At 70.0% G+C, this 51179-nt stretch carries 52 protein-coding genes and 2 pseudogenes (1 of these 54 only partly in view); 33 read left to right on the top strand and 21 right to left on the bottom strand.

The window, feature by feature from the left end; translation table 11 throughout:
- A pseudogene (locus tag OWC43_RS14175) lies at window positions 1-79 on the top strand (elongation factor Tu); the annotation flags it as partial.
- A 211-nt stretch (window positions 80-290) separates the two neighbouring features.
- Window positions 291-1220, top strand: coding sequence for a LysR family transcriptional regulator (locus OWC43_RS14170; RefSeq protein WP_393957107.1), 930 nt, complete (start codon window positions 291-293; stop codon window positions 1218-1220).
- 20 nt (window positions 1221-1240) lie between these two features.
- Here OWC43_RS14170 and OWC43_RS14165 read toward each other — a convergent pair whose 3' ends face one another.
- The 8 genes and pseudogenes from OWC43_RS14165 to OWC43_RS14130 all read right to left on the bottom strand — a co-directional run bounded on the left by OWC43_RS14165 (window position 1241) and on the right by OWC43_RS14130 (window position 7583).
- A complete protein-coding gene (locus OWC43_RS14165) occupies window positions 1241-1693 on the bottom strand; it encodes a hypothetical protein (RefSeq protein ID WP_393957106.1) in 453 nt (150 codons plus the stop codon).
- A gap of 67 nt (window positions 1694-1760) precedes the next feature.
- Window positions 1761-2798 (bottom strand): GTPase ObgE, encoded by a 1038-nt coding sequence (gene obgE / locus OWC43_RS14160; RefSeq protein ID WP_137831658.1) that lies wholly within the window; start codon window positions 2796-2798, stop codon window positions 1761-1763.
- A 23-nt stretch (window positions 2799-2821) separates the two neighbouring features.
- Window positions 2822-3304: a hypothetical protein gene (locus tag OWC43_RS14155; RefSeq protein ID WP_393957105.1), complete on the bottom strand. Its 483-nt coding sequence runs from the start codon at window positions 3302-3304 to the stop codon at window positions 2822-2824.
- A complete protein-coding gene (locus OWC43_RS14150; protein ID WP_393957104.1) occupies window positions 3301-3909 on the bottom strand; it encodes a GNAT family N-acetyltransferase in 609 nt (202 codons plus the stop codon). The genes OWC43_RS14155 and OWC43_RS14150 overlap by 4 nt, the downstream gene beginning before the upstream one ends.
- Before the next feature lie 254 nt (window positions 3910-4163).
- Complete coding sequence (gene rpmA, locus OWC43_RS14145) at window positions 4164-4430, bottom strand: 50S ribosomal protein L27 (protein ID WP_137831655.1); 267 nt, start codon at window positions 4428-4430, stop codon at window positions 4164-4166.
- A 121-nt stretch (window positions 4431-4551) separates the two neighbouring features.
- Window positions 4552-4860: pseudogene (gene rplU / locus OWC43_RS14140) on the bottom strand (50S ribosomal protein L21); the annotation flags it as partial.
- A gap of 151 nt (window positions 4861-5011) precedes the next feature.
- Complete coding sequence (locus tag OWC43_RS14135; RefSeq protein ID WP_393957103.1) at window positions 5012-5881, bottom strand: DUF3658 domain-containing protein; 870 nt, start codon at window positions 5879-5881, stop codon at window positions 5012-5014.
- A gap of 157 nt (window positions 5882-6038) precedes the next feature.
- Entirely contained in the window at window positions 6039-7583 is a 1545-nt protein-coding gene (locus OWC43_RS14130; RefSeq protein WP_393957102.1) for a helicase HerA-like domain-containing protein, read from the bottom strand.
- A 216-nt stretch (window positions 7584-7799) separates the two neighbouring features.
- Here OWC43_RS14130 and OWC43_RS14125 point away from each other — a divergent pair, with 216 nt between their 5' ends.
- From OWC43_RS14125 to OWC43_RS14105, 5 genes are all read left to right on the top strand, one after another.
- Window positions 7800-8192, top strand: coding sequence for a DUF2267 domain-containing protein (locus OWC43_RS14125; RefSeq protein WP_137831652.1), 393 nt, complete (start codon window positions 7800-7802; stop codon window positions 8190-8192).
- 220 nt (window positions 8193-8412) lie between these two features.
- Complete coding sequence (locus OWC43_RS14120; protein ID WP_137831651.1) at window positions 8413-9411, top strand: GNAT family N-acetyltransferase; 999 nt, start codon at window positions 8413-8415, stop codon at window positions 9409-9411.
- Between the two features lie 66 nt (window positions 9412-9477).
- Complete coding sequence (locus OWC43_RS14115) at window positions 9478-10641, top strand: MFS transporter (protein WP_393957101.1); 1164 nt, start codon at window positions 9478-9480, stop codon at window positions 10639-10641.
- A gap of 71 nt (window positions 10642-10712) precedes the next feature.
- Window positions 10713-10841 (top strand): TFIIS helical bundle-like domain containing protein, encoded by a 129-nt coding sequence (locus OWC43_RS14110; protein WP_137831649.1) that lies wholly within the window; start codon window positions 10713-10715, stop codon window positions 10839-10841.
- 339 nt (window positions 10842-11180) lie between these two features.
- On the top strand, window positions 11181-11417 hold the full coding sequence (locus OWC43_RS14105; RefSeq protein WP_137831648.1) for a hypothetical protein: 237 nt from the start codon (window positions 11181-11183) through the stop codon (window positions 11415-11417).
- Window positions 11418-11433: 16 nt separating this feature from the next.
- Here the strand turns inward: OWC43_RS14105 and OWC43_RS14100 are convergent, their stop codons facing one another.
- Window positions 11434-12627, bottom strand: coding sequence for a patatin-like phospholipase family protein (locus OWC43_RS14100; protein ID WP_171015609.1), 1194 nt, complete (start codon window positions 12625-12627; stop codon window positions 11434-11436).
- 301 nt (window positions 12628-12928) lie between these two features.
- Between OWC43_RS14100 and OWC43_RS14095 the strand changes: the two genes are divergently transcribed.
- The 6 genes from OWC43_RS14095 to OWC43_RS14070 all read left to right on the top strand — a co-directional run bounded on the left by OWC43_RS14095 (window position 12929) and on the right by OWC43_RS14070 (window position 18706).
- Entirely contained in the window at window positions 12929-13486 is a 558-nt protein-coding gene (locus OWC43_RS14095; protein ID WP_393957100.1) for a ComEA family DNA-binding protein, read from the top strand.
- 169 nt (window positions 13487-13655) lie between these two features.
- Window positions 13656-13871, top strand: coding sequence for a hypothetical protein (locus OWC43_RS14090; protein WP_110351010.1), 216 nt, complete (start codon window positions 13656-13658; stop codon window positions 13869-13871).
- Window positions 13868-14371, top strand: a complete 504-nt coding sequence (locus tag OWC43_RS14085; protein WP_393957099.1) for a DUF3016 domain-containing protein — start codon at window positions 13868-13870, stop codon at window positions 14369-14371. Before OWC43_RS14090 ends, OWC43_RS14085 begins: the two co-directional genes overlap by 4 nt.
- A gap of 74 nt (window positions 14372-14445) precedes the next feature.
- Entirely contained in the window at window positions 14446-15384 is a 939-nt protein-coding gene (locus OWC43_RS14080; RefSeq protein ID WP_393957098.1) for a diacylglycerol/lipid kinase family protein, read from the top strand.
- The gene (locus OWC43_RS14075) at window positions 15381-16229 is read left to right on the top strand and encodes a metallophosphoesterase (protein WP_137830966.1); all 849 of its coding nucleotides are present in this window, start codon (window positions 15381-15383) and stop codon (window positions 16227-16229) included. The genes OWC43_RS14080 and OWC43_RS14075 overlap by 4 nt, the downstream gene beginning before the upstream one ends.
- A 257-nt stretch (window positions 16230-16486) precedes the next feature.
- Complete coding sequence (locus tag OWC43_RS14070) at window positions 16487-18706, top strand: PAS domain-containing protein (RefSeq protein ID WP_393957097.1); 2220 nt, start codon at window positions 16487-16489, stop codon at window positions 18704-18706.
- Between the two features lie 112 nt (window positions 18707-18818).
- On the opposite strand, the gene thpR is transcribed toward OWC43_RS14070, so the two are convergent.
- Together thpR and OWC43_RS14060 are read right to left on the bottom strand one after the other, a co-directional pair.
- Window positions 18819-19400 carry an RNA 2',3'-cyclic phosphodiesterase gene (gene thpR, locus OWC43_RS14065; protein ID WP_393957096.1) on the bottom strand — a complete coding sequence of 194 codons (582 nt, stop codon included), beginning with the start codon at window positions 19398-19400 and terminating at the stop codon, window positions 18819-18821.
- A 4-nt stretch (window positions 19401-19404) separates the two neighbouring features.
- The gene (locus OWC43_RS14060) at window positions 19405-20040 is read right to left on the bottom strand and encodes an arylesterase (protein WP_393957095.1); all 636 of its coding nucleotides are present in this window, start codon (window positions 20038-20040) and stop codon (window positions 19405-19407) included.
- A gap of 219 nt (window positions 20041-20259) precedes the next feature.
- On the opposite strand from OWC43_RS14060, the gene OWC43_RS14055 reads away from it, so the two are divergent.
- A complete protein-coding gene (locus OWC43_RS14055; protein WP_238308022.1) occupies window positions 20260-20943 on the top strand; it encodes an ABC transporter ATP-binding protein in 684 nt (227 codons plus the stop codon).
- A 126-nt stretch (window positions 20944-21069) separates the two neighbouring features.
- Window positions 21070-21444, top strand: a complete 375-nt coding sequence (locus OWC43_RS14050; RefSeq protein ID WP_137830961.1) for a PH domain-containing protein — start codon at window positions 21070-21072, stop codon at window positions 21442-21444.
- A 355-nt stretch (window positions 21445-21799) separates the two neighbouring features.
- On the opposite strand, the gene OWC43_RS14045 is transcribed toward OWC43_RS14050, so the two are convergent.
- Window positions 21800-22069: a hypothetical protein gene (locus OWC43_RS14045; RefSeq protein ID WP_393957094.1), complete on the bottom strand. Its 270-nt coding sequence runs from the start codon at window positions 22067-22069 to the stop codon at window positions 21800-21802.
- A gap of 381 nt (window positions 22070-22450) precedes the next feature.
- Between OWC43_RS14045 and rpsF the strand changes: the two genes are divergently transcribed.
- The 8 genes from rpsF (at window position 22451) to radA (ending at window position 30425) form a co-directional block, all read left to right on the top strand.
- The gene (gene rpsF, locus OWC43_RS14040; RefSeq protein WP_137830959.1) at window positions 22451-22906 is read left to right on the top strand and encodes a 30S ribosomal protein S6; all 456 of its coding nucleotides are present in this window, start codon (window positions 22451-22453) and stop codon (window positions 22904-22906) included.
- A gap of 2 nt (window positions 22907-22908) precedes the next feature.
- Window positions 22909-23163, top strand: a complete 255-nt coding sequence (gene rpsR / locus OWC43_RS14035; protein WP_091948993.1) for a 30S ribosomal protein S18 — start codon at window positions 22909-22911, stop codon at window positions 23161-23163.
- Between the two features lie 134 nt (window positions 23164-23297).
- A complete protein-coding gene (locus OWC43_RS14030; RefSeq protein ID WP_393957093.1) occupies window positions 23298-24320 on the top strand; it encodes a DUF2232 domain-containing protein in 1023 nt (340 codons plus the stop codon).
- Window positions 24321-24356: 36 nt separating this feature from the next.
- Window positions 24357-24929, top strand: a complete 573-nt coding sequence (gene rplI / locus OWC43_RS14025; protein WP_137830957.1) for a 50S ribosomal protein L9 — start codon at window positions 24357-24359, stop codon at window positions 24927-24929.
- Between the two features lie 463 nt (window positions 24930-25392).
- Entirely contained in the window at window positions 25393-26880 is a 1488-nt protein-coding gene (locus OWC43_RS14020) for a replicative DNA helicase (protein ID WP_137830956.1), read from the top strand.
- The gene (locus tag OWC43_RS14015; RefSeq protein WP_393957092.1) at window positions 26877-27728 is read left to right on the top strand and encodes a DUF29 family protein; all 852 of its coding nucleotides are present in this window, start codon (window positions 26877-26879) and stop codon (window positions 27726-27728) included. The genes OWC43_RS14020 and OWC43_RS14015 overlap by 4 nt, the downstream gene beginning before the upstream one ends.
- Window positions 27725-28816, top strand: coding sequence for an alanine racemase (gene alr, locus OWC43_RS14010; RefSeq protein ID WP_393958562.1), 1092 nt, complete (start codon window positions 27725-27727; stop codon window positions 28814-28816). The genes OWC43_RS14015 and alr overlap by 4 nt, the downstream gene beginning before the upstream one ends.
- A 178-nt stretch (window positions 28817-28994) precedes the next feature.
- Entirely contained in the window at window positions 28995-30425 is a 1431-nt protein-coding gene (gene radA / locus OWC43_RS14005) for a DNA repair protein RadA (RefSeq protein ID WP_393957091.1), read from the top strand.
- 19 nt (window positions 30426-30444) lie between these two features.
- Here the strand turns inward: radA and OWC43_RS14000 are convergent, their stop codons facing one another.
- A complete protein-coding gene (locus OWC43_RS14000; RefSeq protein ID WP_238308021.1) occupies window positions 30445-31770 on the bottom strand; it encodes a hypothetical protein in 1326 nt (441 codons plus the stop codon).
- A gap of 251 nt (window positions 31771-32021) precedes the next feature.
- Window positions 32022-32717, bottom strand: coding sequence for a queuosine precursor transporter (locus OWC43_RS13995; RefSeq protein ID WP_393957089.1), 696 nt, complete (start codon window positions 32715-32717; stop codon window positions 32022-32024).
- Window positions 32718-32868: 151 nt separating this feature from the next.
- Here OWC43_RS13995 and OWC43_RS13990 point away from each other — a divergent pair, with 151 nt between their 5' ends.
- From OWC43_RS13990 to OWC43_RS13970, 5 genes are all read left to right on the top strand, one after another.
- The gene (locus tag OWC43_RS13990; protein WP_137830952.1) at window positions 32869-33471 is read left to right on the top strand and encodes a CvpA family protein; all 603 of its coding nucleotides are present in this window, start codon (window positions 32869-32871) and stop codon (window positions 33469-33471) included.
- Window positions 33472-33624: 153 nt separating this feature from the next.
- The gene (gene purF, locus OWC43_RS13985; protein ID WP_137830951.1) at window positions 33625-35100 is read left to right on the top strand and encodes an amidophosphoribosyltransferase; all 1476 of its coding nucleotides are present in this window, start codon (window positions 33625-33627) and stop codon (window positions 35098-35100) included.
- A gap of 5 nt (window positions 35101-35105) precedes the next feature.
- Entirely contained in the window at window positions 35106-35849 is a 744-nt protein-coding gene (locus OWC43_RS13980) for an SDR family NAD(P)-dependent oxidoreductase (RefSeq protein ID WP_393957088.1), read from the top strand.
- 179 nt (window positions 35850-36028) lie between these two features.
- On the top strand, window positions 36029-36439 hold the full coding sequence (locus OWC43_RS13975) for a dihydrofolate reductase (protein ID WP_393957087.1): 411 nt from the start codon (window positions 36029-36031) through the stop codon (window positions 36437-36439).
- A gap of 168 nt (window positions 36440-36607) precedes the next feature.
- Window positions 36608-37747 (top strand): carboxylate-amine ligase, encoded by a 1140-nt coding sequence (locus tag OWC43_RS13970; RefSeq protein ID WP_137830948.1) that lies wholly within the window; start codon window positions 36608-36610, stop codon window positions 37745-37747.
- A gap of 316 nt (window positions 37748-38063) precedes the next feature.
- On the opposite strand, the gene der is transcribed toward OWC43_RS13970, so the two are convergent.
- From der to OWC43_RS13955, 3 genes are all read right to left on the bottom strand, one after another.
- On the bottom strand, window positions 38064-39407 hold the full coding sequence (der, locus tag OWC43_RS13965) for a ribosome biogenesis GTPase Der (protein ID WP_393957086.1): 1344 nt from the start codon (window positions 39405-39407) through the stop codon (window positions 38064-38066).
- 168 nt (window positions 39408-39575) lie between these two features.
- Window positions 39576-40289 carry a tetratricopeptide repeat protein gene (locus OWC43_RS13960; protein ID WP_393957085.1) on the bottom strand — a complete coding sequence of 238 codons (714 nt, stop codon included), beginning with the start codon at window positions 40287-40289 and terminating at the stop codon, window positions 39576-39578.
- 118 nt (window positions 40290-40407) lie between these two features.
- Window positions 40408-41013 carry an NnrU family protein gene (locus OWC43_RS13955; RefSeq protein ID WP_393957084.1) on the bottom strand — a complete coding sequence of 202 codons (606 nt, stop codon included), beginning with the start codon at window positions 41011-41013 and terminating at the stop codon, window positions 40408-40410.
- Between the two features lie 80 nt (window positions 41014-41093).
- On the opposite strand from OWC43_RS13955, the gene OWC43_RS13950 reads away from it, so the two are divergent.
- Window positions 41094-42296, top strand: coding sequence for a hypothetical protein (locus tag OWC43_RS13950; RefSeq protein ID WP_393957083.1), 1203 nt, complete (start codon window positions 41094-41096; stop codon window positions 42294-42296).
- Between the two features lie 53 nt (window positions 42297-42349).
- Window positions 42350-42664: a cupin domain-containing protein gene (locus OWC43_RS13945; protein ID WP_393957082.1), complete on the top strand. Its 315-nt coding sequence runs from the start codon at window positions 42350-42352 to the stop codon at window positions 42662-42664.
- 3 nt (window positions 42665-42667) lie between these two features.
- Here OWC43_RS13945 and OWC43_RS13940 read toward each other — a convergent pair whose 3' ends face one another.
- Together OWC43_RS13940 and OWC43_RS13935 are read right to left on the bottom strand one after the other, a co-directional pair.
- On the bottom strand, window positions 42668-43594 hold the full coding sequence (locus OWC43_RS13940) for an EcsC family protein (RefSeq protein ID WP_393957081.1): 927 nt from the start codon (window positions 43592-43594) through the stop codon (window positions 42668-42670).
- A gap of 219 nt (window positions 43595-43813) precedes the next feature.
- Window positions 43814-45148: an AmpG family muropeptide MFS transporter gene (locus OWC43_RS13935; protein ID WP_378781657.1), complete on the bottom strand. Its 1335-nt coding sequence runs from the start codon at window positions 45146-45148 to the stop codon at window positions 43814-43816.
- Between the two features lie 294 nt (window positions 45149-45442).
- On the opposite strand from OWC43_RS13935, the gene OWC43_RS13930 reads away from it, so the two are divergent.
- Both OWC43_RS13930 and OWC43_RS13925 read left to right on the top strand, forming a co-directional pair.
- The gene (locus tag OWC43_RS13930) at window positions 45443-46546 is read left to right on the top strand and encodes a histidine kinase dimerization/phosphoacceptor domain -containing protein (protein ID WP_393957080.1); all 1104 of its coding nucleotides are present in this window, start codon (window positions 45443-45445) and stop codon (window positions 46544-46546) included.
- 85 nt (window positions 46547-46631) lie between these two features.
- The gene (locus OWC43_RS13925) at window positions 46632-47081 is read left to right on the top strand and encodes a response regulator (protein WP_393957079.1); all 450 of its coding nucleotides are present in this window, start codon (window positions 46632-46634) and stop codon (window positions 47079-47081) included.
- A gap of 108 nt (window positions 47082-47189) precedes the next feature.
- Here the strand turns inward: OWC43_RS13925 and mutS are convergent, their stop codons facing one another.
- Both mutS and OWC43_RS13915 read right to left on the bottom strand, forming a co-directional pair.
- Window positions 47190-49973: a DNA mismatch repair protein MutS gene (mutS, locus tag OWC43_RS13920; protein WP_393957078.1), complete on the bottom strand. Its 2784-nt coding sequence runs from the start codon at window positions 49971-49973 to the stop codon at window positions 47190-47192.
- 200 nt (window positions 49974-50173) lie between these two features.
- Window positions 50174-50473, bottom strand: coding sequence for a hypothetical protein (locus tag OWC43_RS13915; RefSeq protein ID WP_393957077.1), 300 nt, complete (start codon window positions 50471-50473; stop codon window positions 50174-50176).
- Window positions 50474-50683: 210 nt separating this feature from the next.
- On the opposite strand from OWC43_RS13915, the gene hrpB reads away from it, so the two are divergent.
- A protein-coding gene (gene hrpB, locus OWC43_RS13910) for an ATP-dependent helicase HrpB (protein ID WP_393957076.1) crosses the window boundary here: on the top strand, window positions 50684-51179 show its start. The gene runs 1988 nt beyond the window's last position; the window shows 496 of its 2484 coding nt (coding positions 1-496); it begins with the start codon at window positions 50684-50686; its stop codon lies beyond the right edge, outside the window.

Here is a 51179-nt window from a genome sequence, read left to right as displayed (position 1 = left end):
GGAAGAGAAGCTGCGCTTCGCCATCCGCGAGGGTGGCCGCACCGTCGGTGCCGGCGTCGTCGCCGCCATCAACGACTAATCTTTTCGGACTGGGCGCACGGCTTCGCGCGTGCGCCTTTCTGGCGAGACTTGGGGAAGGGCCGGCGAGAGCCGGCCCTTTTCTTTTGGGTCGTCGGAAGCCCCGAAAACCGACGCCGTCCAGCGCGTTGCGGCGCTCCGCTTGAGCCCGTCTCCGCCCCGTCCTACCACGATCCGAGGCCCCTCCCCGCGGGCCGCCGGGATCGTGCCGCGTGATCGACAAGCTGGAATTCCTGCTGGCGCTCGCCCGCGAGCAGCATTTCGGTCGCGCGGCGGAAGCTTGCGGCGTGACCCAGCAGACCCTGTCGGCCGGGGTGAAGAGCCTGGAGGACCGTTTCGGCGTGCGCCTCGTCCAGCGCGGCTCACGCTTCCAGGGTTTCACCCCCGAGGGTGATCGGGTGCTGGCCTGGGGCCGGCGCATCGTCGGCGATGCCCGTGCCATGCAGGACGACGTGGCGTCGCTGCGCCGCGGCCTGTCGGGCCATCTCCGCATCGCCGCGGTGCCGACTGCCCTGCCGATGGTCGCCGCGCTCACCACCCCCTACCGGGTGCGCTACCCCAACGTGCGCTTCAGCGTGTTCTCGACGACCTCGGAGGACATTTTTTCGCTGATCGACAACCTCGAGGCCGATGCAGGGCTGACCTACATCGACAACGAGCCCCTCGGCCGCGTCACCACCGTGCCGCTCTACACGGAGCATTACCAACTGCTGACCGCGGCGGGCGGCCCCTATGCCGAGCGCGCCAGCGTTACCTGGGCGGAACTGGCACAAATTCCCCTCTGCCTGCTGACGCCCAACATGCAGAATCGCCGGATCATCGACGAGCAGCTCCGCAAGGCCGGCGGCCAACCCGCGCCGACGCTCGAATCGAATTCCATGGTGGTGCTGATGACCCATGTGCGCACGCTGCAATGGGCGAGCGTGATGCCGGCGATCCTCGCCGATGCGCTGGGTCCCACCGAGGGATTGCGGGCGATCCCCATCGTCGACCCGGACCTTCGCCACGCTATCGGCCTCGTCGCGCCCCGTCGCGATCCGGCGACCCCGATGGTCACGGCACTCCTCACCGTCGCCCGGGCGGTGGCCCGCACCCTGGACGACGCCGACCCCGCGCCGACCCTCTTGCACGGGTCAGCGTGAGGGGGATTGGTGTGAGGAAATCAGGAGCGGTCGGCGCGCTCGATCACCGCGCAGAGAGTGAGCGGCGCCTGATCCTTCGTCATGGTCGAACAGGTGACGAGCGCGCCCCCGGCCTCGACATTGCTGTGGCGCAGGCGCTCCGCGCCGTCCCGCGCGCGCTTGGCGGCATCGCGGAGCAGGTCCGCCGCGATTCCCGTCACGGCGTAGCCGGCCTTGGCGAACAGATCGTAATAGGCGTCCGGCGGGCTCGCCCCCCGGTGCTGCGCTCCGACCGAGGACGGGTGCATCCCGCCGCAGGAGAGCGTCAGCGAGGTGTCCGGGCCGGCATCGAAGCGCGCGAAATCGGCGCTACGCTCGGCCATCCGCGCCCCGGTCGCCCCGGTGACGCGGTCGATCAGGTCGGTGCAGGACGGTTCGGCGCGGGCGGCGCTCGCGCAGAGCAGAAGGGGCAGAAGGAGGAGCGGGCGGCGCATGGTCCCATGCTACCCCGGCTGCCGAGAATGGGTCAGGGGCGGCGCTGAGGCGTAACGACGCTGCGCCTCAGGGCTGCCAGGGTGCGGCCGGCTCCGCGGTCTCGGCTTCCGCGGCATCGCCCGCATCGAGCTTGGCCTGAATCGCCCGCAGGGCTTCCTGCACGCCCTCCCCGGAGGCCGCCGAGAGCACCATGGCGTTGCGTCCCGCCGCCCGCTTCAGCCGGGCGAGCTGTTGCTTGCGCGTGTCCGGGTCGAGCGCGTCGGCCTTGGAGAGGGCGACGATCTCGGGCTTGTCCTCCAGGCCGCCGCCATAGGCTTCGAGTTCGCGCCGGACCAGCTTGTAGGCCTTGCCGGCATGCTCGCTCGTGCCCTCGACAAGGTGGAGCAGCACCCGGCAGCGCTCGACATGGGCCAGGAACCGGTCGCCGAGGCCGACGCCCTCATGGGCCCCCTCGATCAGGCCGGGAATGTCGGCGAGCACGAATTCGCGGGCATCCGAGCGCACGACGCCGAGGCCCGGATGCAGCGTGGTGAAGGGATAGTCGGCGATCTTGGGCTTGGCCGCGGTGACGGTGGCGAGGAACGTCGACTTGCCGGCATTCGGCAGGCCGACGAGGCCGGCATCGGCGATGAGCTTGAGGCGCAGGATCACCCACATCTCCTGGCCCTCGAGGCCGGGATTGGCGTGGCGCGGCGCCCGGTTGGTCGAGGTGGTGAAATAGGCGTTGCCGAAGCCGCCATTGCCGCCCTTGGCGAGCCGCACCCGCTGGCCGACCTCGGTCATGTCGGCGATCAGCGTCTCGCCGTCCTCGGACAGCACCTGCGTGCCCGCGGGCACCTGCAGCACCACGTCGTCGCCCTTGGCGCCGTGGCAGTTCGAGCCCATGCCGTGCTCGCCCTTGCGGGCCTTGAAATGCTGCCGGTAGCGGTAGTCGATCAGGGTGTTGAGGCCCTGCACGCACTCGATCCAGACATCGCCGCCGCGTCCGCCGTCGCCGCCGTTCGGCCCGCCGAACTCGATGAACTTTTCACGACGGAACGAGACGCAGCCGGGACCGCCGTCGCCGGAGCGCACGTAGACCTTGGCCTCATCCAGGAACTTCACGGTACGGCGTCTTTCGGTTGGGCTCAGGTCGCCGTGCGGCGGCACTGGCCTTCGAGGTTGAGGTACTGGATGCTGCGCAGGCCCGCCTCGAACCAGCCGCCCGACGCGGCCGAGGCCGGGCGGGTGGCGTTCTTGGCATCCCCGTACAGGTTGATGCGGATCGCCCCGTCGGGCGAGTTCAGCGTCGGCTCCTCGCCGTCCCGGTCATAGGTCCAGGCCGGGCGCGGCTCGAAGATGGTCTGTGCCCCGTCGGCCTCCTGCTGGAAGATCTGGGCGTATTCGCTGCCGCCGGTCGGGGCGGTGAAATAGAAACCGACCTTCGGATGACGGCTCGCGAAGTTGTAGAACTCGCAGTAGAGCCGAGCCTCCGCCGCCGCCTTCGGCGCCTCCGCCGCGGGAGCCGGCCGCGGCGGCGGCGCCGGATCGCGGCTGATCGAGGCCAGGAAGGCCGTGAGCGCGACCGCGGTGAGGCCGGCGCCGAGACCGGCCACGATGCGCGTCCTCATGCTGAGCCTCCCGCCAATCGTCCGCGCCGGTCGAGCCAGCCCGCCCGATCGAGCCGGAACGAATCGGCCGCCACGGTCTCGCCCCGCGCCACCGAGAAGAACGCCCCGCGCCCGTCCGGAACGAAGCCGCAGGCTTCCAGAATGCGCCGCGAGGCCGGATTGTCCAGCATCACCGAGGAGGCGAGGGACCGCCCGCCCGCATAGGCGAAGAAGGCCTCGACCATCGCCTCGGCCGCCTCGCGCATCAGCCCCTCGCCCCAGCAGGGCCGCCCGAGCCAGTAGCCGAGATGCGGTGCGTCCGTCGGCGCGTCGGTTTCCGGCCGCGACTCGATCCCGATGATGCCGACGGCGTGACCGGGGCTCGCCCGGCGACACAGCGCCATGACCAGCCCCTCCCCGGCGGCGTTGCCGGCGCGGGCCCGCAGCACCAAGCTTTCCGCCTCGTGCTGGGGCAACGGCGTGGGGATCACTGAGGTCCTGCGGGCGACCGCCGGATCGCCCGCGAGGCGGGCGATGGCGTCGGCGTCGCGGGCCATCGGCCAGCGCAGCCACAGCCGCCGGGTCTCGATGCGAAAGACGTCGTCTCGGGTCAGATCGGGGAACATCCGCGTCCGCTCTCGGGTCCGGCGCCGCGCCTGCCTCGCAAGGTTCCCGCCGCGCCGTCGCACGGGAGCGGCGGCGACCGGGGGGATGTGCGAGGCAGGCTGACAGCGACCGTGCGGGACGACGAAGGGGGAGGATGGTGGCCCATCCTCCCCCGTGTTCCGATCCTCGGCTCCATCGAAGCCGCGACCGTCCGCCGGTTCGGTGTGGGACACCGGCGGGACGCTCGCTTCGTCGATGACGAGACTGTCCGCCGTTACTCCGCGGCCTGGGCCAGCGGTACGACCGCTACGAAGGCGCGGCCGCGCCGGGTCTCGAACTGCACCTTGCCCTCGACGAGCGCGAACAGGGTGTGGTCCTTGCCCATGCCGACATTGGTGCCGGGATGCCACTTCGTGCCGCGCTGGCGCACGATGATGTTGCCCGGGATGACGGCCTCAGAGCCGAACTTCTTCACGCCGAGGCGCTGGCCGGCGGAGTCGCGGCCGTTGCGGGACGAGCCGCCTGCTTTTTTATGTGCCATGGGATTGCTCCGGAATGTCTCTGGGAATCAGCGTTCGGGCTTACTCGGCGGCGGCAGGTGCCGGCTCGGCCGATTCGGCCTTCTTCGCCTTGCGCGGCTCGGCCTTCGAGGACTTGCCGCCGGCGCTGATCTCGGTGATGCGCACGACGGTGAAGTCCTGACGGTGGCCGCGGCGGCGACGCGAGTTCTGGCGGCGGCGCTTCTTGAAGGCGATGACCTTGCGGGTGCGGCCGTGCTGGACGATCTCGCCGGTCACGCCGATGCCCGACAGGAGCGGGGTGCCGACCTGGGTGGCCTCGCCGTCGCCGAACAGGAGCACGTCGCCGAAGGTGACGGAGGCGCCGGCCTCGCCCTCGAGCGTGGCAATGGTGATGACGTCGTTGGCGGCAACGCGATACTGCTTGCCGCCGGTCTTGATGACTGCGAACATCGTTGTCTCTCGTGTTCTCTGCCGGCCTCCGGCGCCGCGAGGAGCCTGGGCCGTCTTCTTGTTCAGGTCATCCGCGCCTCGTCCGGCTGGGCCGTGGGCGCGAACGCGAAACGCGCGGACTTCGTCGAGGAAGCCGCGCGTTGCGGCTGCCTTAAAGTGTGATCGGGCGGTCTGTCAATCGTGGCGGGTCCCCGGCTAGGGCGTGGGAGGGCGGCTCGCCCAATGTGGCCGGCCGTACCCTGATCTGCGTATCGTGGACGGACGTGAAGCCGCCGCGCCCTTCGATGATGCCCGCATCGATCAAGGCGAACAGGCGGGAGACCAGGATCAGATCGCGAGCTTGATCGACGCCGTCCTCCGCATGAGCGCCGATAACGCAGCCGGCCGGATAAGCCATGCCGCGCCAGTCCGGCGGACAGAACGCGCGCAGCATTCCGTCGAAGACGTCGATTCCCGCCGACACGAGGGTGCCCTGCCGCACGATCCGGATGGGGGCGATTTCGGCTCGCAGCGTGTCCCAGAGGAGCCTGTCGGCCGCCCGCTGCTCCGGCGAGAGGGTGGTGGCCCGCTCGGTCAATCGTTCCCGCTGGATCGTCTCGGCGTTCAGGCAGCCGACGGCCCTGACGGGAATTCGATCCGGCTGCGTCGGGGTCCGATGCGCCGGGGGAACCTCGACGTCCGTGAGATCGACCGCGCGGAACGGGCGCGTCCCCATCCATTCGTTGAAGCCCAGGAAGTTGGCGAACTCGACCACCGATCTGCGCGAATACCAAGCGATGCAGTCCGTCGCTCCCGCCCCGATCTCGGTCTCGATCGCGTCCCAGACTGCCACCTGATCGGCCACTCCCTGCCATGCGAAGCCGAAATCCCGTTCGATCGCCTCGGCACGCCGCCGCGGATCGGGCGAATCGATCGACCCGAAACTCAGGTCGTCCCAGAAGGCGAGGGTGCGATCGTCAGGGAAAGCTTGCCGAAGCGAGGCTCGCGCGGATGGATCGAAGGCGATATGCAGATAAGACATCGGAGATTCGTATGAAAAGACTATCTTATCGCCGCAATTCGCGCATTAATCCAGTAATAAACGGTTGCGACGATGACATTGTCTGATCAGCCGACATCGATCCGCCCGCCTCGGTGACGAAAAGTCGAAGGCCGCGCCATCCCGCTCGCGGCGCCCCCTACTTCTTCGTCAGCCCCCCGAGCACGTTGCGAAGTATCGCGTTGCCCACCTCGGTGCCGACCTTGCGCGCCATGGAGCGCGCGGCATTCCCCAAAACCTGCTCGACGAGGCTCGGCGGCGGGCGGCGGCTCCGGCCCTTGCCCTTGGGCGCCTCGGCACCGCTGCCCAGCACGGAGCCGAGCCAGCCGCCCAGCATGCCGCCGAGGCCCCCTTCCGTTTGAGCGGCGGCTTCCGCCGGGGCGCTGTCGAGATCCTTGCGCTTGGCGAGCATCTCGTAGGCGCTCTCGTTGTCGACCGCCTCGTCGTATTTTCCGCGATAGGGGCTGGCGGCAATGACGCTTGCGCGTTCCTGCGGCGTCAGCGGGCCCACCCTCCCCTGCGGCGGGGCGATCAGCGCCCGCTCGACCATGGAAGGCGTGCCCTTGGCCTCCAGGAAGCTCACCAAAGCCTCGCCGACGGCGAGTTCGGTGATGGCTTTGGCCACGTCGAAGCCGGGGTTCTGGCGAAAGGTCTCGGCGGCGGCGCGCACGGCGCGCTGGTCGCGGGGGGTGAAGGCGCGCAGGGCGTGCTGCACCCGGTTGCCGAGCTGGCCCAGCACGGTTTCCGGCACGTCGAGCGGGTTCTGCGTCACGAAATAGACGCCGACGCCCTTGGAGCGGATCAGCCGAACCACCTGCTCCACGGCGTCGAGGAGGGCCTTCGGCGCGTCGTTGAACAGCAGGTGCGCCTCGTCGAAGAAGAACACGAGCTTGGGCTTGTCGAGGTCGCCCACCTCGGGCAGCTGCTCGAACAGCTCCGAGAGCATCCACAGCAGGAACGAGGCGTAGAGGCGCGGCCGCTGCATCAGCTTGTCGGCGGCCAGGATGTTGACGAAGCCCCGCCCCTCCCGGTCGGTGCGCATGAAATCGGACAGGTTCAGCGCCGGTTCGCCCAGGAACTTGTCGGCGCCCTGGTTCTCCAGCACGAGCAGAGCCCGCTGGATCGCGCCGATCGAGGCGGACGAGACATTGCCGTAGGTCGCCGACAGCGCCTTGGCGTTCTCCGACAGGAAGGTGAGGAGCGCGCGCAGATCCTTCAGGTCGATGAGCGGCCACTGGTTCTCGTCGGCCACCCGGAAGGCGATGTTGAGCACGCCCTCCTGGGTGTCGTTGAGTTCGAGCAGGCGCGCCAGCAGCAGCGGGCCCATCTCGGTGATCGTGCAGCGGATCGGGTGACCCTGCTCGCCGAACAGGTCCCAGAACACGGTGGGGAACCGGTCGGGCTCGTAAACGATGCCCAGTTCCTCGGCCCGCTTGACGAAGTGAGGCTTGGCCTCGCCCGCGGCGGCGAGCCCGGACAGGTCGCCCTTAATGTCGGCGGCGAAGACCGGGACGCCCGCATTGGAGAATCCTTCGGCCAACACCTGGAGCGTCACGGTCTTGCCGGTGCCGGTCGCGCCCGCCACGAGGCCGTGCCGGTTGGCCAGCCGCAGCGTCAGCACCTCGGGCTTGGGATTCGAGCCCGTGCTCCGGCCGACCAGGATGGTGCCCGTATCCGCGCTCATATGTCCCCCGACCGACCTGCGACTGTCCCGGACGGCCGAGGTTAAGGCCGCAGGGCGTCATGATCCAGGGGGCCGCGCGGAGCGAACGACCTCGGGCCGCGGAAGGCGGCCACGGGCGCGTGAGGCCGTGCCGGAAGCGGGGCGATGGCCTCGGCAACCCTTGATTTCGCGGCGGCCACATCGGACAGACGATTCGCACCGAGAAGGACGAGGTTCATGGAAGAGCTGATTGCCCGCGTCACCAACCGCACGGGACTCGACGCGGCGACCGCCAAGACCGCGATCGGCCATATCCTAGCCTTCCTGCAGAAGGAGGGGCCGGCGACCGAGGTCAGCCAGTTGCTCGCCGCCCTCCCCGGCTCCGAGACCGCCATCGCCGAGGCGAACGCCGCCGAGGGCGGCGGGGGCGGGCTGATGGGCATGCTCGGCGGCATGATGGGCGGCGGCGGCGTGATGGCGCTCGGCCAGAAACTGATCTCGGCGGGCGTGCCGATGAATCAGATGCAGCCGCTCGGCCAGGAACTGTTCGCCTATGGCCGCGAGACGGTGGGCGAGGACACGATGGGCCCGATCGTCGCCTCCATCCCCGGCCTGAACCAGTTCGTGTGAGCCGCGAAACGCGCTCGGCAAGGGCTTGAAATCGTGAGCCGGATTTCTTCGCCGGCTTCATCGCCCGATCTTGCGCGGGGCGCCCCGCTTCCTCGCGCAAGCCCCTGTCCGGCAAACGATTCCTCCGTCATAAAAGCGTGCGGCCTTCGTGGTGTTGTCGCCGCGCGTTGAAGGGGCCGCGGACGCGTTCGCCACGCCTCGACGGGACGGATCTGTGCCGATGCTGCCGAATTTTTCCCCGCGCGAGGCCGGTGCGGCGTGGAAGGCCGGCTGGGAGGCGAAGGTGCAGGCGCCCTTCGCCCGCTTTCGTCAGACCTTCGAGGGGGGTGACATCGTGTTGCCCGGCGGCGCACCGATCCTGCTGAAGCCCCGCCGCAAGGCGCTGCTGACCGAGCCGGGGCTCGATCCCTGCCTCGGCCGGATCGGCCAACTGGAGGTGCGGCTCGCCACCACCAAATCCGAGATCCGCCGGGCCCAGCGCCTGCGCTTCGGCGTGTTCTACGAGGAGATGTCGGCGGTGCCGACGGGCTTCGCCGCGCTCAAGCGCCGGGATATCGATGCCTACGACGCGGTCTGCGACCATCTCCTCGTGATCGATCACGCGGCGACCGAGGCGAAGCCCTTCCGCAAGCCCCGCCCCAAGGTGGTCGGCACCTACCGCCTGCTGCGCCAGGCCCGGGCGGAGGCGCATTTCGGCTTCTACTCGGCGGGCGAATACGACCTCGCCCCGCTCATCGAGCGCCATCCGGACAAACGCTTCCTGGAACTCGGCCGCTCCTGCGTGCTCAAGCCCTACCGCACCAAGCGCACGGTCGAGCTGCTGTGGCACGGCATCTGGGCCTATGTGCTGCATCACCGCATCGACGCGATGCTCGGCTGCGCGAGCCTGGAGGGCACCGATCCGGACCGCCTCGCGCTGCCCCTGAGCTTCCTCCACCACCACGCCCGCGCCCCCGAGGCGTGGCGGGCCCGTGCGCTGCCGGAGCGCTACGTGCCGATGGATCGGCTCGCCCGCGAGGCCGTCGATCCCAAGGCCGCCCTCGCGAGCCTGCCCCCGCTGATGAAGGGGTATCTGCGGGTCGGCGCCACCTTCGGCGACGGCGCGGTGATCGACCGGCAGTTCGGCACCACCGACGTGTTCGTGGTGCTGCCGGTCTCGGCGATCGCGGCGCGCTACATCGGCCATTTCGGCGCGGGTGCGGATCGGCACGCCGCCTGATCGACCCGGGTTGCCGGCGGGAAGGAAGGCTGCTCAGGCAGGCGTCCTCCCCTCGCCCGAAGTCGCATGTCCGTCCTCGTTGCTCCCTCCGACCGTGATCGCCTCGGCGCGATGTCCGCGGCCATCGCCTGTGTCGCGGTGGTGGGCATCGGGCTCGGCCTGTCGATTCCGCTGCTTTCGCTCGAGATGGAGCGGATGGGCGCCTCGAGCGTCGTCATCGGCCTCAACACGGCGGTGGCGGGTCTGGCCGCGATCCTGACCGTGCCGTTCGTGCCGCGGCTCGCGGCCAAGCTCGGCGTGGTGCGCCTGCTGGCGCTGGCGATCGGGCTCGGCGGCCTCTGCCTCGTCGCCTTCAAGCTGCTGCCGCATCTCGCCCTATGGTTTCCCCTGCGCTTCGTCTTCTCGACGACGCTCGGGGCCTTGTTCGTGCTGTCGGAGTTCTGGATCAACGATGCGGCGCCGCCGGAGCGGCGCGGCCTCGTGATGGGCATCTACGCCACGGTGCTGGCCCTCGGCTTCGCCGTCGGGCCGGCCCTCCTGACTCTGCTCGGAACGGAGGGCTTCGCCCCCTATCTCGCGGGTGCCGGCCTGTTCTTCCTCGGGCTGCTGCCGCTCGCCCTGGCCCGCACGCTCTCGCCGGCTCTGGCCCATGGCGAGGGCGGCCGGCTCGCGACCTATCTGCGGCTGGCCCCCGTGGCGGTGCTCGCCGCCGCACTCTACGGCGCCGTCGAGGCGGGCGCCTTCGCGATCCTCCCGCTCTACGGCCTGCGGATCGGCCTCGACGCCCGGGCCGCGGCCGGCCTGGTCAGCGCGGCGGCCCTGGGCAACGTGCTGTTCCAGATCCCCGTGGGTCTCCTCGCCGATCGGGTCGACCGCCGCGCGGTGATGCTCGGTGCGAGCCTCCTGGGGGCGCTCGGCGCCGCGCTGATCCCCGCCGCCTCCGGCTCCTTCGCCGCGCTCGCGACGCTGATCTTCGCCTGGGGCGGCATCGCCGGCACGCTCTACACCGTCGGCCTCGCCCATCTCGGGGCATCCCTGCGGGGGCCCGATCTCGCGGGCGCCAACGCCGCCTTCGTGATGCTCTACAATGTCGGGCTGATGCTCGGGCCTCCCCTCGTCGGCGGCGGCATGGATCTCGCCCCGCCCCACGGCTTCGCTGGGGCGCTCGCCCTCCTGTTCGTGGCCTTCGCACTCCCGGTGGCGACGAGCCTGTGGCGGCGACCGGCTTGACGGAACGCCGCGGCGGGGCGGACCGTTAACGGCAGAAGCTGCACCGTTCCCCCTCGCACGCGGAGCCCGCCATGAGCCTGATCGGCCGCCTCGTCACCAAGATCCTCGGCACCGAGGACCGCCCGGTCGTGCGCGACGACCGCAACGCCGGATCGAGCAATTCGATCGGTCGTCTGGTGACCAAGATCCTTCGCAAATAATTTTTGGGAAGTTTCGCCACGGGCAGAGGTCGTTCGTTGATGCGAGCGGCCTCTGCCCGTCTGCGTTCGGTGGGGTGCGCTGCGCCGATATACCCCTTTTCGCGCCCGCAGCTCGGCTGCGGTCCAGGGAGCGCTCGACTTTGGCATGGTGACGGGATCCCGTCCGCCTTGACGCAGCGGAAGACGACGTCGGGAAAGGGCGCGAGTGGCACCGTACTCTCGGGCCGAGCTTATGATTTCCTCATTTCACCAGCCCGTCTTCCCGCTCGAATCCTCACGGCCGCGCCCGCACATTCCCGACGCGGTCCGCTTCCCCGACCGCGTCACCCCCGCACGATCATGTCCGTATCGCTTTCCGCTGCCCCGACGCTCGTCGAGCCTCCCCCGGCCCGCATCGCGTTGAGCTACGTCGTCGGGCAGGATTGTCGGGGGCGCTGGGTCGCTCTGGAATGCCACGGCCTCGGCGGCGGCCTGTTCCGCAGCCGTGAGGCGGCCATCCGCTACGCCGCCGCCGAGACCGGCCGCCGGGACGGCGCGGTGCGCCTCAGCCTCGAGCCGCTGACGATGGCGCTCTGACGCGGTTCCCGCGTCCTCAGCGCCCGGCCACCGCCTCCTGCACCACGTCCTTCACGAGGGGGGCGGCCGGGACGTCCCGGTGCCAGAACCGGCCGGTACGGCCGGTCTCGTAGCCGAACTGGTAGAGGCTGCGCATGTAGCCGGTGTCGAAGCCGCGGGCCGTGCTGGCCTGGGGGGCGCGCTCGTCGATATAGGTCAGGTTGAAGCCGATGCCGTTGCGGCTCGCGAAGGCGTCGGTCGCCACCAGGGTGGCGCGGGAGCGCGCCCGGCTCGCCGTCGTGAACGACTTCTCGACGATCGAGAGCGTGTTGTTCCGGGTCACGTCGAATTCGGGCTCCAGCCGCCCGTTGATGACGACGAAGATGTCGGCCTTGCCGGCGCTCTTGATGCGCCCGTCGCGCACGAGGAACGATTGCGGGAGGGTGAAGACCGGCGTCACCACCGAGCCGTCCACATGCATCTCCTGGAAGGCGCGGCCTTCCGCCTGCACGTCGAGGAGTTGCGGCGGGAACACCGCCGGGATGCTCGCCGAGGCCGTCAGCACGTCGGTGAACAGCGAGACGGCGTTGGGCGCCCCGCTCGCCGCGATGGCGCCCATGTTCCAGATGACGGCGCGCTGCGAATCCAGATTCGTCGTCACCACGAGCAGGCGCCGCCCCTTGGCATGCTCCTCCGCCACCGCGCGCAGGAGGTCCGGCGTCACGTAGCGGGCGATCAGGTCGCGCAGGCGTCCGTCGCCGAACAGGCCCGAACCGAACAGCACGTTGGCGAGGCTCGGGCTCTGCACCAGCGAGCCGGCGATGCCGCTGGTGTAGATGTCGGTGAGATAGGGATCGTAGGCCGGTCCGAGGAAGGCGAACGGGGCGATCAGCGCGCCGGTCGAGACGCCTGAGACGATGGTGAAGTCCGGCCGCGTGCCCGATGCCGTCCAGCCGTTGAGCACCCCCGCGCCGTAGGCGCCGTCGCCGCCGCCGCCCGAGAGGGCGAGGTAGCTGAAGGCCTGCCGCTTGCGCTCGGGCGAGGCCGCCATCGTGACGAATTCCGCCGCGGAGGCGTCGGCATAGGCCCGCACGCCGACCATCCCCGGCACGGACGCCGCCTCGGCCTCGGCCTTCGTGTAGGCGGTGCGCGGCAGCGAGGAGCAGGCGGCGGCCTGGCCCGCGACGAGCACGGCCGCGATCAGGCGGGACCAGCGGGAACGAGGAGACATCGGTCGGATCCCATGAGCCCGGGCGAACGGCTCAGCTTATCACAGAACGAGCTTGGCCGTATCGCGTTCCCGCACGTCACGCGCGCAACCCCTTGGGCTGTGGTGCGGGCGGATCACAGCGTTCCGGCGAGGGCCGTCGCCTCGATTGTGCGCAAGCGGCCTGTGCACAGCCGGCTTTTCTAAGCTTCCGGCGTATGTCCGTCGCGGCGGAACGTCCTAAGATTGTTGAAGAAGCGCGACACGGCGGGTCGCGCCGGTTCCCGCCGGGCCGAACGTCCGGGATCGGAGGAGGAGGGCTCGGATGCTCAGCGGCTCGACGATCCTGCGCGTCCTCCTCGTCCTGGTGGCGGCGGCGGGCATCGCGGGGATCGTCCAATTCGTCTGGACACGGAGCGGCACCCCCGGATCGGCCGTGTCCACCGATGTATCCCCGCCCGTGGCCCCTGCGCCGCGGTCCGAGGCGAGCCGGCCCGTACCGCCACCGGAACCCGCGGAGCCCGCGCCGGTCGCGCCCGCACCACCCGCTTCGGCCGAGGCGCCGCCCGCCCCGGTCACCCCCCTGCCCCGCCGCGAGCCCGCTCCCGTCGCACCGGCCGCCCCCGCGACGCTTCCCTCGCCGCCCACTGCCGCGCCCGATCCGGCGGAGGTGGCGGCCGAGAACGCCCCGCCGCCCGCCGTGGCCCTGATCGATCTCAACACCGCGACGCTGGCCGAACTGAACGGGCTCAAGGGCGGCGGTGCGATCGGCCGGGCGATCATCGGGCACCGGCCCTACGCCTCGGTCGATCAACTCCTGTCGAAGCGCGTGCTCAACCGCGCCACCTATCAGCGCATCAAGGATCAGGTGACCGTGCGCTGACCGGTCCGACCGCCGCTGCGGTCGGCATGATGCGGCGGCCGAGCCGCGACGGCGACAGCGAACGGCGTCAACGCGGCTTCGCTGTTCGGGGAGGCGTCCGTCCCGACTGGTGCCCCGCCGCCGCAGGGCTTAAAGACGACAGGGTCGAGACCCCGACGCGAGGCGTTCCATGCAAACGACATCCGGCGCACCGATCCTCCGCCAGGATCTGGGTGTCGAGGAGACGACGGAATCCGACAACATCGTGCGCTGGGACGGCGAGCGGCTCTACGTCGAGCAGGACATCTACCACAACGGTCAGTTGGTCCACCGCAAGTACCGACGCACCATCACCGAGCCGGTGGCCCGGGCGCTGCAGGCGATCATCAAGCGCTCGCAGCAATGAGGCGATGGCTCGGAGCCGTGGCCGTCGCGGCGATGCTCGCCGCGCCGGTTCCGGCCCTGGCGCAGGTCCAGGTCCGCTTCGTCGCCCCCGAGCGCTACACCGATGCCGAGAACCGCTTCGGGTCCGGCCTGTCCCTGCGGGTGACGCTGGCCGAGATGCGCCGCCTGTTCGAGAGCCTGGGCAACCGGGTGCTGGGGCCGGGCCAGAGCCTCGACATCGACGTGCTCGACATCGACCTTGCCGGGTTCGACCAGCCGGGGGCGAATGTTCCCTTCGGCCTCCGGGTGGTCAACGACGTCACCCCGCCGCGCTTCCGCCTGGCCTACGTCCTGCGCGAGGGTCGGCGCACGCTGCTCGCGGCGGAGGAGACGGTCTCGGACCTGAACTTCCTGATGCGCTATGCCCGCTCCTCGTCCGGGCAGACCTTCTACTACGAGCGCGAAGTGCTGCGGGATTGGTTCCAGGCGCGCATCGTCGAGCGCCGACCGCCGCGGGGCTGAAGAGCGCACCGTCACAGGGCCGAGAACGGCCTGTGCCATGTCCGGGCGTCGCTCTCGTCCGGACCCCCTCCCCCATGCGCATCGCCCTCGTCGCCAACGCCGCGTCGGGCTCGTTCCACGATGGGCTCAGCCCCGAGGCGATCCGCGCCCGGCTCGCCGCCGCGGGACTCAACCTCGCGCCCGAACCCGATCCGGACCTGCCCCTGCCCGAACGCCTGACGCGCGCCGCCCGGTCCGAGGGCGTCACCGTCGTTGCCGTGGCGGGCGGGGACGGCACGCTCAACTGCGCCGCCGGAATCCTGGCAGGCACCGGCGTGGCCCTCGCGATCCTGCCGCTCGGCACCATGAACCTGCTGGCCAAGGATCTCGGCATTCCGCGCGATCTCGACGCGGCGATCGCTCTGCTGCGGACGGGCCGGCCCCGCGCCGTCGATGTCGGCGAGGTCAACGGCGCGGTCTTCCTCATCAATTCGGTTATCGGCATGCCGGCGCGCATGGCCCGCCACCGCGAGGGGCGACGCGGGCGGCGCCTCGGCCCGCTCGGGCTCCTGCGCCTAGCCCTGGCGACCCTGCGCCATCTCGGCCCCTATCCGCGCCTGCGCAGCACGGTCACCCTCGGCGGGCGGCGCGAGCGGGTGCGGCTGCGGCTGCTCTGCGTCGTCAACAACGATTACGCGGAGGCGCCCGGTAAAATCCTCGAACGGGAACGGGTCGATGGCGGGCGGCTCACGCTCTACATCGCTCGCCGACTGCCACCGTGGCGCCTCGCGCGGCTGGCCCTCGGCTTCGCCACCGGGACCTGGCGCGGCGTGCCGGGCCTGGAACGGCACGAGGCCTCGGGATTGGCGATCTCGGCGGGCCGTCGAGCGTTACGGGTGATGAACGATGGAGAAATCCGATTGATCGCCTCGCCTCTGCGCTACCGGCTGCGGCCCCGTGCGCTCACCGTGATCGTGCCCGCCGAAATGACCGACACGGTGCCGACCATGACCCCTGAGGAGAACCGGCCGTGAGGCGGATCGCGCATATCTCCGACCTGCATTTCGGGCGCACCGACCCGGCCGTGGTCGAGGGGCTCGTGGACGAGCTGAACCGCGCCCCGCCCGACCTGATCATCGCCTCGGGCGACTTCACCATGCGCGCGAGGCGCCGGGAATATGCCGAGGCCCGCGCCTTCCTGGCCCGGCTCTCGGCGCCCTGGGTGGCGGTGCCGGGCAACCACGACATCGCCCATTTCAAGCTGTTCTCGCGCTTCTTCCACCCGTTCCGCCGCTACCGGAACTTCATCCACGCCGAGACCGAGCCGACCTTCCTCGACGACGAGATCGGGGTCATCTGTCTCAACACCGTGCGGACATGGGCCCCGGAGACCGACTGGTCGCAGGGCAAGATCACCCGGTCCCAGATCGCCCGCACCGAGGCGCGGCTCGCGGCCCTGCCCGGGCAGGTCTTCCGCATCGTGGTCGGCCACCACCCGTTCATGCCGCCGCCCTGGGACGCGGAGGCCCGCCTCGTCGGCCGGGCGGACGAGGCGCTCGACGCCTTCCGCCGCCACGGCGTCGGCCTGACGCTCGCCGGCCATCTCCACCGCCACTATGCGCGCTTCGTCGAGGCGCCCGAGACCGGGGCCGAGCCGGACTCGGAGGCCGTCGACCGCGGCACCGCCCGCGCCCACGGCACCCGCCTGCTCGCCGTCCAGGCCGGCTCGGCCACCTCGACGCGGCTGCGGGGCAACGAGCCGAACGCGTATAACCGCATCCGCATCGAGGATGGGCGGGCGATCGTCACCGTGCGGGTCTGGACCGGCACCGGCTGGGCGGATGCCGAGGAGGCCGCGCCCCCTCCGGCCGCATCCTGAGAATTGCTGTCCTTGCCGGCTTCCTCGTTCCGGGATCCAGCGTCGGCGGGGCCTCCACGGAGGTCTTCGCCGAAGGCGGCGTCTCGAGAAGACGGGGACGCGTCGGAGGGGGACGCGTTCCGCCTGGGGCACAACACAATTCGGTGGATTGCAGAACGGCTGCTGAGGATGGTTTGCAGCCGATTTCAGGTGGGCAGCAAGCAGACCTCCGTATCGGGGATTTAATCGGACGAAAATTTACTTGGAGCAATTGACCGGTGCTGCTTCGTCCTATCCGTGGAGCGATGGCACAGGTCGGCACTCTTTGGCCCTGCGGCGGCGAGATGGCCGAACGGATCCGCTCGTTCGACTGGGCATCGACGTCCCTAGGACCGATCCTGCGCTGGCCGCAGAGCTTGAAGACCATCGTCGATCTCATGCTCGCGTCGCCGAGCATGACGAGCCTCGTCTGGGGGCCGGACGCGATCCTCCTCTACAACGACCGTTTCACCGAACTGCTTCGGGAGCATCGCGTCCTGGCGCTGGGACGGTCGGCCTACGAGACCTTCGCCCAAGCGCGTGACGTCTTCGAGGCCGATATCGTGGCCGGCATGGCCGGGCGATCGGTGCGGTTGCTGGGCCAGCCCTATCCCGTGCTCCGGCAGGGTCAGTTGGGGGAGGCTTGGTTCGATGTGGATTATGCGCCGGTCCGCGACGAGACCGGGGCGGTCGCCGGCGTCCTCTGGAGCCTGAAGGAGACCACGGCACAGCGCTGGGCGGAGCAGGCCCTTCGCACGAGCGAGGCGCGGCATCGCCTCCTGATCCGGGGCTGGGCACAGGCCGAGTGGGAGACCGATGCCGAGGGCGTCGTCGTCGCCGACAGTCCGAGTTGGCGGGCCTATACCGGCCAGACGCTGACGGAGTGGCTCGGCTACGGCTGGCTCGACGCGATCCATCCCGACGACCGGGTCCATGCCGAGCGGCAATGGCGAGAGGCGGTCGCGGCGCGCGACCTCATGGATGCCGAATTCCGCTTACGCGCACCCGATGGCACGTGGCGCTGGACGAACGTTCGCGCCGCTCCCGTGGTGAACGCGAGTGGTCGAGTCGAGAAATGGGCCGGGGTCAACATCGACATCGATGCCCGCAAGCAAGCCGAGATCGCGCTTCGTGAGAGCGAAGAGCTGCGCCGCGTCGCGATCACAGGCGGCCGAATGGGCACGTGGCGCTCGGACCTGAACAACAAGCTCACTTGGGGCGATGCCGCATTCATGGAGCTGTGGGGTTTCCCGCCCTCCGAGAGCCCGCGCAGCTTTACCGATTTCACGGACCGGATGTCCCCGCAGGGGCAGACGGAGATGGCCGACATAGTCATGCGGGCCATCGCGGTGGGCGAGGAGTTCGATGGCCAGCTCGCGGTTGTCAGCGGCCCGACCAGCGGACGCTGGGTGCGCTGGCGGGGCCGTGCCGAGTCGGAGCGGCCTTGGATCATCAATGGCGTCAGCTTCGATGTCACGGCCGAACGGCTCGGAGAGGAGCGGCTGCGTGAGAGCGAGGAACGGTTCCGGGGGCTGGTCGAGGGGTTCGGTCAGTTCAGTTGGGAGGCGGAGCCGGATGGGTCCATCGTTGCCGACAGTCCGGGCTGGCGCGCCTTCACCGGTCAGTGCCTGGACGAATGGCGAGGCACTGGCTGGCTCGACGCCATCCACGTCGATGACCGGGCGGCGACCGAGAGCAAGTGGCGCGCGGCGGTCGCCGCGGGGCGCCCGGTCGATGCCGAATATCGCTTATGGCACGCAGCGACCGCGTCCTGGCGCTGGTCGAACGTTCGCGTCGTGCCGATCACGCGCCATGATGGAACGGTCCGCAAATGGGCGGGCGTCAACATCGATGTCAACGAACGGCGCATGCTGCAGGCGCGTCTCGAGGTTCTGGTCAACGAGTTGCAGCACCGATCGCGCAACCTGCTCGGTGTCGTCACCTCGATGGCCAACCGGACCGTGGGCCGGGGCTCGTCCGCCGAGAGCTTCCTCGTCCGGTTGAAGGCGCTGAGCCGGGCTCAATCCCTGCTGAGCCAGGGCGGGTCCGACAGCGTCGCGGTCGAGGCGCTGGTGCGCGCAGAACTCGCTGCACACGCCGACAACGCCCCCGACAGCATCGTCATCGACGGACCGGCCGTGTTGCTGACCTCGCAACAGGTACAGAATTTTGCCCTGGCCCTGCACGAACTGACCACCAACGCGGTCAAGTACGGCGCCCTGAAGGACGAGACCGGCCGCCTCTCCGTGACCTGGGAATTGATCGGAGCAGACGGCGGCCGGCACTTGGCTCTGAACTGGATCGAAACCGGCGTGGCCGTGTCGCCGGAGACCGTCACACGGCGTGGCTATGGCCGGGAACTGATCGAGCAGGCGCTCGCCTACGCCCTCGGCGGACGAACGGATTACGCCTTCGAGCCGGACGGCGTGCGGTGCCGGATCGAGTTGCCGGTCGTTTGATTCGGGCGGGGGCGGTCTTCGTTCCTACCCCATGGGACACCTGCGGAGCGAACCTTAGTCGGGCCTGCGAGGCGTCGAAAACGGTCCCGCGCCTGACCCGCTCGATCGGATGTCAATCCTCATCCTCGTCCAGCCCGTCGCCGAGCCCGTCGCCGAGCCCGAAGGGATAGGCCGCCTCGACCAGGTAGGGTCCGCCGCCCCGCGAGGTGCGGGCCGAGTAGAGCGCCGCCCGCTCGGCCGTGAAGGTGAGGGGCGCAAACACGCCCGCCTCGGTGAGATAGCGCGCCACCGCCCCGGCATCCGCCTCGCGGTTGAGCCGGGCGAGCGTCACGTGCGGCGTGAAGCGTCGGCTTTCCGGCTCCGCGCCGGCCCGGCGAGCGATACGCTCGTGCTCCTCCTGGAGGTCGGCGAGGTCCGGCGTGAGTCGCACCGAGGCGGTGACCGCCCGCGGCCGGTCGCCGCCGAAGCTGGCCAGCCCGTCGAGGGTCACGGTCAGGGGGGCGCGGGCGCGGGCCTCGGCGAGGCCCGCGTCGAGGTCGGCCGCGAGCCTGCCGTCGACCTCGCCGAGGAAGCGCAGGGTGATGTGGTAATCCGACGGTTCGACCCAGCGGGCACCGGGCAGGCCGCCGCGGAACAGGGTCAGGCGCTCGGCGATCCCGGACGGGATCTCGAGACCGGTGAACAGGCGCGGCATCGCCTCAGCGTCCTCCGTTTCCGCGCGGCTTCAGCCGATCCAGGAAGGTCTCGACCGTGGGCAGGATGCCGGCCACCACCGTCTCGACGCCCTTGGCGTTCGGGTGCAGCCCGTCCTCCATGGTGTGGGCGCGGTTGCCCGTCACGCCTTCGAGGAAGAAGGGGTAGAGGACGAGGCCGTGCGCCTTGGCGAGATCGGGATAGATCGCGTCGAACCGGGCGCGGTAGTCGGTGCCGAGATTCGGCGCGGCCAGCATTCCGGCGAGCAGGACCGGGATCCCGCGCTCCTTCAACCGAGCCACGATGGTGTCCAGCGCCTTGCGGGCGACCGCCGGGTCGGTCCCGCGCAGCATGTCGTTGGCGCCGAGTTCGAGGATCACGCCGTCGGTCCCGTCGGGCACGGACCAGTCGAGCCGGTCGAGCCCGCCCGTGGTGGTGTCGCCGGAGACGCCCGCATTGGCGATCTCGACGGCGCGGCCCTTCGCCTTCAGCGCCCGCTCCAGCACGGCGGGAAAGGCCGCGTCGGCGGGCAGGCGGTAGCCCGCCGTGAGGCTGTCGCCCAGCGCGACGAGCTTGAGCGGCGGCTCGGCCGCCCGGGCGGCCGGGGCACCGAGCGCGGCTGCGGCGAGCAAGACCATCATGGCGACCCTTCGTAAGCCCCGCAGGCCCCCCATATCGAGCCCGCGCGCGGTCTCGCGCGCCCGGCGCGTCCGTGGGACAAGCCGCCCCGAAAGCAGAACCCGGCCGAGCCGGGACGGAAAGCCCCTGCCCGCCGCGTTCCGGGTGTCGTTCGCGCTGCGCAAGGCCGCCGTCCTCCGTTCGGTCCCGTCCGTCCTCGATCCAAGATCGGTCCCTCCCCGATGTCGAACAAGGCCGTCTCCCTGTCGCAGATCGAGTTGAGCCTCGGCCGCGGCCCCGCCCGGGTCCACGTGTTGCGCGGCATCTCGCTGGATGTCGAGCGGGGCGAGGCGGTCGGGCTCGTCGGCCCCTCGGGCTCGGGCAAGTCGACGCTGCTCACGGTGATGGCCGGGCTCGAACGGCCGGATTCCGGCCGCGTCACCATCGCGGATACCGATCTCTCCGGCCTCGACGAGGACGGCCTGGCCCGTTTCCGCGGGCGCAACATCGGCATCGTGTTCCAGGCCTTCCACCTCGTGCCGACCATGACCGCCCTGGAGAACGTGGCTTTGCCGCTGGAATTGGCGAACGCGCCCGACCCGCATGGGCGGGCGGCTGCGGAGCTGGAGGCGGTGGGGCTCGGCCATCGCCTGCGCCACTACCCGGCGCAGCTCTCCGGCGGCGAGCAGCAGCGCGTCGCCATCGCCCGGGCGCTCGCCCCCGATCCGGCGATCCTGGTGGCCGACGAGCCCACCGGCAATCTCGACGAGGCCACCGGCCGCCAGATCGTCGAGCTCCTGTTCGGCCTGAAGCGCGACCGCGGGGCGACGCTCGTCCTCGTCACCCACGATCCCGGCCTCGCTCGCCTGTGCGACCGCACCGTGTCCCTGCGCGCCGGCCGGATCGAGCAGCCGGCCGCGGTGTGAAGGCGAGGATCGCTCGCCGCTCACGCCGCGGCGCGCCATACCCCTCGCGCGCGAGCGCAGCCATTCCCACATCCCGGCGGATCGCCCGCGGTCGGATCCGCCGGGCGCCACAGGGAGGGGACGACGATGGGTCTACTCGACGGGTTGCTCGGGCATGGCAGCGATCTCGCGGCCGGCGAGGTCGATCAGCAGCTCGCGGGCGTGCTCGCACCGGGCGAGAGCGTGCGCGTCGCCTTCAAGGTCATCCGCGACCTCATAGTCTTCACCGATCGCCGCCTGATCCTCGTCGACCGCCAGGGCGTCACCGGCCGCAAGGTCGAGTACCTGACGGTCCCCTACCGCGCCATCACCTCCTTCTCGGTGGAGACGGCGGGCAGCTTCGACATGGATTCCGAGCTGAAGATCTGGGTTTCGGGGCGGCCCGATCCGATCCAGCGCACGCTCAAGCGCGGCGCCGATATTTTGGGAATTCAGCAGGCGATCGCCGGCTCGCTGAAATAGACAGCCCTGAGAGCGGGGCCCGGCGATCAGAGTTTTCATGCGCCTTGCCTCGCCGCTTGCCCGGCGGAAGTTTCGGGGGGAGCGAGATCAGTTCCGCGCCGCCCGTCCGTGGCAAAGCGCGAACCCATGTATCGGCATCTCAAATGCAGAGGGGGGTGAAGGCGAGCCCGGAGGGGTGCTTGAAGCCCAACCCGATGTTTCGAAAGGCTGGCAGCCCGACTTCGTACGATGCAAATCACCTTCGCAATTGATCAAATGCGTCGCATCTATGAGCTTGAGCATTATTATAAAATTTTCGATGCCGGATTTATTTGAATTATGATGTGTAATAAGAGCATAATATATCACTACAGATCTAATATATAGGGGTATTTTCTAATTTATATTTAGATTTTTGTAAATTTTTCCATTTGCGCAAGCGACCGACGATGAGAATAGCAAGAAATATCGATATGCCGACCATCGAAGCGTAGATCTTGCTTGCATCCCAAACAAGACAGTAGGTATTCGATCCGGGCTCGTGGCGGATCATCATGGTGATTGGCGCAGTCAAGCCAATGGACATGGCGGATAGAACGTCCGCAGAAATATGTTTCGCCAACGACTTGAGATCGGGTGCCGCCATCGAATCCGCCCGTCTGGTGGGATTCGTCGAGCCTAACGAGTATCGATGAAGTGGTTGTTACCGTCGGTTGCCGAGCGGGTTTTGTCCTACCTTATCTCGATCTAGCTGCTCGCTCTTGCCCTCGCGCTAAAAACCCCCTAAAGGCCCGGCCTCCGTATCCGCTCCGGCCGGGGGCTGAACGGACGGTGCCGTTAAGAGACATTCTCTTTGGGCACAGGGTTCTTCCAAAAAACCCGTCGTCCCGTGTCTCCGCCTTCGATCAACCGCTCGGGCCATCACAACGGCTCGAAGGGCTTGGCGCCGAGAGGATGCGAGTTGAGCCGGCCCGACTCCGCTGAACCCGCGGTGCGGGCCTCCTTTGTCGTTGGATAAGGCCCGAAAATGCCTCTCTACGAGCACGTCTTCCTGGCGCGCCAGGACGTGACGTCCCAGCAGGTCGAGACCATGGTCGAGACCTACAAGGGTGTCATCGAGGCGGGCGGCGGCACGATCGAGAAGATCGAGTCCTGGGGCGTCAAGTCCCTCGCCTACCGCATCAAGAAGAACCGCAAGGCGCATTTCACGCTCCTCAACATCTCCGCCCCTCCGGCCGCCCTGGCCGAGATGGAGCGCCAGATGCAGATCTCCGAGGACGTGCTGCGCTTCATGACCGTCCGCGTCGAGCAGCTGGAGGCCGAGCCTTCCGCGATGATGCAGAAGCGTGACCGCGACGACCGCAAGGATCGTGACCGCGGCGACCGTCCGCGTCGTCGCGACGACGATTTCGGCGGCGGCTTCGGCGGTGACCGTGGCGATCGCGGCGACCGGCCCGAGCGCAACTTCGGCGGGGAGAACTGATCATGGCTTTCGGTGCTGGTGGCGGCGGCGGTGGCCGTCGTCCGTTCTTCCGTCGGCGCAAGACCTGCCCCTTCTCGGGCGCGAATGCTCCGAAGATCGACTACAAGGACGTGAAGCTGCTCTCCCGCTACGTGTCGGAGCGCGGCAAGATCGTGCCGTCGCGCATCACGGCGGTCTCGGCCAAGAAGCAGCGCGAGCTCGCCCAGGCGATCAAGCGCTCCCGCTTCCTCGGCCTGCTGCCCTACGTCATCAAGTAGGACTCTTCGCCGGCCCGCTCAGGCGGGCCGGTCGATCTCGTGAGGGCGACCCGATTGGCGGGCCGTCCGATCGTTGGGGCGCCGGAATGCGCCTCTAACCCTGCTTGACGCAGCGGGACAGCGGACTGGTTTTGATGGGCAAGGACATCGGTATCGGCGTCGGCGCCGGCCTCGTGGCCGCGCTCCTGTTCGGCCTCCTGCTGAAGGCCAGCGCGCTCGCCATCCTTCTCTACCTGCTTGCCCCCCTGCCGATCCTGATCGTCGGCCTGGGCTGGAGCCATCGGGCCGGGCTCGCCGCCGTGGCGAGCGGCGCCGTCGCGCTCGCCCTCATCGTCTCTCCTTATCTCGGGCTGGCCTTCGCGGCCTATCTGGCGATCCCCGCCTGGTGGCTCGCCTATCTGGCGATGCTCGGCCGGCCGGGACGGGACGGCACCCTCGAATGGTATCCGACCGGCCGCCTGCTGGCCTGGGTCGCGGGTACCGCCGCCCTCGCCTTCGTGGCCATCGCGGTCATCGCCTCGCCCGATTACGACACCTTCCGCACCCAGATCGGGCAGATGAGCCGCCGGGTCGTGCAGGTGCAGGTCCAGCGCGGGCGCCTTCCGCCGCCCGCCCAGGGCAACGCCGCGGAAGGGGATGCCGCGAAGTCGGACGCGCCGAAAGCCGAGGCACCCGACGCCGCGCCGCCCGCCGCGGACGATCTCGCCGGCGAGGTCGCCGACGCGCTGGCCACCCTCGCCCCGGCCCTGGCCGCGCAGGGCCTCGCGGTGCTCTTTACCTTCTACCTCTGGGCCGCCGCCCGCATCGTCCAGATCTCCGGGCGCCTGCCCCGCCCCTGGCCGGACATCCCCGCGACCGCGATGCCGCGAAGCGTGCTTCTCGTCCTCGTCGGCGCCCTGGCGCTGTCGCTGGCGCCGGGCTTCGTCGGCGTGCTCGGCATCGCCCTGATCGGCGCGCTCTCCGCCGCCTTCGCCCTCCAGGGGCTCGCCGCCTTTCACGATCGCAGCCGCGGCCGGCCGGGCCGGCTCGGCCTGCTGATCGGCCTCTACGTCGTGCTGCTGCTGACCCAGGGCATCGCCATGCTGGCGCTCGTCCTGTTCGGCATCGCCGACACCGCCCTCGACCGGCGCCGCCCGCAACCCCGCAGCGGCGCCTGAGACCCCCAGCTTCCAACCCACTCAAGGAGAAGTCAGATGGAAGTCATCCTGCTCGAACGCGTCGCCAAGCTCGGCCAGATGGGCGAGACCGTGAACGTGCGTCCCGGCTACGCCCGCAACTTCCTGCTCGCCCGCGGCAAGGCCCTGCGCGCGACCGAGAACAACAAGAAGCACTTCGAGACCCAGCGCGCCCAGCTCGAGGCCCGCAACCTCGAGCGTCGCAACGAGGCCCAGACCGTCGCCGAGAAGCTCGATGGCCAGAGCTTCGTGCTGATCCGCCAGTCCGGCGAGACCGGCGTGCTCTACGGCTCGGTCTCGACCCGCGATCTCGCCGATGTCGTCACCAAGGAGGGCTTCTCGGTCGAGCGCGGCCAGTTCGTGCTCAACCAGCCGATCAAGACCCTGGGCCTGCATACCGTGCCGGTCACGCTGCACCCCGAGGTCGAGGTGAACGTCACCGTCAACGTCGCCCGTTCGCCGGAAGAGGCCGAGCGTCAGGCCCGCGGCGAGTCGGTCACCGAGCGCGAGCAGTTCAACCTCGACGATCTCGGCCTCGAAGTCGGCCAGGCCCTCGCCGATGCCGGCGAAGGCGCCGACGACCGCGGCTAAGTTCGGGTTTCCAGAGGGATCATCCCTTTGGTGGGGATCGGGGCAGAGCCCCGGTCTCCCTTCAAGCCAGGGCTCTGACCTGGACCCGCGAAAGGACTTGTCCTTTCGAAACCGATGCGTTCGGCGGTGGAGAACGGGGATGCGCCGGGCTTCGGCGTTGACTTGTTCTCAATTCGTTCCAGCATGGCGCCCGCGATTCCCTCACCGGGAATCGCGGGCGTCGTGCGTTTGAGGGACCGTGGCACGTGTGCTGCAGTCGTCTCGCAGGCGGTGGCTTAGAGCATCGGCCCGAAAGGTGGGGACCGGCTTTCGGACAGGCCGATGCGGCACAGAGACCGAGAGAATCGTCTTGGATCCGAGATCCGAGATGATTCTCAAGAAAAATTCACCACCCCGGCGCATGGTCCGGCGGGCATGGAAACCAGCGGCCGATCGCGGCCGCGGCAACGGAGCGTGAGACGCCATGGCCCTGCCCAACGCCCTCGCGGCCAAGCTCGAAGCGGTCCAGGCCGAGTACCGGGTGCCGCCGCACAACATCGACGCCGAGCAGGCCCTGCTCGGCGCGATCATGGTCAACAACGACGCCTATTACCGCGTCTCGGACTTCCTGCTCCCCGAGCACTTCATGGAGGCGGTCCACCGCCAGATCTTCGAGGTCGCGATCACGCTGATCAAGGCCGGCAAGCTCGCCACGCCGATCACGCTCAAGACCTATCTGGGCGACGCGGATCTCGGCGGCGTCACGCCGATGCAGTACCTCGCCCGCCTCGCGGCGGAAGCCACAACCGTCATCAACGCGGGCGAGTACGGCCGCACCATCTACGATCTCGCCATCCGCCGCCGCCTCATCACCATCGGCGAGGACATGGTCAACGGCGCCTACGAGGCCCCGGTCGAGTCGCGGCCCCGCGACCAGATCGAGGCGACCGAGCGCCGCCTCTACGAACTCGCCGAATCCGGCAAGTATGACGGCGGCTTCCAGAAATTCTCCGACGCGCTCACGGCGGCCATCGACATGGCGGCCAAGGCCTACCAGCGCGACGGCAAGCTCTCGGGCATTTCCACGGGGCTGACCGATCTCGACGCCAAGATGGGCGGCCTGCAGCCGTCGGATCTCATCATCCTCGCGGGACGCCCGGCCATGGGCAAGACCTCGCTCGTGACCAACATCGCCTTCAACATCGCCAAGGCCTATCGCGGCGAGAAGCAGCCCGACGGCACGATGCAGACCGTCAACGGCGGCATCGTCGGCTTCTTCTCGCTGGAAATGTCGGCCGAGCAGCTCGCCACCCGCATCATCGCCGAGCAATCCGGCGTGCCCTCCTACAAGATCCGCCGCGGCGACATCCGGCCCGAAGACTTCTACAAGATCACCGACGCCGCGCGGGACATGCAGACCATCCCGTTCTACATCGACCAGACCGGCGGCATCTCCATCGCCCAGCTCGCGGCCCGCGCCCGGCGGCTCAAGCGGCAGAAGGGCCTCGACCTGCTGATCATCGATTATCTCCAGCTGCTCTCCGGCTCCGGCAAGAAGAGCGACAACCGCGTGCAGGAGATGACCGAGATCACCACCGGCATGAAGGCGCTCGCCAAGGAGCTGGCGGTGCCGATCATCGGCCTGTCCCAGCTCTCCCGTCAGGTCGAGAACCGCGACGACAAGCGACCCCAGCTCTCCGACCTGCGCGAATCCGGCTCGATCGAGCAGGACGCCGACGTCGTGATGTTCGTGTTCCGCGAGGAATACTACGTCGGCAACAAGAAGCCGCGCGAGGGCACGGAGGAGTTCTTCGCCTGGGAACAGGAGATGCAGCGCGTCCACGGCAAGGCCGAGGTCATCCTCGGCAAGCAGCGCCACGGCCCGACCGGCACGGTGGAACTGCAATTCGACGCTAACATCACCCGATTCTCGAACCTGGCGCAGAGTGATCGGATGCCCGAGCAGATGTGATAGGATCGTTCGGTCCTGATCGATCGGAGCAGCCCGTGGCTCTCGCAACGCAGGCGCGCCCGCCCGCGCCGCCGACGCTCAACGAGGTTTTCGAGGCCGAGCGGATGCTTGTGGGCCTGATGCTGGCCGATCCGACGACCCATGGTCGGATCGCGGCAATCCTGCGCGACGAGGATTGGACCCAGAACCTTCATCGCGGCGTGTTCGAGGTTGTGGGCCGCCTCCTTGAAGAGGGGCGCCCCGTCTCGCCTGTGTCGGTCTTGCCAAAGGTCAGTGATGTCGCGCCGGACGGTGGTCCAGCCAATCGCTATCTCATCGCACTTGCTTCAGAGGCTCCCTCTTCAGCGTTCGCAGAGCCCCTCGCGCGTCGGCTCGCCGAGGCTGCTCACGCCCGTTCGGGTTCCGATCATCTTGACCGGGATCTCTATGCCTGGGCCTACGAGCAGGCCCTCGCCCTGCGGCGCGGGCAGTTCTCCGCCCTCGACGCGCTCAATCTGGCCGAGGAGATCGAGGACTTGGGCGGCGCGATCTACAACCGAATGGAGAGCGCGCTGCGGATCACGCTGATGCATCTTCTGAAGTGGGAGTATCAGCCGGAGCGGCGCAGCAGGAGCTGGCATCTATCGATTCGCAATGGCCGTCTCGACATCGAGGACGTTTTGGAGCGCCATCCGAGTCTCTCCCGCAGGGTGCCCGGTGCCGTTGCCAACGCGTATCGTCGTGCCCGCATCGATGCGGCCGGAGAGACCGGCCTCGACGAGAGCATCTTCCCCGCCGAGTGCCCCTACGCTTTCGATGACGTCATGACTCGGCCGGTGCCCTGGCCGCTCCCGGGCGGGGAGGCCTGATCATCGCCTCGGACCTGTCCCCCGGTCACGGCGCGCGCCTGACGGTCGATCTCGCGGCGTTGGTCGCGAACTGGCGCGCGCTGGCGGCCCGGGCCCCGCACGCCGAGTGCGGCGCCGTGGTGAAGGCCGATGCCTATGGCTGCGGCCTGTCGGCGGTTGCCCCCGCTTTGGCCAGGGCCGGCTGCCGCACCGTCTTCGTCGCCCACCTGTCCGAGGGGATCGCCGCGCGAAAGCTCCTGCCGGAGGCGGCGATCTACGTGCTCAACGGTCTGCCCCCCGGCGCGGGAGCGGCCTTCGCCGGGCACGCCCTGCGCCCGGTTCTCGGCGACCGGGAGGAACTGGCCGAATGGGCCGCCGTCTCGGACGGGCGCCTTTTGGCGGCGCTCCATGTCGATACCGGCATGAACCGGCTCGGATTGTCCGTGGCGCAAGCGCTGGAGCTCGCGGGCGATCCGGTGATCGGCCAAGCCGGCATCGACCTCGTGATGAGCCACCTCGTCAGTGCCGAGTGCCCCGCCGACCCGATCAACGTCCGGCAGGCCGCCGACTTCGCTCGTCTTCGCGCGGCATTCCCGCGCGCGCGCGCCTCGCTCGCCAACTCGTCGGGCACTTGGCTTGCGGGCGATACGCGCCACGACCTGCTGCGCCCGGGCTATGCCCTGTTCGGCGGCAACCCGGAGCCGGGCCGGCCGAACCCGATGCGGCCCGTGGTGCGGCTGGAGGCGACGATCCTCCAGATCCGCCATGTCGAGGCCGGCGAGACCTGCGGCTACAATGCCCGCTGGACCGCCCCCGGCCCGCGCCGCCTCGCCACCCTCTCCCTCGGCTACGCCGACGGCTATCCCCGCGCGGCGAGCGGCCGGGGCCGTGCGCTCGTCGGCGGCGTGCCCTGCCCGATCCTCGGCTTGATCTCGATGGATCTGATCATCCTCGACGTCACCGACGCGCCCGCCGCCCGCCGCGGCGGCACGGCGACGCTGATCGGCGATCGGCTCGACATCGATACGGTCGGACAGGCGGCGGGCACGATCGGCTACGAGATCCTGACCGGTCTGGGTTCTCGTTATGTTCGTAATTATGTAGAGTGATCGAACTCTCCCACCCACCCCCTCGTCCTGAGGTGCCGCAGCGAAGCGGAGGCCTCGAAGGCGGGCTCCAGCCAGCCGCGCGTGTTCTGGAGCCCTCCTTCGAGGCTGAGCGACGCTCAGCACCTCAGGATGAGGGGGATGGATGGGAGGTTCGAAGAATTTCCGTCCCGAGCCCCGTATGGCCAAGATCCAACAGACTTTCGTCTGCCAGTCCTGCGGGGCGGTCTACAATCGCTGGCGCGGGCGCTGCGAGGCCTGCAACGGCTGGAACACGATCCAGGAGGAGGTCGCCGCCGCCGGCCCGCAATCCGGGCCCGCCGCGACCCGTCCGTCGCGGGCGCGGGGCCGGGTGTTTCCCCTCGAAGGGCTGACCGGCGAGGCCAAGGAAGCGCCGCGCACGGCCTCCGGCATCAATGAACTGGACCGCGTCACCGGCGGCGGCTTCGTGCGCGGCTCGGTGATCCTGCTGGGCGGCGATCCCGGCATCGGCAAATCGACCCTGCTGATGCAGGCCTCCGCCGCCATGGCCAAGACCGGCGCGCGCGTCGCCTACATCTCCGGCGAGGAGGCGGTCGGGCAGGTGCGCCTGCGGGCCGAGCGGCTGGGGCTCGCCCAATATCCGGTGGAGCTGGCGGCCCAGACCAATGTCGAGGACATCGTCGAGACGCTGTCGCAGGGACACCCGCCCGCGCTCACCATCATCGACTCGATCCAGACCATGTGGACCGAGACGGTGGAATCGGCCCCCGGCACGGTCACGCAGGTGCGCTCGTCCGCCCAGGCCCTGATCCGCTTCGCCAAGACGACCGGCACGGCGGTGATCCTCGTCGGCCACGTCACCAAGGACGGGCAGATCGCGGGACCGCGGGTGGTCGAGCACATGGTCGATGCGGTCGCCTCGTTCGAGGGCGACCAGGGGCACCATTTCCGCATCCTGCGCGCGGTCAAGAACCGCTTCGGCCCGACCGATGAGATCGGCGTGTTCGAGATGACCGATGCGGGGCTCGCCGAGGTGCCCAACCCCTCCGCCCTCTTCCTGGCCGGTCGCGATCACGCCGCGCCGGGCACGGCGGTCTTCGCCGGGATGGAGGGCACGCGGCCCCTCCTCGTCGAGATCCAGGCGCTGGTGGCGCCCTCGTCGCTGGGCATGCCGCGCCGCGCCGTGGTCGGCTGGGATCCCAACCGCCTGTCGATGGTGCTGGCGGTGCTGGAGGCCCATGGCGGCATCCGCCTCGGCGGCCACGACGTCTATCTCAACGTCGCGGGGGGCCTGCGCATCTCCGAGCCCGCCGCCGACCTCGCGGTCGCCGCCGCCCTGGTCTCCTCGCTGTCGGGGGCGGCTTTGCCCTCCGACTCGGTGTTCTTCGGCGAACTCGGATTGTCGGGGGCGGTGCGTCCGGTCTCGCAGGCGCCAGCCCGGTTGAAGGAGGCGCTCAAGCTCGGCTTCGGCAAGGCGGTGACGCCGCAGGGGCGCAGCGAGACCGGCGACCGGGCGCTGCCGACCGATGCGCTCCGCCACATCGCCGATCTCGTCGCCGGCATCGCCTCCGGCGCGCCGCGGCGGGGGGGCGGGCGGCCGCGGGCCGTGCGCCACGACGACGAGATGTAGGGGGCGGGGCGCCCGCGGATCAGAAATCCTGCAGGGCCGCCCGCTTCCACCGGTTGGCGGCCACGCAGCGATACTCGAACTGCGCGTCCCAGGCGCGCTCGCCGACGGTGCAGGGAGCCGCGCTGCTGGCGGGGGTTGCGGGCGCGCTCTCCACCACGCCGCCCCGGGTGGTGATGCGCCCGCGCGGATCGACCGACCAGCCGTTCCCGCTGATCTGCGCCACGCCGTAGCTGCCCTGCAGGGCGATGCCGGTCGGGCTCCGTGAGCCTTCGCGGATGCCGGCCACCGACTTCGCGCCACCGATGCTGAGCGAGACCGGGGCGGACGAATCGTCGAGGAAGCTCGCCGTCGTGTGGGCGCCGGAGACGAGGTAGGAAACGGGACCCGTGGAACTGTCCTGAATGGTCGCGATCGCGTGCGACTGTCCCCCCAGCCCGGACAGGCCGAAGCCGATCCCGACGGGCGAGGCCGCGTCGACCTCGATGGCCGATTGCGAGGCGAGCCCGTCCCCGTTCAGGCGCATTCCCCAGAGGGTCGAATACCCGTTCGCCGCCGTCTCGTTGCCGACGATGGCGAGGTTCGTCGTGATGGACTTGCCGCTCGCGGCCACCCGCAGGTTGGTGCAATCGATGCCGAGCGGACAGTCGCGGCCGGAATCGTTGCCGTAGTCGAACTCCACGTTGGGATAGAATCCGCCCACGATCGGCGGCGTGAGCAGGTGGTAGTTGAACGCCGCGTTCCAGGCAGCGCCCGCCCCCTCGACCACCTCGGTCTCGAAGTAGCTGCCCACCTTCGCGGCGATGTGCGCATCGTTGATCCAGAGCCACGTGACCGATCCGTCGGTGACCGTGAACGGCGCCGAGGCGGGACGCGACGGGGGCAGCGGATTCCGGGGTCCCGAGGTTCCGGCCTGGACGACCCGGTAGGTGGCGTTGCCGTTCGAGACGTTGTCGCCGAGGCCGAACGGCGTTCTGGCAGCCCAGGCCTTCTGCCGGCCGGTGCCGATCGTCGTCGTGACCGCAAGGGTCTGCTCCTCGGCGGCGTTGTCGAGCTTCGTCCGGGCCGAGATCAGCAGGGAGGTGCGCTGGTGATCGAAGAAGGCCGGATCGATCCGCCCGTCGGCCGGCCCCCGGATGCAGGACAGGGCCGGGCAGAACGAGATCCGGTTGCCGACGCCGAGCATGATGGCGTCGGGATTCTTGATGCCGGCCATCGACGCGTCGAAGGGCGACAGGCCCTTCGACATCACGATGCCCCCCGGCGTCAGGATCGCGAGGCCGTCGCGGATCCGGCCCGGGATGGGACCGTCGAGCACCTCGAGGGGGGCGCCGTCGCCCCGCGGCACGGGCCTGAACGGTTCCGCGCGCAGCGGAAGCGATGCGAGCGACAAGGCCAGCGCGGCAGGGCCGAGGCCGCACCATCCGCGGAGCGAGAACCCGGGACCGGTTCGGAGGGTGTCGTTCGAAATCGGCATCGTCGCCCCATGATCGCGGAGAGACCGGGTTATCACGGGAACGGCCTGGAGGATCGGCCCGAAAGGTGAGAGCCGGCTTCCGGAAAGCCGATGCTCCAGGACCGGAACGGCGCGCGGCCTCGTCACGCGCGCAGCCGGAACGGGTTGAAATCCGTCCCCCGGTCGTCGGCGTCGAGGCCCTCCTCCCGTTTGAGCCAAGCGATCAGCGGCAGGCTGAGCGGCAGCGCCAGGATCTCCCAACCGACCTTGAGCAGCCAGACCGAGACCCCGAGCCGCACCAGCTCGGCGGGAGGCAGGGTGCCGGCGAAGGCCAAGGTCAGGAACAGGGCCGAATCGACCGCCTGTCCCACCACCGTCGAGGCGATGAGACGAAAGGCCACGAAGCGGCCCGCCAGCGCCAGCTTGAGGCGGGCCAGCACGTAGGCATTGAGGAATTCGCCGACGAGGTAGGCGCCCATGCCGGCGAGTGCGAGGCGCGGCGTCGCACCCAGGATCGTCTCGAAGGCCTGCTGATGCGTCCAGAACGGCGCCGGCGGCAGGGCCGCGGCGATCCCGTAGCTGACGATCCAGATCACCTGCACGGCAAAGCCCGCCCAGACGACCTTGCGGGCGCTCGCGTAGCCGTAGACCTCGGTCAGGACGTCGCCGAACAGGTAGGAGAGCGGGAAGACGATCACGGCCGCCGTGAAGGTGACCCCGCCGATTTCGGCGATCTTGCCCGCCAGGATCAGCGAGATGATCAGGACCCCGCTGAACAGACCGGCGATCGGCACCAGGAAACGGGGCGGGGTGATGGGCGGGGCGGAGGGAAGATCCACGTCCTAGCGATCCCCGCGCGAGGGCACCCGGAGCGAAGGTGACGACCGTGTGCGGCCGGGGTATATCGGTACAAACGACTGAGGGCGCGCGGTCCGGGGGAGCCGTCGCGGCCGTGCCTTCGTCTTCCGCCCCGGACCAGCGTATCCACAGATGCCGTTCTCCGTCCTCGACCTCGTGGTGCTCGGCATCGTGCTGGTATCCGCGCTGCTCGCCGCCGTGCGCGGCGTGACCCGCGAGGTACTCGCCATCATCGCCTGGGTGGCGGCGGCCGCCCTTGCCTGGACATTGCATCCGATGCTGCTGCCGACCGTCAAGCAGCACGTCTCCAGCGACACCGTGGCGCTCGTCGCCTCGATCGGCGCGATCTTCATCGGCACCCTGATCGTCGTCTCCCTGGTCACCGTGAAGGTGTCCGATCTCGTGCTCGATTCGCGCATCGGCGCGGTCGACCGCTCGCTCGGCTTCGTCTTCGGGGCGGGCCGGGGCTTCCTGATCTGCGTGATCGGCTGGGTGTTCCTGGCCTGGCTCGTCCAGGGCAAGGTGCCCGATTGGGCCGCTCAGGCGAAGAGCAAGCCGTTGCTCGAGAGCTCGGGCGAGGCGCTGGTGGCGCAGCTTCCCGACAATCCGGAAGGCTTCCTGAAGCAGCTGCGCAAACCCAAGGATGCCCCCGCCGAGGAGCCCCCGCCCGAGACCGATCTGCCGGCCCAGCGCCGCAGCGATGCGGGTCCGACGGCGCCTGCGCCGAAACGCTGATATGCTGGAATGGCTCTTGGTTGCGGTGCGATCCCCGCATAGGTAACGGTTTCACGACGGTCCCGGACCCGAACGGTCCGGTCCCGACCGTTCCCGCCGTGCCGGATGCGGGGCCGCGCAAGCCGCCCGCGCCGCCAGGATTTCGAGAGCGACATGTCAGCAGTCAGCGCGAGCGCCGATGCCCACGACTGGGACATCGACGGCGACACGCTTCGCGAGGAATGCGGCGTCTTCGGCATCTACGGGCACGACGACGCCTCGGCCATCGTGGCGCTCGGGCTCCACGCCCTGCAGCACCGCGGCCAGGAAGCCGCCGGCATCGTCTCCTACGACGACGGCGTGTTCCACTCCGAGCGCCGTCAGGGCTTGGTCGGCGACAATTTCTCCGATCGCGGCACGATCGAGCGCCTCGCCGGCCGCTCGGCCATCGGCCATGTGCGCTACTCGACCACCGGCGGCACCATCCTGCGCAACGTCCAGCCGCTCTTCGCCGAACTCGCCGGCGGCGGGCTCTCCGTCGCGCATAACGGCAACCTGACCAACGCCCTCTCGATCCGCCGGGAACTGGTGCAGGACGGCGCCATCACGCAATCCACCTCCGACACCGAGGTGATCCTGCATCTGGCCGCCCGCTCGCGCAAACCCCGCATCGTCGAGCGCTTCATCGACGCGCTGCAGCGGATCGAGGGCGCCTACGCCATCGTCGCGCTGACCAACAAGAAGCTGATCGGCGCCCGCGACCCGATGGGCATCCGCCCCCTCGTTCTCGGCGAACTCGACGGGCGCTACATCCTGACCTCCGAGACCTGCGCGCTGGACATCATCGGCGCCCGCTTCATCCGCGACGTGGAGAACGGCGAGGTGATCGTGATCTCGGAGGAGGGGATCGAGTCGATCCGCTTTGCCGAGAAGCGGCCGATGCGCCCCTGCATCTTCGAGTACATCTACTTCGCCCGGCCGGATTCGGTGGTGAACGGCAAGAGCGTCTACGCCGTGCGCAAGGCCATCGGTCGCGAACTCGCCCGCGAGGCGGCGCCGCAGGCCGACATCGTCGTGCCGGTGCCGGATTCCGGCGTGCCGGCGGCGCTCGGCTTCGCCCAGGAGGCCGGCCTGCCCTTCGAGATGGGCATCATCCGCAACCATTATGTCGGCCGCACCTTCATCCAGCCGACCCAGACGGTGCGCGAACTCGGCGTGCGCATGAAGCATTCCGCCAACCGCGCGGCGATCGAGGGCAAGCGCATCGTGCTCGTCGACGACAGCCTCGTGCGCGGCACCACCTCCGTGAAGATCGTCAAGATGATGCGGGATGCGGGCGCCCGCGAGGTGCATTTCCGCATCGCCTCGCCGCCGATCACCTTCCCGGATTTCTACGGGATCGACACGCCCGAGCGCGAAAAGCTGCTCGCCGCGACTCACGATCTCGAAGGCATGCGCCGCTATATCGGCGCCGATTCGCTCGCCTTCCTGTCGATCCCCGGCCTCTACCGGGCGATGGGCGAGGACGCCCGCGACGAGGCCTGCCCGCAATACACCGACCATTGCTTCACCGGTCAGTACCCGACGGCGTTGACGGATCTCGCCATCGCCGGGCCGAAGCGGCTGGCGATGCTGGCCGAGGCGGATTGAGCAAGATGGCCGACAAGGTCCTCGACGGCCGCGTCGCGGTCGTCACCGGCGCCTCGCGCGGCATCGGTCGGGCGGCCGCCCTGGCATTGGCCGAGGCCGGTGCGCATGTCGTCGCGGTGGCCCGCACCCAGGGCGCCCTGGAGGAACTCGACGACGCGATCCGCGCGGCGGGCTCCTCCGCGACGCTGGTGCCGCTGAACCTGACCGACTGGGACGCCATCGACCGGCTCGGTGCGGCGCTCAACGAGCGCTTCGGCAAGCTCGACATTCTGCTCGGCAATGCCGGCGTGCTCGGCGCGCTGATGCCGCTCGCCCACATCACCCCGAAGGTGTGGCAGCAGACCCTCGACGTGAACGTGACCGCCAATTGGCGCCTGCTCCGCTCGCTCGATCCGCTGCTGCAACGGTCCGATGCCGGCCGGGCGATCTTCGTGAGTTCGGGCGCCGCCCACAAGGCGCGGGCCTATTGGGGGCCCTACGCGGTCACCAAGGCGGCCTTGGAAGCGATGGTGCGCACCTACGCCTCCGAGACCGAGACGACGCCGATCCGGGCGATGCTGGTCAATCCGGGCCCCCTGCGTACGGCGATGCGCCGCTCCGCCATGCCGGGCGAGGATCCGGAGACCCTGCGCACGCCTGAGGAACTGGCGCCCCACTTCGTGCGCCTCTCGTCCCCCGCATGGAACGAGACCGGCCGCCTCTACGATTTCCCGAGCGATCGGGTTCTGAATTTCCGCGCCCCCGAGTGACGGGGGGCCGGGGCCTCAGGCCCCGGCGGGATTCGGGCCAAGCCCGCTGTTCCCTATTGCGTCGGTCCCGGTCTTCGACCGAAACCGACGCGTCCGGTGGATGACCGCCGCCGCGCCGTCGCGCGGGCAGAAGACGATGATGTGAGGTCATCGCTTCCGGTTTCTCTTCGAGGTTCGCGATGATCGACGTCCGCTGCATCTGCGCCATCGGCCAGCGGGGCCAGCTCGGCCTGAACGGGCAATTGCCCTGGGAGGGCAACACCGATCCGCTCTTCGTGGAGGACGTGACGCGGTTCTTCGCGCTGACCATGGGCCACGTGCTGATCGCCGGCCCGAAGACGGTGGCCTCGGTGCCCGAATTCGCGTTCAAGGACCGCACCATCGACGTGATCCGCTCGCACGAGGATCCGGAGGACGTGCTCAAGCGCTATCCGGGCCGGCGCATCTTCGTCGGCGGCGGCATCGCGGTGTGGAACGTCTACGCGAAGTACATCCAGCACTGGGACGTCACCCGCCTGCCCTATGACGGCGAGGCGGATCGCTGGTTCGATCCGGCCTGGCTGGTCGGTGGGCCGCTGCGGACGGCGTAAGCGCCCGCCGGATCGAACCATCCCGTTCGGAGAGGCGAATCTCGGACCGGATCGCCCGGCGCATGCCCGGGCTCGATGCTGCGTCGAACGCGCCCAAGGGAACGCTCGCGCCTTCCGCACCATATTAGGGCACCCGCGCGGTCCGCGGCCATGGTTCGGAGACGGCGGATGAGTGCCCGGAAATCCTCGGAAGTCCCGTACCGGTTCGGGATCGAGGAGGAGTATTTCCTCGCCGATGCGGAGACGCGCGGCACGCCCCGGCGGTCCGTCAAACCGTTCCATGTCGAGGCCGGCGAGCGCCTGCCCGAGATCGGCCGCGAGCTCCTCCAATGTCAGGTCGAGGTCTGCACCCCGCCCTCGACCGAATTCCCCGAGGCCCATGCCGCGTTGCTGAAACAGCGTCGGCAACTGGCCGAGATCGGGGCCGAGCACGGCCTTCTCGTCTTCGCCGCCGGCACCCATCCCATCGCCGACTGGGCGCGCCAACTGCCGACCAAGGGCGACCGCTATCGCGGCATCCTGCGCGATGTCGGCCTCGCCGGGCGGCGCAGCCTGATCTGCGGCATGCATGTCCATGTCGAGGTGGCCGATCCGGAGGCCCGCGTCGGATTGATGGACCGGCTGCTGCCGTTCCAGCCGCTGCTGTTCGCGCTCTCGGTCTCCTCGCCGTTCTGGCAGGGCAAGCCGACCGGGCTCTCCGCCTATCGCCTCAGCGCCTTCGGCGAATTGCCCCGCACCGGCCTGCCCGAACTGATGGGGGATGCCGCCGCCTACGAGCGCTACGTGCGCATCATGACCAAGGCCGGCTCGATCCAGGATGCGAGCTTCCTGTGGTGGTCGTTGCGGCCCTCGATCAAGTTCCCGACCCTCGAACTGCGCATCGCCGATTCCTGCACGCGGCTTGCCGACGCCATCGTCATCGCGGCCCTGTTCCGGTGCCTCGTGCGCCTCGTCGAGCGGCGGCCGGACATCCATGCGGGGCTCACCGGCGTGTCCCGCGCCATCGCCGCCGAGAACCTGTGGCGGGCCCAGCGGAGCGGCACCGAGGCGGAGCTGATCGACGAGGCGTCGGAAGAGGCCTTCCCCTTCGCCGCGTCCCTCGACACGCTGCTCTCGCTGATCGCAGAGGATGCGGAGGCGCTCGGCTGCACGGAGGAGGTCGCCGATGCCCGTCGGATCGTCGCCGAGGGCACCAGCGCCGAGCGCCAGATCGCCGCCTTCGAGGCGGCCCGGGGCGGCGAGACCAGCAACCGCCAAGCGCTCGACGCGGTGGTGGACTGGCTCGCCGAGACGACGCGGGCGGGTTAAAGCATCGGCCCTCCCTTCAGGGCCCGTCCACCCTCCGCCCTCATCCTGAGGTGCGGAGCGTAGCGAAGCCTCGAAGGAGGCTCCGGCGTATCGCGCGATCCCTGGAGCCCTCCTTCGAGGCCGCTGGCGCGGCACCTCAGGATGAGGGGATTGGATCGGAGGAAACCGGTCGAACAGCTTCTCACATCAGCCGCTTCGCGAGGCCGTAGGTACTGAGCGCGGCGATCGATGCGCCCGCCAGCGCCTCCGGCGGCTCCCGGCGCGGCCGGATGGTTCGAAAGGCCTCGGCACGATCGTGGGACTGGGAAGCCCCGGCTCAGCTCTTCTCGAACGGATTCTTGGTCGTGCGCAGCGACAGCCGGATCGGCGTGCCGGGGAGGTCGAAGGCCTCGCGGATGCCGTTGACGAGGTAGCGGGTGTAGGATTTCGGCAGGGCGTCGAGCTGGTTGCCGAACAGGGCGAAATGCGGCGGGCGGCTCTTCACCTGGGTGCCGTAGCGGATCTTGATGCGCCGGCCCGACACGGCGGGCGGCGGGTTGCGCTGGAGGGCGTCGGTGAGCCACGCGTTGATCCGGGCGGTCGAGACGCGTCGGCTCCAGACCTCGGAGGCGTCCACCACCGCCTGCATCAGCTTGTCGATGCCCTCGCCCCCGAGACCCGACAGCGACACGACGGACACCCCGCGCACCTGCGGCAGCAATCGGGTGCAATCCTCCCGCAGGGTCTTGAGCAGGCCCGGCTGGTCGGCGACGAGATCCCACTTGTTGAGGCCGATCACCAGGGAGCGCCCCTCGCTCTCGACCAGATCGACGATGGTCAGATCCTGCTTCTCGAAGGGGATCGTCGCGTCGAGGAGCACCACCACCACCTCGGCGAAGCGCACCGCGCGCAACCCGTCCGAGACCGCGAGCTTCTCCAGCTTGTCGTCGATGCGGGCGCGCCGCCGCATGCCGGCGGTGTCGTGGAGCTTGATCTTGCGCCCGCGCCACTCCCAGTCGAGGGAGATCGAGTCGCGGGTGATGCCGGCCTCGGGGCCGACGAGCAGGCGGTCCTCGCCGATCATCCGGTTGATCAGGGTCGACTTGCCGGCATTCGGGCGGCCGACGATGGCGACGCGCAGGCCCTTGCCGCCCTCCCCGCCCTCGTCCTCCTCCTCGTCAGGCTCGGGCAGTACCTCGCGCAGGGCGTCCTGCAGGCTGCCCAGGCCCTCGCCGTGTTCGGCGGAGAAGGGGATGGGATCGCCGAGCCCCAGAGAGAATGCCTCGTAGGCGCCTGCCATGCCGGCCCCGCCCTCGGCCTTGTTGGCGATGAGGATGACGGGGATGCCGGCCCGGCGCACCAGTTCGGCGAACGGACGGTCGGCGGGCAGCACGCCGGCGCGGGCATCGATGACGAACAGGACCGCGTCGGATTCGAGGATCGCCGCCTCGGTCTGCGCGCGCATCCGGCCCAGCAGAGAATCGGCATCCGCCTCCTCCAGCCCCGCGGTGTCGATGATCCGGAAGGTGACGTCGCCGATGGAGCCGTCGCCCTCGCGGCGGTCGCGGGTCACGCCGGGGCGGTCATCCACCAGGGCGAGCTTGCGCCCGACGAGCCGGTTGAACAGGGTCGACTTGCCGACATTCGGGCGTCCGACGATCGCGACGGTCGGCAGGTCCATGATGTTACGTCTCTGGGCGCGGCCGAGGGGACGCGCGGGTCTTCGTGAGGATAGGACATTCCGGTGCGAGCGAACATCGCCCGAGGGAGGCGAAGCCGATCGCGGCGCCGCCTCGTTCCGGAATGGTCGCGCGGCCGGATCGCTCCGCTCGCGCGATGGCGGAAGGCGTCAGCGGGTGATCGGCGGGAGCGGCGCGGCGTTCTCGGGCTTGGCCTCGGTGACCGTGACCGCCCCGCCCGCGACGAGGGCGGCGTAGATCTCGACACGCTGGCGCAGGCCCTGGGGCGTGTCGTTGTCGCCCGCGATCTGGTCGAACCAGCGGCCGGCGCCCTCGATATCGCCCTTGCGGAGCGCCGTCAGGCCCAGCATCTCGCGGGCGGTATGGCGGAACGTGCCGGTCGGGCTCGCCATACCCTGAAGCTGGGAGAGTGCGGCATCCGCCTCCGATCCGTCGAGCCGCAACAGGGCGGCGCGCAGGCGGGCGAGGTCGCGCAGGGCATCGCCCGCGCCCTTGTCGGCGGCGAGCGCATCGTAGGCGGCGGCCCCTGCGGCGGCGTCGCGCTTGCCCGTCTCGGCGGCGTTCCGGAAGCGGGCGAGCAGGGCGTAGCCCGCCGGGCCGTCGGCCTGGATCGCGGCGAAGTCGCGCTCGGCCTCCGCCGTCTTGCCGTCCTTGGCGAGGCGGTTGGCGGTGTCGAAGCGCGCGGAGGTCGCCTCGGCGCGCACCAGCTCGGCATGGCGCCAGTAGTTCCAGCCACCGACGCCGGCCACCAGCAGGATCGCGCCCGCGATGATCAGGGCGTTGTAGCGCTTCCAGATCTGGATGAACCGATCGCGGCGGTAATCCTCGTCGACCTCGCGGAAGAACTCGTTGTTCTCGGCCATCTCAATCCAAGCGCCCCTCGCGGGCCGCCCTCGCCTCGCCTGTCGTCGTCGAGCCCGCGCCTAGCACAGCCCCTCGGGTTTGGCGATGTTCGAAAGACGCGGGCCGCGGGCCGCCGCCTCAGGCCTGCCCCGGCCAGGCCGCGACGCCGATCAGCAGCGGGTGCAGATACTTCCCGAACACGAACCACGCCACGAGGCCGACCACCACGGCGATGGCGTCGTTGCGCCAACCGGCCGGCGCGGCCTGCCCGCCATGCTGCGCCGCCACCTGCCCCGCCGTCAGCGCGCGCCGCTTGGCGCTGATGCGGGCGGCCACGGCCCAGGCCAGGAAGGCGCCGAACAGCAGCATCGAGCCGAGATCGCCGTTGGCCAGGAGATGCGCCGTGGCCCAGATCTTCACGGCGAGCAGCATCGGATGCTTCAGCCGAGCGCGAAGATGGCCGGGGAGGTAGGTGGCCGCCAGGCTGATGAAGGCGAACAGCGTCAGCAGCACCGCGAGATGGCGGGTGAAGACCGGCGGCGACCAGACCGGGATCATTCCCTCCTGCCGGTAGAGCCCGTAGCCATAGGCGGTGAGCGCGAGGCCGAGGATCGAGAGCAGGGTGTAGCCGAGCTTGTATCGCTGCTCGCCCAGGCGCCCGATCACCTCGGCCCGCTTGGCCCTGGCCATGGAGAAGGCATGCGTGCCGAGGAACAGCACGAGGCCGAGGATCAGGACGAGCATGGGGGCGACCTGTGGACGACGCGAGCGCCCGAGGACCGGGACAAGCTTCTTATAACGGTTCAAAACGTAAACCTGCGGCGATGTCCAGGCTGACCCGCCCGTCCCGCGCGGCGCTCACGCTCCTGTGCGGCCTCGTGCCGCTCGGGGGGCTTTGGCCCTGCGGGAGCCTTGCCGCCGAACCACCCCTCTCGGCCCTGACCGTGACGGGGCCCGAGCGCGTGATCTTCTCCGCGACGCGCGATGCCTGCGACGGGGCCGACGTACCCGACGCGCCGATCCGGGCCTTCCGTGACGCAACGGGCGGCCTCGCCGTCTTCGGCCTGCATTACCGCAACCGCGCCCTGCGCGGGCCCGATCTCGATCATCTCAAGATCGATTGCCGGGTGGTGCTCGATTCCGGGGGCAAGAGCGATCCGGCGCTCTACGACGACCGTTCCTGGATCACCGCAACCTGGACCGAGGACGGCACCCGCGTGGCGGCCCTGGTCCATCACGAGTTCCAGGCCAACGAGCACGAGGGCCGCTGCCGCTCGAAGGTCTACATGGAGTGCTGGTACAACACGATCACCGCCGCCGCCTCCCGAGACGGCGGCGCGCAGTTCGCCCGGTCGAGCCCGCCCGCGGTGGTGGCCGGGGCACCGTTCCGGCAGGAGGAGGGCCAGGGCCGTCACCGGGGCTTCTTCAACCCCTCCAACATCGTCGGCGACGGGCGCTGGCGCTACTTCCTGGCCTCGACCACCGGCTGGGACCGGCCCGGCAGCGATCAGCCCGCCGGGGTGTGCCTGTTCCGCTCGGACGATCCGGCCGATCCCGGCCGCTGGCGGGCCTGGACCGGCACCAGCTTCACCGCCGCCTTCCCGGATCCCTACCGCAAGGCGCCGAAGCTGGCCGATTCCTGCCGGCCGGTCGGGCCGTTCCCCGGCCCGGTCGGAGCCCTGGTGCGCCAGCGCGGCACGGGGGCCTGGATCGCGGTGTTCATGGCGGCCAAGGGCGGGACCTTCGCGGAATCGGGCTTCTACTGGACGGCCTCGCGCGACCTCCTGACCTGGGACGTGCCCCGTCTCCTGATGGCCTCGGCCACGCTCTACGACGATCCCTGCAAGGCGGGCCCGCGGCTCGTCGCCTATCCCTCGCTCCTCGATCCGGAGGCGACGGGTCGCAATTTCGACGATGTGGGCGAGCGGGCGCTCCTCACCTACGCGACGCTCCGGGTCGAGGGCTGCACGGTCACCTCGGATCGCGACCTCGTGCGCCGGCCGGTGGCCGTCAAGGTCTGGCCCTGAGGCCGCCTGCGCCTACCTCGCGGGCGATGTCGGAGCCCCTCGAGGAGCCCAGGATGACCACCCGCCACTGCCTGCCCTGGACCGACCTGCCGGAGACGCGTGCCCCGTCGGGGGTGGGCAAGCGCAGCCTCGAGGGCAAGGGCGCGAGCCTCGTGCGGGTGACGATCCCCGCCGGCACGGAGGCGCCGCGCCACAGCCACGACCACGAGCAGTTCGTGCAGGTGATCGAAGGGTCGGGCACGCTGGAGACCGATCAGGGCCGCGTCGCCTTCGCGGCGGGCAGCCTGTTCCACTTCCCCGCGGGCACTTGGCACGCCGCCCGGTTCGAGACCGAGACGGTGCTGGTCGAGTCGAATCTGCCGGTCTGACGCTCAGGCGATGCCGAGCGCCGCCTTCTCCTCCAGATAAGCGGTCCGCACCGTCTCCTTGCCATGGGCGCGCTCCAGGCGCCGCACGGTGAAGTGGGCGCGCGCCATGCCCTGGAAATGGTTCATGAAGGCGGTGTTGACGGCCGCCCCCCCGAGCGCGCCGATCACGGGCACCGCCTGGGCGGCGACCTTCTGCGAGACGACGATGCCGAAGCGGGAGGCGATCTGCGCGGTGAGCCGTACCAGCGGCGGCGCGCCCGCATCGAGCAGGGAGCGCTGGGCGGCGTAGCGGGTCGCCTCGGCCATGGTCTTGGCCAGCGCCGCCCGCACCGCGAAATAGCCGCTCTCCGCGAGCGCCGTCTCGCTGCCGTTGCGTCCGCCCAGCGCGAAGACCTGCACGCAGGCCAGCGCGCCCTCCGGATCGCTCAGATCTTCACCCTCCTCCCGGGCGATCTCGGCGATGGAGCGCAGCATAATCGTGGTCGAGAGCGGCAGTTCGATCGCCACCGTCGCGAGCCCGAAGGCGCCGCCCAGCGCTCCGGAGACGGCGGCGAGGGCCTTGTGGCGCGTCTCGCTGGAGCCGATGAGGCGGCTGAGCCCACGGCCCGTCCCCTCCTCGATCCGCTCCACGGCGGAGCCCGCCGGGGCCACGTCCTTGTCCGGCAGGGTGGCCAGCGCGATCCGTAGGGCCGTCCGCATCGCGGCCTCCGTCGAACGGCCCACCGCCTCGGTGACGGGGGCCGGGAGCGCCCGGCCGATCATGTCGAGCGGCGCCCCCGCCGCCGCCGAGAGCCGCGCCGCGAGCCCCGGGCGCTCCAGCACGTCGACCGCCCGGCGCAGAGCCGCGCGATCGGCCTCCGACAGGGGGGGGACGGCGGTGGGGGCGACCGGAACCGGCAGGGTCTCGCCGCTCAGCGCGATTGAGTTCACGTCAAGGATCTCCTGGCAGTGTCGTTGAGACCGTGTCGTTTGGAACGCCTCGTCCGGACGGGGTCGCCCGCCCGTAGGCAGGAGCAAAACGGAGGCCGCCGGGAAGGTTCCGGAACGATCGACGGACATGGCCCGGATCGGCCGGACGGGCCCGGGTGCCGATGCCTGTCCGCCCCCGCCGTCCCCCTCCTGCCGGGAGCGCGAAAACGCGTGACGGCGTCAAGCCTTGGCCGCCACGGCTTCCTCTTCCGGCGGGGGGGCGGCTGCGGCCTCCTCCCGCCCCTCGCCGAGGGCGGCCAGCGCGAGGCAGAGCAGCGCCACCGGAATGCCGATCAGCGCGGAGGCGACGAAGAACTGGGGGTAGCCGAGCGCGTCCACCATGAAGCCGGAGAAGCCGCCGATGAACTTGCCCGGCAGGGCGTAGAGCGAGGAGAGGAGCGCGTATTGCGTCGCCACGAAGGCCGGCGAGGTCAGGCCCGACATGTAGGCGATGAGGGCCGTGCCGGCGAAGTTGCCCGAGAAGTTGTCGATCGAGATGCTGGCGACGAAGAGCGCCGTATCGTGCCCGCTGACGGCGAGCCAGGCGAACATCAGGTTCGAGGCCGCCGCGACGATCCCGCCGAACAGCAGCGAGGCCTGGATGCCGAAGCGCATCACCGCCCAGCCTCCGGCGAGCGCCCCGGCGAGGCCGACGATCACGCCGTAGACCTTGGTGACGTTGGCGATCTCGACCAGGGAGAAGCCCTGCTCGATGTAGAAGGGCTGGGCCATCACCCCGGAGATGATGTCGGGCAGCCGGTAGAGCATGATCAGCGACAGGATCAGGATCAGGCGTGCGCCCTTGCGGCGGATGAGGTCGCCGAAGGGCTCGACCACGGCGATCCGCAGGGTCTCGCCGACGCCGCGCGGCCCCGCCGCCTGATCCACCGGGTCCTGGCGCGGTGCGGCGAGGCAGCCGACGATGCCGACGAGCATCAGCAGGGCCATGGCCTCGTAGGCCATCTGCCAGCCGTATCCTTGGGCGATGTAGAGGGCGCCGGCTCCGGCGAAGGCCCGGGCGATGGCGTAGCCGAGCTGGTAGCTGCCGAGCATCAGCCCCTGACGTTCCGTGGGGGCCGCGTCGATGCGCCAGCCGTCGACGACGATGTCCTGCGTGGCCGACGCGAAGGCGGTCACGAGCGCGCAGACCACGATGAAGAACAGATCCTCGTTCGGCGCGCCGAAGCTCATGCCGATGAGTCCGGCGATCACCCCGATCTGCGCCAGCAGCATCCAGGCCCGCCGCCGCCCGAGGAGCCGCGCGAGCACCGGCAGATCGACCCGGTCGATCACCGGCGCCCAGATGAACTTCAGCGAGTAGGCGAAGGAGACGTAGGACAGGAGGCCAATGCTGGCCCGCTGGATCCCGGCCGTGGCGAGCCACGCGGAGAGGGTCGAGAACACCAGCAGGATCGGCAGGCCGCAGCCGAAGCCGAGCGCCAGCATCAGGAGGAGGCGGGGATCCTCCACCACGTCCCGGGGCCGCAAGCCCCTCCGGCCCTTCGCTGCCGCCATCACCTACCCCTTCGCCGTTCCACCGGGCCTATGCGCAGGAATCGCGGCGGGCTGAGGGCCACCGGCCACAGCCCGATGGGCTCGCCCCCTTGCGGCGGGCGCGCGAGTTTGGAACTCTTTGCCCATGGCATCCTTGCCGCCCTCGGGATAGGCAAGCTTGACGGAAGCGTGAAGATGTCGCCGGAACGGGAGCGTGCCGGACCCGTTGGGGGGTAGACCGGCCGCCCGCAGGCGGAGTCGAAATTCCCTGGTTCGCGGGCCGCATCGACGCGGCCCACCTGTGTCGGCGTGAGGATGACGGGCTTTCCCACAGAGGTGACGGCGTTCCCGCCCGGTTTCACGGTCGATGTCTTCGCGGCAGCCTTCGAGGCGAGCCCGACGCCGATGGTCGTGACCGATCCCCGGCGGGCGGACAATCCGGTCGTCTGGGTCAACGGCGCCTTCATGGCCCTGACCGGCTATGACCGCGACGAGCTCTACGGGCACAATTGCCGCCGGCTCCAGGGCCCGCTCACCGACCGCTCCACGCTGGACGCCCTGCGCGAGGCGATCACGCAGGGCCGTTCGTTCGAGTGCGAGCTGCTCAATTATCGCAAGGACGGCACATCGTTCTGGAACGGCATGACGGTCAATCCGGTCCGCGATGCCGATGGCGCAATCCTCTACTTCTTCTCGGCCCAGGCCGACATGACCCACAAGCACCGGCTCGAGATCGCCATGCGCGACGCCAACGGCGCGCTGGAGCGGGAAGTGGGCGAGCGCACCGCCGACCTGCGCTCGGCCCTGGAGCAGAAGACGGCGCTGCTCCACGAGGTCGATCACCGGGTCAAGAACAACCTCCAGGTCATTTCCTCGCTGATGCTGCTGAAGGCGCGCCGGACCCCCGAGGGCGAGGCGCGCGACGCGCTCCAGGCGATGGCCGACCGCATCGGTGCCCTCTCGACCGCCCACCGCATGCTCTATTCCGAGGGCGACGCGGCTCGCTTCGATTTCCGCGACTTCACCGACGACCTGATCGCCGACATCGCCGCCGGGCACGAAGCCTGCGGCGCGCGGGTCGAGACGGAGGTGGAAGCGCTGGCCTTGCCCGCGTCCATGGCGGCGCCGCTCGCCCTGATGCTGCACGAACTCGCCAGCAACGCGCTCCGCCACGGCTTTCCCGATGCGCGGACCGGCCGGGTGCGGGTGAGCGCGCGGCGCGCCGATGACGGGATGGAGCTTGCCGTCGAGGATGACGGGATCGGGATGGCGGCGGCCCATCCCAACCCGGCGGGCTTCGGGCGGATGCTGGTCGAGATGGTGGTGCGGCAGCTGCGCGGCACGATCGCGTGGTCGGAGGGGCGTCCCGGGACCCGGGTCGCGATCCGGATACCGCTCGTGGGGAACAGCTTGCCGTGACCCACCGTATCGCGGGCGGCCGCTTCGTGGCATGGAACGAAGGCGGGTCGACGGGGCCGCGAGACGGGTGGGACGGAGGCGCGGGATGCCCGAGGTGAAGCCGGCCTCCGGCGAGGCCCTGCGCATCCTCGTGGTCGAGGATGAGGTGCTGATCGCCCTCGAGCTCGAATGCCTCCTGGAGGATCTCGGCCATGTCAGCGTCGGCGTCGCGGGCGCTTCGGCGGAGGCCATCGCCCTCGGCCGGAGCACGGCGCCGGACGTGGCTCTGGTCGACATCCACCTGACCGACGGACCGACCGGCGTCGAGGTGGCGCGGGCGCTCAGCGCCGACCCGCGCACCACCGTCGTGTTCATGACGGCGAACGCCAAGCGGATCCCGCCGGATTTCGCCGGCGCCGTCGGGGTGATCGCCAAGCCCTATTCCGAGCGCACCGTGGCGAGCGCCCTGGACTACGTCGCCCGCTTCCGCTCCGGCCACGTCCCGTCGACGGAGACGCTCGACGGGTTCTGTCTGGCGCCGGGGACCGCCGGGTAGATCGGCCCGGCGATCGGGGCACGACCCTCGCGTTTCACCGTCAACCCGAGGTGACAGCCCCGAAGCGGCGGCGTCGGGGGACGGTTCCAACGTACCAACGGAGGCGGGTTAGCCTCGGCCGCCCCCCGCCCGCTCCGCCTTCAGCCGGTAGAGCGCATCGAGCGCCTCCCGCGGGGTGAGGCTGTCGGGGTCGATGGTGTCGAGGAGACGCCCCAGCGTGTCGTCGGGCTCCGGCGCCGCGGGCTCCGGCGGGGGCGGAGCGATCTCGCTGAGGCTCGCGAAGAGCGGCAGATCGTCGATCCGGGCGCGGGCCGGTCGCTCGCGCTCGGAGGTTTCCAGGCCCTTGAGGATCGTGCCGGCCCGCGCCACGACGCTCGCCGGCAATCCAGCGAGGCGGGCGACCTGAAGGCCGTAGGAGCGCTCGGCCACGCCCGGAACCACCTCGTGCAGGAACACCACGTCGCCGCGATGCTCGGCGACCTTCAGGGTGGCGTTGTCGAGGCGGGGCAGGCGCTTCGACAGGGCGGTCAGCTCGTGGAAGTGGGTGGCGAACAGCGCCCGGCAGCCGTTCTTCTCGTGCAGGTGCTCCAGGCAGGCCCAGGCGATGGACAGGCCGTCGAAGGTCGCGGTGCCCCGCCCGATCTCGTCGAGCACGACCAGCGAGCGGCGCGTCGCCTGATTGAGGATCGCGGCGGTCTCGACCATCTCGACCATGAAGGTCGAATGGCCCCGCGCGAGGTCGTCCGCCGCGCCGACGCGGGAGAACAGCCGATCGACCAGACCGAGATGGGCGGCGCGGGCCGGCACGAAGGCGCCCATCTGCGCCAGCACGGCGACCAGCGCGTTCTGGCGCAGGAAGGTCGACTTGCCGCCCATGTTCGGGCCGGTGACGAGGCGGATGCGCCCGGCCTCCTCGCCCGAGAGGTCGCAGGCATTGGCGATGAAGGCCTCGCCCGCCTTGCGCAGGGCCGCCTCCACCACCGGATGGCGCCCGCCTTGGATCGCGAAGGCGAGGCTCTCGTCGAGCTGCGGACGGGTCCAATCGAGCTCGACCGCGAGTTCGGCGTGACTTGCCGCCACGTCCAGCGCCGAGAGCGCGTCGGCGATGTCGGCGATCCGATCCGCCTGCTCCATCACCCTTTGGCTCAGCCCGTCGAACACCTGCGCTTCGAGCGCCAGAACCCGGTCGGAGGCGCCCGCGATCTTCGATTCCAGCTCGCCCAGCTCGACGCTGGTGAAGCGCATGGCATCGACCATGGTCTGGCGATGCACGAATTCCCGCATCAGGCCCTTGAGGCAGGCCTCGCCCACCGCCTGCGGCACCTCGATGTAGTAGCCGAGCACGTTGTTGTGCTTGATCCGCAGGGTCCGGCAGCCGGTGGCCTCGGCGTAGCGCGCCTGCAAGGCCGCGATGACCTTCCGCGAGTCTTGGCCGAGCAGCCGGGCCTCGTCGATCTCGGGATGATAGCCTTCGCGCACGAAATTGCCGTCGCGCCGGTGGAGCGGCAGGTCGTCGGCGAGCGCGGCCCCGAGCTCGGTGGCGAGATCCCGATCCGCGGCGTCGAGGCGATGTACGAGGCGGGCGAGGCCCTCGGGCAGCTCGGCCCCGCCGAGGCCCTCGGCGATGGCGAGCGCCGCGTCCAGCCCGCCGCGGAGCGCGGCGAGGTCGCGCGGGCCGGCGCGGCCGAGGCCGAGGCGCGACAGGGCGCGGGCGAGGTCCGGTGCGGCCTTGAGCGCGTCGCGCAAGTGCGCCCGCAGGGAACCGTCCTCGACCAGGAAGGCCACCGCATCGTGCCGCCGCGCGATCTTCTGCAGGCTCGTCAGCGGACCGGCGAGGTGCTCGGCGAGCAGCCGCGCACCGCCCGCCGAGACGGTCCGGTCGATGGCGTCGAGCAGGCTGCCCTTGCGCTCGCCCGACAGCGTGCGGGTGAGTTCGAGATTGGCCCGCGTCGCCGCGTCGATGGCGAGCGTCGCCCCGGACGCCTCGCGGGACGGCGCCGAGAGCGGCACCTTCGCGCCGAACTGCGTGCGCTCGATGTAGAGGAGGGCCGCGCCCGCCGCCGCGATCTCGGCGCGGGAGAAGCTGCCGAAGCCGTCGAGCGTCTTGACGCCGAACTGCTCGCGGATGCGCCGCTCGGCCGAGGCCGGCTCCAGCTCGGCCGCCGCCAGCGGCACCACCGCGGCGCGCGTGTCGCGCCACAGCCGCGCCAGGGCCGGGTCGGCATGGATCGCCTCCGACAGCACGATCTCCCGCGGCTCGTGCCGGGCGATGGCCGCCGCCAGTTCCGCGCCCTCGACCTCGCTCAATGCGAAGCGCCCCGTCGAGATGTCGATGGCGGCGAGGCCGTAGGCCTCGCGGGCGTCCGAGACCTTGCGGCGGCCGATGGCGAGCAGGAGATTGGCGCGGGCCGGATCGAGCAGGCGATCCTCCGTCAGGGTGCCCGGCGTGACGAGGCGGGTCACCTCGCGCCGCACCACCGATTTGGGGCCCCGCTTCTTCGCCTCCGCCGGATCCTCGGTCTGCTGGCAGACCGCGACGCGGTGGCCGAGCGCGATCAGGCGGTGGAGGTAATCGTCGGAGCGCTCCACCGGCACACCGCACATCGGGATGTCGGCGCCGCCGTGCTTGCCGCGCTTCGTCAGCACGATGCCGAGCGCCCGCGAGGCGATCTCGGCGTCCTCGAAGAACAGCTCGTAGAAGTCGCCCATCCGGTAGAACAGCAGGCAGTCCGGATTGGCGGCCTTGATCTCGATGTACTGCGCCATCATCGGCGTGGCGCCGGGCGTGTCGAGCGGCGAGGTCATGGGGGGAGTGACGGGCGAGGAGGTCACCGAATCCGCCGGGCTCGCGCGACGTTCGAGGGCTTTGGGACGCTGGGGACTGGAACGCATGGGGAGGAGGCTAGCAGCCCCACCGCATCGCGGCACCGGAGACGGAAAGCGAACACCGTGGACAAGTGTGCGCTCTCCCCAGGCGGCGCAAGGCGACGGCCCCGCGCATGAAAAACCCGCCGGGCACGAAGCCGGGCGGGCTGTCCGATCCGTCGTCTCGTGGGATCGTCGTCCGTGCGGACGCCGATCCCCGAACTCGCTCAGTAGCGCGGGCCGTTGGTGGTGTTGCCGAGCTGCTGCTGGTAGCCGGGACGCTCCGGGTTGCGGGCGTTCGGGTTGCCGTGGCGCATCGTGTTGTAGCGGCGGGCGCGGCGCTCCATCTTGGTGGTGCGATGGTGGCGGTGATAGCCGCGATGATGGTGCCGGCCGCCATACACCACGGTCTCGACCGCGTCGCCGGCGACGATTCCGGGGGCGGGCATGGCCGGAGCGGCCGAGACCGAGCCGGCGCCGAGGCCGCAGAGCAGCGCACCGGCTGCGAGGGTGAGGGCAATCCGCATAGTCTCTCGTCCGTCCGTGGTTCGTCCGTGCCCGTGCGGCACGTCGAGCCCTCAAGTCGGCGTGAGCGCGGCCGTTCCGCAAACCGGGACGAAATCCAGTAAAAAATGTTTGATAAGGATGATCAGGGGTTAAACGGATTGTTCCGCGGTCCTTGTGCGTGCGGTGACAATGGGTTGCGCGCCGAGCCGAACCGGGTCACCTCCCCGTCGATGCCGACCGACCCCGCCCCTCTTCCGATCGAGGCCGCCCTCCCCGCCCTGCGCGCGGCCCTGGCGGCGCGGAACGCCGCCGTGCTCGTCGCTCCGCCCGGCGCCGGCAAGACCACCCGGGTGCCGCTCGCCCTGCTCGACCAGCCTTGGCTCGGGGACCGGAAGATCATCCTCCTGGAGCCCCGCCGCCTCGCCGCGCGCGGCGCGGCCGAGCGGATGGCGAAGACGTTGGGCGAGCGGGTCGGCGACACGGTGGGCCTCCGGGTGCGGCTGGGTTCGAAGGTTTCGCCCCGCACCCGCATCGAGGTCGTCACCGAGGGCGTGTTCACCCGCATGATCCTCGACGATCCGGAACTTGCCGGCATCGGCGCGGTGCTGTTCGACGAGTTCCACGAGCGATCCCTCGATGCCGATCTCGGCCTCGGCTTCGCCCTCGATGCGCAGGGCGCGCTCCGCGAGGACCTGCGCATCCTGGCGATGTCCGCGACCCTCGACG

Origin of the sequence: Methylorubrum sp. POS3 (genome assembly GCF_043352485.1) — a bacterium.
Classification (GTDB): Bacteria; Pseudomonadota; Alphaproteobacteria; order Rhizobiales; family Beijerinckiaceae; genus Methylobacterium; species Methylobacterium suomiense.
This window is presented reverse-complemented; position numbering and strand designations above follow the sequence as displayed.

What these genes read in the sequence shown, in the direction of transcription:
- OWC43_RS14155 (WP_393957105.1), bottom strand. Translation starts at nt 3,304, where the DNA reads ATGAGGACGCGCATCGTGGCCGGTCTCGGCGCCGGCCTCACCGCGGTC.
- OWC43_RS14125 (WP_137831652.1), top strand. Translation starts at nt 7,800, where the DNA reads ATGGAAGAGCTGATTGCCCGCGTCACCAACCGCACGGGACTCGACGCG.
- OWC43_RS13990 (WP_137830952.1), top strand. Translation starts at nt 32,869, where the DNA reads ATGCCGTTCTCCGTCCTCGACCTCGTGGTGCTCGGCATCGTGCTGGTA.
- OWC43_RS14080 (WP_393957098.1), top strand. Translation starts at nt 14,446, where the DNA reads ATGCGCATCGCCCTCGTCGCCAACGCCGCGTCGGGCTCGTTCCACGAT.
- OWC43_RS14090 (WP_110351010.1), top strand. Translation starts at nt 13,656, where the DNA reads ATGCAAACGACATCCGGCGCACCGATCCTCCGCCAGGATCTGGGTGTC.
- OWC43_RS14060 (WP_393957095.1), bottom strand. Translation starts at nt 20,040, where the DNA reads ATGATGGTCTTGCTCGCCGCAGCCGCGCTCGGTGCCCCGGCCGCCCGG.
- purF (WP_137830951.1), top strand. Translation starts at nt 33,625, where the DNA reads ATGTCAGCAGTCAGCGCGAGCGCCGATGCCCACGACTGGGACATCGAC.
- OWC43_RS14120 (WP_137831651.1), top strand. Translation starts at nt 8,413, where the DNA reads ATGCTGCCGAATTTTTCCCCGCGCGAGGCCGGTGCGGCGTGGAAGGCC.
- OWC43_RS14105 (WP_137831648.1), top strand. Translation starts at nt 11,181, where the DNA reads ATGTCCGTATCGCTTTCCGCTGCCCCGACGCTCGTCGAGCCTCCCCCG.
- OWC43_RS13935 (WP_378781657.1), bottom strand. Translation starts at nt 45,148, where the DNA reads ATGGCGGCAGCGAAGGGCCGGAGGGGCTTGCGGCCCCGGGACGTGGTG.
- OWC43_RS13960 (WP_393957085.1), bottom strand. Translation starts at nt 40,289, where the DNA reads ATGGCCGAGAACAACGAGTTCTTCCGCGAGGTCGACGAGGATTACCGC.
- OWC43_RS14095 (WP_393957100.1), top strand. Translation starts at nt 12,929, where the DNA reads ATGCTCAGCGGCTCGACGATCCTGCGCGTCCTCCTCGTCCTGGTGGCG.
- OWC43_RS13955 (WP_393957084.1), bottom strand. Translation starts at nt 41,013, where the DNA reads ATGCTCGTCCTGATCCTCGGCCTCGTGCTGTTCCTCGGCACGCATGCC.
- rpmA (WP_137831655.1), bottom strand. Translation starts at nt 4,430, where the DNA reads ATGGCACATAAAAAAGCAGGCGGCTCGTCCCGCAACGGCCGCGACTCC.
- OWC43_RS13980 (WP_393957088.1), top strand. Translation starts at nt 35,106, where the DNA reads ATGGCCGACAAGGTCCTCGACGGCCGCGTCGCGGTCGTCACCGGCGCC.
- OWC43_RS13925 (WP_393957079.1), top strand. Translation starts at nt 46,632, where the DNA reads ATGCCCGAGGTGAAGCCGGCCTCCGGCGAGGCCCTGCGCATCCTCGTG.
- OWC43_RS14165 (WP_393957106.1), bottom strand. Translation starts at nt 1,693, where the DNA reads ATGCGCCGCCCGCTCCTCCTTCTGCCCCTTCTGCTCTGCGCGAGCGCC.
- rpsF (WP_137830959.1), top strand. Translation starts at nt 22,451, where the DNA reads ATGCCTCTCTACGAGCACGTCTTCCTGGCGCGCCAGGACGTGACGTCC.
- OWC43_RS14020 (WP_137830956.1), top strand. Translation starts at nt 25,393, where the DNA reads ATGGCCCTGCCCAACGCCCTCGCGGCCAAGCTCGAAGCGGTCCAGGCC.
- OWC43_RS14115 (WP_393957101.1), top strand. Translation starts at nt 9,478, where the DNA reads ATGTCCGTCCTCGTTGCTCCCTCCGACCGTGATCGCCTCGGCGCGATG.
- OWC43_RS13930 (WP_393957080.1), top strand. Translation starts at nt 45,443, where the DNA reads ATGACGGGCTTTCCCACAGAGGTGACGGCGTTCCCGCCCGGTTTCACG.
- OWC43_RS13915 (WP_393957077.1), bottom strand. Translation starts at nt 50,473, where the DNA reads ATGCGGATTGCCCTCACCCTCGCAGCCGGTGCGCTGCTCTGCGGCCTC.
- mutS (WP_393957078.1), bottom strand. Translation starts at nt 49,973, where the DNA reads ATGCGTTCCAGTCCCCAGCGTCCCAAAGCCCTCGAACGTCGCGCGAGC.
- OWC43_RS14045 (WP_393957094.1), bottom strand. Translation starts at nt 22,069, where the DNA reads ATGGCGGCACCCGATCTCAAGTCGTTGGCGAAACATATTTCTGCGGAC.
- OWC43_RS14130 (WP_393957102.1), bottom strand. Translation starts at nt 7,583, where the DNA reads ATGAGCGCGGATACGGGCACCATCCTGGTCGGCCGGAGCACGGGCTCG.
- OWC43_RS14055 (WP_238308022.1), top strand. Translation starts at nt 20,260, where the DNA reads ATGTCGAACAAGGCCGTCTCCCTGTCGCAGATCGAGTTGAGCCTCGGC.
- OWC43_RS13945 (WP_393957082.1), top strand. Translation starts at nt 42,350, where the DNA reads ATGACCACCCGCCACTGCCTGCCCTGGACCGACCTGCCGGAGACGCGT.
- der (WP_393957086.1), bottom strand. Translation starts at nt 39,407, where the DNA reads ATGGACCTGCCGACCGTCGCGATCGTCGGACGCCCGAATGTCGGCAAG.
- OWC43_RS14110 (WP_137831649.1), top strand. Translation starts at nt 10,713, where the DNA reads ATGAGCCTGATCGGCCGCCTCGTCACCAAGATCCTCGGCACCGAGGAC.
- OWC43_RS14135 (WP_393957103.1), bottom strand. Translation starts at nt 5,881, where the DNA reads ATGTCTTATCTGCATATCGCCTTCGATCCATCCGCGCGAGCCTCGCTT.
- OWC43_RS14050 (WP_137830961.1), top strand. Translation starts at nt 21,070, where the DNA reads ATGGGTCTACTCGACGGGTTGCTCGGGCATGGCAGCGATCTCGCGGCC.
- rplI (WP_137830957.1), top strand. Translation starts at nt 24,357, where the DNA reads ATGGAAGTCATCCTGCTCGAACGCGTCGCCAAGCTCGGCCAGATGGGC.
- OWC43_RS14085 (WP_393957099.1), top strand. Translation starts at nt 13,868, where the DNA reads ATGAGGCGATGGCTCGGAGCCGTGGCCGTCGCGGCGATGCTCGCCGCG.
- radA (WP_393957091.1), top strand. Translation starts at nt 28,995, where the DNA reads ATGGCCAAGATCCAACAGACTTTCGTCTGCCAGTCCTGCGGGGCGGTC.
- rpsR (WP_091948993.1), top strand. Translation starts at nt 22,909, where the DNA reads ATGGCTTTCGGTGCTGGTGGCGGCGGCGGTGGCCGTCGTCCGTTCTTC.
- OWC43_RS14100 (WP_171015609.1), bottom strand. Translation starts at nt 12,627, where the DNA reads ATGTCTCCTCGTTCCCGCTGGTCCCGCCTGATCGCGGCCGTGCTCGTC.
- thpR (WP_393957096.1), bottom strand. Translation starts at nt 19,400, where the DNA reads ATGCCGCGCCTGTTCACCGGTCTCGAGATCCCGTCCGGGATCGCCGAG.
- OWC43_RS14150 (WP_393957104.1), bottom strand. Translation starts at nt 3,909, where the DNA reads ATGTTCCCCGATCTGACCCGAGACGACGTCTTTCGCATCGAGACCCGG.
- OWC43_RS13970 (WP_137830948.1), top strand. Translation starts at nt 36,608, where the DNA reads ATGAGTGCCCGGAAATCCTCGGAAGTCCCGTACCGGTTCGGGATCGAG.
- OWC43_RS13975 (WP_393957087.1), top strand. Translation starts at nt 36,029, where the DNA reads ATGATCGACGTCCGCTGCATCTGCGCCATCGGCCAGCGGGGCCAGCTC.
- OWC43_RS14030 (WP_393957093.1), top strand. Translation starts at nt 23,298, where the DNA reads ATGGGCAAGGACATCGGTATCGGCGTCGGCGCCGGCCTCGTGGCCGCG.
- OWC43_RS13950 (WP_393957083.1), top strand. Translation starts at nt 41,094, where the DNA reads ATGTCCAGGCTGACCCGCCCGTCCCGCGCGGCGCTCACGCTCCTGTGC.